The organism is Pseudoalteromonas rubra (assembly GCF_000238295.3).
Lineage (GTDB): Bacteria > Pseudomonadota > Gammaproteobacteria > Enterobacterales > Alteromonadaceae > Pseudoalteromonas > Pseudoalteromonas rubra.
Genome location: NZ_AHCD03000028.1, coordinates 1 through 57671, shown reverse-complemented (window position 1 = coordinate 57671; position 57671 = coordinate 1). Strand labels below are relative to the sequence as shown.

The 57671-nt window shown below is 50.0% G+C and carries 46 protein-coding genes and 1 CRISPR repeat array; of the genes, 19 read left to right on the top strand and 27 right to left on the bottom strand.

Going from position 1 to position 57671, the window contains the following annotated elements; genetic code table 11:
- Positions 1 to 158: 158 nt before the first annotated feature.
- Positions 159 to 675: a CRISPR direct-repeat array (repeat unit 32 nt; unit sequence GTCTCAATCCCCTCTCGCGCGGGGAATACAGC).
- Positions 676 to 2144: 1469 nt separating this feature from the next.
- Genes cas6 through PRUB_RS06820 form a run of 7 tightly spaced genes read right to left on the bottom strand, consistent with a single transcriptional unit; the run spans position 2145 to position 11179 of the window.
- A complete protein-coding gene (cas6, locus tag PRUB_RS06850) occupies positions 2145 to 3011 on the bottom strand; it encodes a CRISPR system precrRNA processing endoribonuclease RAMP protein Cas6 (protein WP_010382663.1) in 867 nt (288 codons plus the stop codon).
- Complete coding sequence (locus PRUB_RS06845) at positions 3008 to 5239, bottom strand: TIGR03986 family type III CRISPR-associated RAMP protein (RefSeq protein ID WP_010382664.1); 2232 nt, start codon at positions 5237 to 5239, stop codon at positions 3008 to 3010. Before PRUB_RS06845 ends, cas6 begins: the two co-directional genes overlap by 4 nt.
- Complete coding sequence (locus PRUB_RS06840; RefSeq protein ID WP_010382665.1) at positions 5239 to 5775, bottom strand: hypothetical protein; 537 nt, start codon at positions 5773 to 5775, stop codon at positions 5239 to 5241. The genes PRUB_RS06845 and PRUB_RS06840 overlap by 1 nt, the downstream gene beginning before the upstream one ends.
- Positions 5772 to 7229 carry an RAMP superfamily CRISPR-associated protein gene (locus tag PRUB_RS06835; protein ID WP_010382666.1) on the bottom strand — a complete coding sequence of 486 codons (1458 nt, stop codon included), beginning with the start codon at positions 7227 to 7229 and terminating at the stop codon, positions 5772 to 5774. The genes PRUB_RS06840 and PRUB_RS06835 overlap by 4 nt, the downstream gene beginning before the upstream one ends.
- On the bottom strand, positions 7192 to 8850 hold the full coding sequence (locus tag PRUB_RS06830; RefSeq protein WP_010382668.1) for a hypothetical protein: 1659 nt from the start codon (positions 8848 to 8850) through the stop codon (positions 7192 to 7194). Before PRUB_RS06830 ends, PRUB_RS06835 begins: the two co-directional genes overlap by 38 nt.
- Positions 8847 to 9455, bottom strand: coding sequence for an RAMP superfamily CRISPR-associated protein (locus PRUB_RS06825; RefSeq protein ID WP_010382670.1), 609 nt, complete (start codon positions 9453 to 9455; stop codon positions 8847 to 8849). Before PRUB_RS06825 ends, PRUB_RS06830 begins: the two co-directional genes overlap by 4 nt.
- Positions 9455 to 11179 (bottom strand): Cas10/Cmr2 second palm domain-containing protein, encoded by a 1725-nt coding sequence (locus PRUB_RS06820; protein WP_010382671.1) that lies wholly within the window; start codon positions 11177 to 11179, stop codon positions 9455 to 9457. Before PRUB_RS06820 ends, PRUB_RS06825 begins: the two co-directional genes overlap by 1 nt.
- Positions 11180 to 12812: 1633 nt before the next feature.
- On the opposite strand from PRUB_RS06820, the gene PRUB_RS06815 reads away from it, so the two are divergent.
- The 4 genes from PRUB_RS06815 to PRUB_RS06800 all read left to right on the top strand — a co-directional run bounded on the left by PRUB_RS06815 (position 12813) and on the right by PRUB_RS06800 (position 19696).
- Positions 12813 to 14015 carry a cytochrome P450 gene (locus PRUB_RS06815; RefSeq protein ID WP_010382672.1) on the top strand — a complete coding sequence of 401 codons (1203 nt, stop codon included), beginning with the start codon at positions 12813 to 12815 and terminating at the stop codon, positions 14013 to 14015.
- The gene (locus PRUB_RS06810; RefSeq protein ID WP_010382673.1) at positions 14012 to 15142 is read left to right on the top strand and encodes a cytochrome P450; all 1131 of its coding nucleotides are present in this window, start codon (positions 14012 to 14014) and stop codon (positions 15140 to 15142) included. Before PRUB_RS06815 ends, PRUB_RS06810 begins: the two co-directional genes overlap by 4 nt.
- 271 nt (positions 15143 to 15413) lie before the next feature.
- On the top strand, positions 15414 to 18533 hold the full coding sequence (locus tag PRUB_RS06805) for a LodA/GoxA family CTQ-dependent oxidase (RefSeq protein WP_010382676.1): 3120 nt from the start codon (positions 15414 to 15416) through the stop codon (positions 18531 to 18533).
- Between the two features lie 11 nt (positions 18534 to 18544).
- Positions 18545 to 19696, top strand: a complete 1152-nt coding sequence (locus PRUB_RS06800) for a tryptophan 7-halogenase (RefSeq protein ID WP_010382678.1) — start codon at positions 18545 to 18547, stop codon at positions 19694 to 19696.
- A gap of 84 nt (positions 19697 to 19780) precedes the next feature.
- Here the strand turns inward: PRUB_RS06800 and PRUB_RS06795 are convergent, their stop codons facing one another.
- Positions 19781 to 20563 (bottom strand): hypothetical protein, encoded by a 783-nt coding sequence (locus PRUB_RS06795; RefSeq protein WP_010382680.1) that lies wholly within the window; start codon positions 20561 to 20563, stop codon positions 19781 to 19783.
- Positions 20564 to 21280: 717 nt separating this feature from the next.
- On the opposite strand from PRUB_RS06795, the gene PRUB_RS06790 reads away from it, so the two are divergent.
- Both PRUB_RS06790 and PRUB_RS06785 read left to right on the top strand, forming a co-directional pair.
- Positions 21281 to 22456, top strand: coding sequence for a type III PLP-dependent enzyme (locus tag PRUB_RS06790; protein ID WP_010382681.1), 1176 nt, complete (start codon positions 21281 to 21283; stop codon positions 22454 to 22456).
- Between the two features lie 588 nt (positions 22457 to 23044).
- Positions 23045 to 24184 carry a S8 family serine peptidase gene (locus tag PRUB_RS06785; protein ID WP_010382683.1) on the top strand — a complete coding sequence of 380 codons (1140 nt, stop codon included), beginning with the start codon at positions 23045 to 23047 and terminating at the stop codon, positions 24182 to 24184.
- A gap of 89 nt (positions 24185 to 24273) precedes the next feature.
- On the opposite strand, the gene PRUB_RS06780 is transcribed toward PRUB_RS06785, so the two are convergent.
- Positions 24274 to 24624 (bottom strand): helix-turn-helix domain-containing protein, encoded by a 351-nt coding sequence (locus PRUB_RS06780; protein WP_010382684.1) that lies wholly within the window; start codon positions 24622 to 24624, stop codon positions 24274 to 24276.
- 277 nt (positions 24625 to 24901) lie between these two features.
- Between PRUB_RS06780 and PRUB_RS06775 the strand changes: the two genes are divergently transcribed.
- On the top strand, positions 24902 to 25606 hold the full coding sequence (locus PRUB_RS06775; RefSeq protein ID WP_010382689.1) for an XRE family transcriptional regulator: 705 nt from the start codon (positions 24902 to 24904) through the stop codon (positions 25604 to 25606).
- A 69-nt stretch (positions 25607 to 25675) separates the two neighbouring features.
- Here the strand turns inward: PRUB_RS06775 and PRUB_RS06770 are convergent, their stop codons facing one another.
- The 3 genes from PRUB_RS06770 to PRUB_RS06760 all read right to left on the bottom strand — a co-directional run bounded on the left by PRUB_RS06770 (position 25676) and on the right by PRUB_RS06760 (position 27757).
- Complete coding sequence (locus PRUB_RS06770) at positions 25676 to 26335, bottom strand: calcium-binding protein (protein WP_010382690.1); 660 nt, start codon at positions 26333 to 26335, stop codon at positions 25676 to 25678.
- A gap of 694 nt (positions 26336 to 27029) precedes the next feature.
- On the bottom strand, positions 27030 to 27191 hold the full coding sequence (locus tag PRUB_RS06765; protein WP_164487840.1) for a hypothetical protein: 162 nt from the start codon (positions 27189 to 27191) through the stop codon (positions 27030 to 27032).
- A gap of 98 nt (positions 27192 to 27289) precedes the next feature.
- Entirely contained in the window at positions 27290 to 27757 is a 468-nt protein-coding gene (locus PRUB_RS06760; protein WP_010382693.1) for a VOC family protein, read from the bottom strand.
- 236 nt (positions 27758 to 27993) lie between these two features.
- Here PRUB_RS06760 and PRUB_RS06755 point away from each other — a divergent pair, with 236 nt between their 5' ends.
- Positions 27994 to 28749, top strand: coding sequence for a Nif3-like dinuclear metal center hexameric protein (locus tag PRUB_RS06755; protein ID WP_010382695.1), 756 nt, complete (start codon positions 27994 to 27996; stop codon positions 28747 to 28749).
- A gap of 3 nt (positions 28750 to 28752) precedes the next feature.
- Complete coding sequence (locus tag PRUB_RS06750; RefSeq protein WP_010382697.1) at positions 28753 to 29574, top strand: methyltransferase domain-containing protein; 822 nt, start codon at positions 28753 to 28755, stop codon at positions 29572 to 29574.
- Between the two features lie 212 nt (positions 29575 to 29786).
- On the opposite strand, the gene PRUB_RS06745 is transcribed toward PRUB_RS06750, so the two are convergent.
- The 3 genes from PRUB_RS06745 to PRUB_RS06735 form a co-directional block, all read right to left on the bottom strand.
- A complete protein-coding gene (locus tag PRUB_RS06745) occupies positions 29787 to 30665 on the bottom strand; it encodes a winged helix-turn-helix domain-containing protein (RefSeq protein ID WP_010382699.1) in 879 nt (292 codons plus the stop codon).
- 162 nt (positions 30666 to 30827) lie between these two features.
- Positions 30828 to 31514 carry a DUF4336 domain-containing protein gene (locus PRUB_RS06740; protein ID WP_010382701.1) on the bottom strand — a complete coding sequence of 229 codons (687 nt, stop codon included), beginning with the start codon at positions 31512 to 31514 and terminating at the stop codon, positions 30828 to 30830.
- Positions 31515 to 31655: 141 nt separating this feature from the next.
- On the bottom strand, positions 31656 to 32237 hold the full coding sequence (locus PRUB_RS06735) for a TetR/AcrR family transcriptional regulator (protein ID WP_010382703.1): 582 nt from the start codon (positions 32235 to 32237) through the stop codon (positions 31656 to 31658).
- Between the two features lie 126 nt (positions 32238 to 32363).
- Here PRUB_RS06735 and PRUB_RS06730 point away from each other — a divergent pair, with 126 nt between their 5' ends.
- Entirely contained in the window at positions 32364 to 33407 is a 1044-nt protein-coding gene (locus tag PRUB_RS06730) for an alkene reductase (protein ID WP_010382705.1), read from the top strand.
- Positions 33408 to 33472: 65 nt separating this feature from the next.
- Here PRUB_RS06730 and PRUB_RS06725 read toward each other — a convergent pair whose 3' ends face one another.
- A complete protein-coding gene (locus tag PRUB_RS06725) occupies positions 33473 to 33871 on the bottom strand; it encodes a rhodanese-like domain-containing protein (RefSeq protein ID WP_010382707.1) in 399 nt (132 codons plus the stop codon).
- A gap of 599 nt (positions 33872 to 34470) precedes the next feature.
- Between PRUB_RS06725 and PRUB_RS06720 the strand changes: the two genes are divergently transcribed.
- The 3 genes from PRUB_RS06720 (at position 34471) to phaC (ending at position 37553) form a co-directional block, all read left to right on the top strand.
- Positions 34471 to 35220: an SDR family oxidoreductase gene (locus PRUB_RS06720; RefSeq protein ID WP_010382709.1), complete on the top strand. Its 750-nt coding sequence runs from the start codon at positions 34471 to 34473 to the stop codon at positions 35218 to 35220.
- 90 nt (positions 35221 to 35310) lie between these two features.
- Entirely contained in the window at positions 35311 to 35658 is a 348-nt protein-coding gene (locus PRUB_RS06715) for a phasin family protein (protein WP_010382711.1), read from the top strand.
- A 125-nt stretch (positions 35659 to 35783) separates the two neighbouring features.
- A complete protein-coding gene (gene phaC / locus PRUB_RS06710; RefSeq protein WP_010382713.1) occupies positions 35784 to 37553 on the top strand; it encodes a class I poly(R)-hydroxyalkanoic acid synthase in 1770 nt (589 codons plus the stop codon).
- Positions 37554 to 37582: 29 nt separating this feature from the next.
- On the opposite strand, the gene PRUB_RS06705 is transcribed toward phaC, so the two are convergent.
- Complete coding sequence (locus PRUB_RS06705) at positions 37583 to 38449, bottom strand: M61 family metallopeptidase (RefSeq protein WP_010382714.1); 867 nt, start codon at positions 38447 to 38449, stop codon at positions 37583 to 37585.
- Between the two features lie 285 nt (positions 38450 to 38734).
- Between PRUB_RS06705 and speA the strand changes: the two genes are divergently transcribed.
- From speA to PRUB_RS06690, 3 genes are all read left to right on the top strand, one after another.
- Positions 38735 to 40648: a biosynthetic arginine decarboxylase gene (gene speA / locus PRUB_RS06700; protein WP_010382715.1), complete on the top strand. Its 1914-nt coding sequence runs from the start codon at positions 38735 to 38737 to the stop codon at positions 40646 to 40648.
- Positions 40649 to 41569: an agmatinase gene (speB, locus tag PRUB_RS06695; RefSeq protein WP_010382716.1), complete on the top strand. Its 921-nt coding sequence runs from the start codon at positions 40649 to 40651 to the stop codon at positions 41567 to 41569.
- Between the two features lie 274 nt (positions 41570 to 41843).
- The gene (locus PRUB_RS06690) at positions 41844 to 43730 is read left to right on the top strand and encodes a hypothetical protein (protein ID WP_010382717.1); all 1887 of its coding nucleotides are present in this window, start codon (positions 41844 to 41846) and stop codon (positions 43728 to 43730) included.
- On the opposite strand, the gene PRUB_RS06685 is transcribed toward PRUB_RS06690, so the two are convergent.
- Both PRUB_RS06685 and cysS read right to left on the bottom strand, forming a co-directional pair.
- Entirely contained in the window at positions 43708 to 43884 is a 177-nt protein-coding gene (locus PRUB_RS06685; protein ID WP_155946437.1) for a hypothetical protein, read from the bottom strand. The genes PRUB_RS06690 and PRUB_RS06685 overlap by 23 nt on opposite strands.
- 351 nt (positions 43885 to 44235) lie before the next feature.
- Positions 44236 to 45615, bottom strand: coding sequence for a cysteine--tRNA ligase (gene cysS / locus PRUB_RS06680; RefSeq protein WP_010382719.1), 1380 nt, complete (start codon positions 45613 to 45615; stop codon positions 44236 to 44238).
- 206 nt (positions 45616 to 45821) lie between these two features.
- Here cysS and PRUB_RS06675 point away from each other — a divergent pair, with 206 nt between their 5' ends.
- Positions 45822 to 46316, top strand: coding sequence for a peptidylprolyl isomerase (locus PRUB_RS06675; RefSeq protein WP_010382721.1), 495 nt, complete (start codon positions 45822 to 45824; stop codon positions 46314 to 46316).
- A gap of 82 nt (positions 46317 to 46398) precedes the next feature.
- Positions 46399 to 47121: a UDP-2,3-diacylglucosamine diphosphatase gene (locus PRUB_RS06670; protein WP_010382723.1), complete on the top strand. Its 723-nt coding sequence runs from the start codon at positions 46399 to 46401 to the stop codon at positions 47119 to 47121.
- Position 47122: 1 nt separating this feature from the next.
- Here PRUB_RS06670 and miaE read toward each other — a convergent pair whose 3' ends face one another.
- Complete coding sequence (gene miaE / locus PRUB_RS06665; protein ID WP_010382724.1) at positions 47123 to 47914, bottom strand: tRNA isopentenyl-2-thiomethyl-A-37 hydroxylase MiaE; 792 nt, start codon at positions 47912 to 47914, stop codon at positions 47123 to 47125.
- Between the two features lie 342 nt (positions 47915 to 48256).
- Here miaE and PRUB_RS06660 point away from each other — a divergent pair, with 342 nt between their 5' ends.
- Positions 48257 to 48856, top strand: a complete 600-nt coding sequence (locus PRUB_RS06660; protein WP_010382725.1) for a Yip1 family protein — start codon at positions 48257 to 48259, stop codon at positions 48854 to 48856.
- Between the two features lie 120 nt (positions 48857 to 48976).
- Here the strand turns inward: PRUB_RS06660 and purF are convergent, their stop codons facing one another.
- The 7 genes from purF to PRUB_RS06625 all read right to left on the bottom strand — a co-directional run.
- Positions 48977 to 50503 carry an amidophosphoribosyltransferase gene (purF, locus tag PRUB_RS06655; RefSeq protein WP_010382726.1) on the bottom strand — a complete coding sequence of 509 codons (1527 nt, stop codon included), beginning with the start codon at positions 50501 to 50503 and terminating at the stop codon, positions 48977 to 48979.
- Positions 50504 to 50521: 18 nt separating this feature from the next.
- Positions 50522 to 51016: a CvpA family protein gene (locus PRUB_RS06650; protein ID WP_010382727.1), complete on the bottom strand. Its 495-nt coding sequence runs from the start codon at positions 51014 to 51016 to the stop codon at positions 50522 to 50524.
- Between the two features lie 61 nt (positions 51017 to 51077).
- Complete coding sequence (locus PRUB_RS06645) at positions 51078 to 51776, bottom strand: SPOR domain-containing protein (protein ID WP_010382728.1); 699 nt, start codon at positions 51774 to 51776, stop codon at positions 51078 to 51080.
- A gap of 12 nt (positions 51777 to 51788) precedes the next feature.
- Positions 51789 to 53051 carry a bifunctional tetrahydrofolate synthase/dihydrofolate synthase gene (folC, locus tag PRUB_RS06640; protein ID WP_040645778.1) on the bottom strand — a complete coding sequence of 421 codons (1263 nt, stop codon included), beginning with the start codon at positions 53049 to 53051 and terminating at the stop codon, positions 51789 to 51791.
- Between the two features lie 21 nt (positions 53052 to 53072).
- The gene (accD, locus tag PRUB_RS06635; RefSeq protein WP_010382732.1) at positions 53073 to 53948 is read right to left on the bottom strand and encodes an acetyl-CoA carboxylase, carboxyltransferase subunit beta; all 876 of its coding nucleotides are present in this window, start codon (positions 53946 to 53948) and stop codon (positions 53073 to 53075) included.
- Between the two features lie 166 nt (positions 53949 to 54114).
- Positions 54115 to 54912, bottom strand: coding sequence for a tRNA pseudouridine(38-40) synthase TruA (gene truA / locus PRUB_RS06630; protein ID WP_010382734.1), 798 nt, complete (start codon positions 54910 to 54912; stop codon positions 54115 to 54117).
- A 94-nt stretch (positions 54913 to 55006) separates the two neighbouring features.
- A partial coding sequence (locus PRUB_RS06625) for a FimV/HubP family polar landmark protein (RefSeq protein WP_277925337.1) occupies positions 55007 to 57671 on the bottom strand: 2665 nt, incomplete at its 5' end.

Sequence of the window (57671 nt, the reverse complement as noted above, 5' to 3'; positions counted from 1 at the left end):
CCTGAAAAAGCAGTGCTTTTTCCGGGCGCCTATCAAACGGGGAGTATCCAAACGTGTAGAAATTATTACATCAGAATGGAAGATGAATGTCTTAATCCCCTATCAAACAGGGAGCATCCAGCCATGAATGTCCATGCAACTGGTGGTTCAGAAATGATGTCTCAATCCCCTCTCGCGCGGGGAATACAGCATGCTATGTGATCAGAACCAGGTATCATGCTATGTGATCAGAACCAGGTATAAAGACGAAGTCTCAATCCCCTCGCGCGCGGGGAATACAGCCAGGTAAAAAGGCAGGCGTTGTACTGATCGTCAAGTCTCAATCCCCTCTCGCGCGGGGAATACAGCTTGATTTTGCCCTAACCCTGCATGCACCACCTGGGTCTCAATCCCCTCTCGCGCGGGGAATACAGCCGGTTACCATGAGCCAGGCGGTGCGCGAGACCCGTCTCAATCCCCTCTCGCGCGGGGAATACAGCGTCAAACTGCGATTAAAGGGCGCATTAAAGCGGGTCTCAATCCCCTCTCGCGCGGGGAATACAGCCGTAAAGTTTTCATTGCTATGTGGCTCACAGGGGTCTCAATCCCCTCTCGCGCGGGGAATACAGCGGTTGCCATGGAGCAATCTATCCGTGGTCAGCATGTCTCAATCCCCTCTCGCGCGGGGAATACAGCAGTCTGCTCTAAAGCCCTTATATTACGAAGCCATAAACAGACTTTTGCGCTAACCTCGAACAAAACTGCCCAATGAAAGCGCATTCTGCGCGGACAAATAACATTATGCCTTAATAAACATCAATATACAGGAGCGCTAACCTCCCGGGGTTTCGTGAGAACCACAGGTTAGCGCAAACAGAGTTGTCTGAAGGTAGATTCCGCAACAAGTGCGGAATGACGATGAGTCGTTGTCAAGCGCTGTGTAAAAAGCTGGATTGTCAAACGGGGAGTGTCCAAACGTTAACCATAAAGCCTGTAATCGTAGACCTTAAGTTCTTAATCCCCTACCAACTGGGGAGCGTCCAAAAGGTCAGTAATGTGCACATTGATTCGTCCATGAAGCGCTAACCTGTTCGGCCATCCAAGGCCTCACCTTCGAGCCTGAAAAAGCGATGCTTTTTCCGGACGGCTCTCTGCCTATCAAACGGGGAGTATCCAAATAGTTCAATAATGTGCACATTGATTCATCCATGAAGCGCTAACCTGTTCGGCCATCCAGGGCCTCACCTTCGAGCCTGAAAAAGCGGTGCTTTTTCCGGGCGGCTCTCAGCCTATCAAATGGGGAGCATCCAGTAGGTCAATGATATGCACATTGATTCATTCATGAAGCGATAACCAGTTCGGCCATCCAAGGCCTCACCTTCAAGCCTGAAAAAGCAGTGCTTTTTCCGGGCGGCTCTTAGCCTATCAAACGGGGAGCATCCAACCTTATCAAAGCTAAGAAGTAGTGTGGTGGTATGAGTCTTAATCCCCTATTAAACGGGGAGTATCCAAACAGAGAAGAGCTACTCTCTCATTCATCAGGTATAGCGTTTTAATCCCCTATCAAGCGGGGAATGTCCAAATTGGTCAATAATGTGCACATTGATTCATCCATGAAGCGGTAAGCAGTGCGTTCGCCAGAATCGGCGTCCATTGCCTCGCGTTCACGCCTGAAAAAGCGGTGCTTTTTCCGGGCGGCGTTCACCCTATCAAACGGGGAGTATCCAAACCCCCCAATGGGGGTGGTAACTCAATTGCCACCGTCTTAATCCCCTATCAAACTGGGAGTATCCAAACCCAGAAACCCAACCATCACAGTAACCCCTGTTTAGTCTTCATCCCCTATCAAACGGGGAACATCTAACCGTTGGAAGTTGTTTTATCTGAAGTTTGTAAAATGCCTTAATCCCCTGTCAAGCGGGGAGAATCCAAACCGAGCTGAATTTTTGCTTCAATATTCATTCCATGTCTTAACCCCCTATCAGACGGGGAGTATCCAAACAAATGTCTCGCTGGCACCACTCTGTAGGTGTTTTGTCTTAATCCCCTATTGTCCCGACCAACGTAAGAACACCCGGCCCTACTTTCACAGCTTTGGGCCGGGTGACAATCCAATATCCAAATTGTTAAAGAGCTCTGCGCATTGGCGCTTATTCAATGTTTTATTAGGCGATTAGCCGATAGCGGCCGAGGCCGAAGGTAGTTTTGCCGCCTATGCCGATGAGTTCGCCCAGTTGCAGCCATGGGATGGCGTCGGCTATTTCGCCGCAGTAGCTAGACTGGCCTTTCATGCCGCCGAATGGGATCTGCGCCTGTTGTTTGTTTGAAAAACGCTGCCAGTTTTCAAAATACATAAAATCGCTGTGCTCATGCTGGCCCAGCACCGGGAGTGACTGATGTAACCCTTGCAGCAAAGTGTTGTCGTCACATAACCAGAAGCGGGTCAGCAAGGTCAGCCGTCGCTTAATTTGCTGGCATAAAATGGCCAGCGGTGGCGATTTGCGCAGCTGCTGTTGAGCCACTTTAAGCCTTAGCGGAGTCACAAATTCCAATGCCACTTCCTGAGAAAGCCCGCTATTCATTGGCGTGAACCAGCTGCCGAGAACGGATGGCTGTATACCCGGTTTAAGGCCATTAGGAGTCTGGCTGGCCACACTCAGCAATTGAACCCGAGTGCGGGCTTTACCCAGCCCTAACCGGCACCCGGCCTGTAAGGCATCAACCACTTTCTCTGCCAGCTGGCATGCCTCTGCAAACAAATACAGGGTAAAGTGGATAAGCTCGCCTTTACGCCAGTGGCTGCGCTGATCATCTTCAACCACAACCGAGTAAGGTTTGGGCTGGCCTTCGGCATGTTCACCAAAGAGCACAAAAAAGGCATGCTCATCATGGCTTTTTAATGCCTGGCCCAGCCAGCCGTGCCACATACTGCCTTTAAATACCGGTAATTCGCAGTCAGCCCCCAGCCGAAATGTCAGGCGCAGGGGTAAAATGGTAAAGTGCCCGGCTACCGCGTTCAGAGAAGCTTTCATGTGCTTTGCTCCACAAATTGCTGCGCCGCTTTGAGTTTTCTCTGGTAATCCTTGATCTTCTTTTTCCCCGCACTCAGGTAATCAGAGACATCTTCGTCACTGGCAATCGCTATCAGTTCCTGCGCGGCAATCAATGACATCTCGCCCTCAACGACCTGGCCCAGCAGCTCAAAAATCTTACTATTTAAGCTAGGTCGAACATGTCGCTCCACCGTTTTGAGTGTTTCTCTCAGCGCCAGTACATCATCTAATCCTCGCCGATCCCCACTTGAAGACTGAAGCTGGGTAATTCTGTCCGCCTCTCGTTGACTTTCAAGCACTTCATCACGCTCCCTCTCATAGCGTTTTGACTTAAACAGTTTATCTTTAAACCAAATGCTGGCCTCGGTCTTTTTATCGACTAGCTCACAGAGCCGGCCTTTGGCAAAACTCGCCGAGCCGGTGTCACTGACCTGAGTCGACTCCATCCGCCCTAACAGTTCGTCATTCACCGTCAACCCAGGTAGTGACGTCTTACTGTTCTGGATCTTTCTGTACTGACTGTCTTTCGCTTTTTGCTCATAAGGGATATAACGCAGGTTCCGCTGGGTATGCAGTGTCGGGTTTGCCATCGCCAGTAAGTGCTGTATCTGCGGGCTGTGCGTCCAGCTTTGCGTGTCTTGCTGTGGATGTCGTGCATTCATATGCTGTTCAAACCCATTTATTAGTGCCTCGGGCGACGCGCTTTGCTCCGCATAAGCATTATTCAGGGTCAGATCTTGTATTTTAACAAGGCCCGCTCCCAAGCTCCGACCATGTCCTAACTGATGGTGTACATCCGCTTGCTTGCCAAACTTAATGGTCCATAACAGCGCCCCCAACTCCTCAGGGAGCAGGTTATGAAACACAATCCGGCCCCGAAATTGTGTGCCTACCGCTACAAATTCGAGCTTACTTTGTACCTCGGTGTTCTCTTCTTCATCTGCTGACTTTGGTCCGGTGTAGTTAGAGCTGAACCCAGGCTGGGCCACATATCGCTTCCAGCCAGATAAGCGCGCGTACTTGGCGTTATAATCTATGTACTCATTACTGCCTTCTTTTTGTTCAACATAGGTTGCTAAAAAGCTCGGCTTTGGGCCACCCAAGGTCACCACAGGTGACATTTCGCACTTGGTTTTATTAGCCAGCCTTGCATCCGAAAAGCTGATCCGGCTTTTCAGACTTAGCCCTTTGTCTCTGAGTGTGCCAAACATGCATTCTGCCAGGTCAAATACATGCTCGCTCAACGCATCTTTCTGCCAGTTTTGGGCCAGACTATGAAAATCGTGCTGATACATTAACCGGGGCATTCTGGCCAACCCCAGTGACTTCAATGTTTTCCCTTGTTTATCGAGCAAAGCAAACACCGGCATCCCAAACTCTGCATGGGCATGTTTTTGCAAATAGTTCACCTGCTTTTCATCGTGGCTTTTAAAACACTTCTGAACCAGCTCTTCCAAAATGCTATCAGCTACGGATACCGGCCTATGCTCTCCGTAAAAACAATAACTAAAATCATAATCTTTCGGGTCCGCTCTGGTTGCATCAAAAACCCGATGATTACAAAACACCATATGCGCCTTGTATTTACCTTCTTTTAGATCGTCCGCCCAGTAAAAGTCTTTGCCCTTAATGGTTTTCTTATAGGGCGTGACAAAAACCTCTTTTGTCAGTGGAAACTTGGCATATTTAACGGTTGCTGGTTCTTCGTTCTCCAGCGCCACCCCAAACTGGGATTGAATAAGTCCGTGTCTGACCTTAGCAAACTGACACAGGTGTAATTGCCACTTTTGCCTGTCGGTATCAAACCGCAGCCAAGCCGCCTCGACTTTGCTTTTTTTGCTGACCGTATCCAGATATTCGCTGTGGCTAGACACATCGCGATAGGACAGATGGCTATTATCCACCTGACCAAACTTTCCAAAGCTGGCGATTTCCAGCACGCTGCGCAGCATTCCTTTTATACTGCTGCCGGGGATGATCGGGTTGCCCTGAGGATCTTTGGTCCATTTTACCCCGGTCGGGGCGTTGTCTTGTTTTACGTGTTCCTGACCTACACACAAGGGCGTTTGGTTTACCAGCGTATAGTCAATGGTGCCGCTCAGGCCGTTCTCAAACGGCACGTCGTGGCTCACCAAATGTGCCCAGTCGGGCATGTACACCCACTTAGACAGGGGCACAAAGTGATAAGGGGCATGTACCTGGGCCATTAGCTGTTCTCCTTCTGTAAAGCCTGGCTTGTGTGCCAGCCCATAAATTGCTGTGCCACTGGCCGCCAGGCCCATTGCTCTATGGGCTCTGCGGTTTCACTCAGCAAGGGGATGTTTTGTTTTTGGTACCACAGCCGGTAAATGGCATGCTGTTCATCAAGGCCGTCGCGTAACAATACACGCTGATCGCGATACACCTGCTCCGCGCCTGTGTGTGTCTCGCTGTGCATGCGCACCAGCCGATACTGCTGTGGTGCCACCAGCCGGGCGCTCAGCGACACTTGCTCGTTACACCACTGACCTTCGATCACATCCTGACGCACGCTGTCCAGAGTGGTACACAGCACCAGTGCATCGCGCCACATTGCCCAGCCTGCGTTTGCTTCTATCGACTGGACAGATTCCTGTAGCTGCTGTGCATCAACCAGCTGAGACTCTACTATCAGGCGTGCCGCAGTCAGTTCAGGGAGCTGACTGCCGAGGCACTTTGTACTGCCCGGCTGGTTTCGTAAGCTGTTGTATACTGTTACGCTCATAGCGCGACCTCCTTTAACATCTCTGAATCTTCCCGGCTTTGTGCGCCAGGTTGTAGCAAGCTGGTGCCTCTTCCGCTGCCAGCCCCGAGCGGCAGTAAGCCCTGTTCAAGATCATTAAGGGTGGCTTTGAGGGCTTGTTTGGTAGTTGTGTCCAGTTGTTCAAATCTGGCCTCATTGGCCAGCCAGACTCGTATGGTCAAAGTCGGCTGATACAGCAGCTCTTCGGTATACAATGCGCCCTTGCGAACCCCACCGGTAAAACGGTCCAGGCTGGTGTGGCTGCGCACCTGAATATCTTGTGCCCGGTACACCACTTCACAGTCATCCACCATCAGGCAGCCGGCAAATGAGTTGTCGTGCTCTTGCACATCCAGGTGGCCAAACAACTCATCCACGCCGGCAACGCGTTTTTGCCAGTCTTCATGGCTGTCCTGTGCTCGTGCTTCGGCGTACAGCTTGTTCAGGCGGCAATAATGAAATGCCACCCGGTGCGCCAATATGCCTTTAATGGCACTGCCGCATAGCACCACGTGCTGACCTTTAAGTTGTGGCCCCGGTTCGTCCCATGTCACCCTTGGCTCGCTGTAACACAAAATATCCGGGCTACGATCTGCGCTCCCCTCAGCCGGTGATTTAAGTCGACTCACTCCGGCTCCAAAGCGCCAGTAATCCAGCCCTTTGACCGTCATTTCGCACAGCGGCTTGGTGGCTGCGGGTAACTTGCCGTCTGGCAGCCAATCTTGTACTGCTGAAAACGGCTTTGTTTGTGCAGTGAGGTTGCTGCTTGGCTGATAAAATGCGCGTAACGCCGTGCGCGGATCATGTTCGGGTGTTTTTTGCAGCGGTACATGCTTAACGTCCAACCCCAGCAACACCATTTGCCCCAAACCGTTGCGAGTCGAGCCACCCAGTGCAAATTGTCTTTGCTGCCAGACAGATAGTACCTGAGCGAAATAACGCTTTGCTTCGTCCTGCGCGAGGTGCGCCGAGTCAAACTCATACTTAACCGTCAGAACAAAGCGGACTCCGGCGGGCAACAATAGCTGGTCGAACTTGGCGTTATGTTTGGCTACTCCCCGGTCGTTGATGGCAACTCGCTCGCGATGGTGAGGTCTGGCCAGCAACAGGCTGGCCAGGTAATCATCCTGCTCCAGCAGCTGCTGGCTTTGACAGACCTGCACTGGCTGATGCTGTTTGTCCACCACCACACCATGACTGACAGTCAGTGACGAACGCAGCTCTGAACTGCCAAAAATGGCATCGCACTGTGCTTTACCCAGTTCGCGCAAAACTAAAGAGCGCCATACCCCTGTAACACTGGTTGCGGGCAAATAAGGTAAGCCATTGGCATCGCGTGCCAGCTGCGTATCAAAATTATGCTCACGTCCGCCAGAGCTTATGGCCATCGGCGCGACATTACTGACCAGTAATCTGGCTAATAAATAGTGCTTCATTGTGTTCCTCCTCGTAGCCCTGCGTCTTTTGCTTTTCCAGCAATACCTTCATCTCTTTTAGTCCGCCGGGCGTAGCCAATTCAAAGCGGCAGATCTGCTCCAGCAGCTGACGAGCCAGTACCAGCTCTATGGCTGAACCATCAGCATTGCAAAACAAAGATTTACTGGCCTTGGCAAAGTCCGTTAGACCATCCACGCCCTGCCAGCGAATGCCCCAGCCATACTCATCATTACTGACTTTGCAAATATGGTCGCTGTCTTTGTCGGCAACGCCGTCACGACCAAACGCCCGCTCAAACCAATTATCTGAAGCATGATTGAGTAGCTCCGCAATACGCCGCCACTGATTCTGCGACGGGCCAGCCTGGTAGCTGGATAACACATGATTGTAGCTGCGTGCCTGACGATAGTAAGCCAGCAAGGTCGTGACCTGGTCACGGACCCACATGGCTCGCTCACGCAATTGTTGCTCACGGGTACCTTGCGCGCGCAGCCAGTCGATTAATGGCGTTGACAAGTGACTGATGGCTTCATCACTTAGTAACTGCGCGCCGGAGATGGGGATGTCATCACAGCAGAACACCGCTTCGCGACACGGATTACTCTGTGTTGCCCACGCTGGATTGACCATCACCCAGCCCTGGCCAAATTGCTTATCTGTCCCTATTCCGTTTTGGCTGATCTCATGCAATACCTGCCGGGAAACTGGGCTGGATAAACGAAAACTCAGCACACTGCCACGGGTGATCACCCGCTGCTCGCTGTCAAAGCCGCCGCGCTTTTGATTGAAGCGGCTCAGGGTATGGGCACGAATAAAACTATGGCGCGTATCCAGGCTGGCATCTTTGAGCTGAGGATGAATATCTTCTCCACAGGGCATCACATGATGCATCCCCTGCGCGTCTACAAAAGCGCAGTCACTTAAACACCAGAGCGTCAACCTGTCTGGCGCATCGCTTGCTTCAGGCAACGCATACTCAATAGTCTGTAGGCGCACCCGGCCATATTCATTTGAGCGTGCCCGGCCAATTCGGTATTCACCGTTGAGGGCATTCGTCACGCGCTGTTGTAATTCAGTGTTTTGCGGATCCATGGCCACAAACCCCACAAACTGCTGCCCGGGGTCGATGTGCCCGTAAGTAAACAGCTGACCTGGGGCTACTTTTCCTGTCTGAGCGCTCAGCGCCGTCTTGGTGTTTTGTCCACGACTTACCCTGATCCGCTGTGCATCTGCAGTCACGTAGTCGGCACGCATTTGCACATACTGGGTATTCGCCTCGCGCACAAAACCAGTGTGAGCATGATTGGTGATGTGCTCTACAAACTGCGAGGTTTGTGGTTCCACAACCGGCGTATGCTTTTGATGATGCCAGGATAATGGCACAGGCAACGCCAATCGGTTATCCCGGATCGGATAGCAAGGGCCAAAGCGCCAGGCACCACTGTGAAATAACGCCCAGCTTTGTTCGCCACTCAGTTCTCGATACAGCCGTCCCGCCAACGCACCCAGCAGCGCGCTACCGGGAATAAAGTCCAGGCTCATTTGGTTATTCACGGTTGCATTGCTTTCACTGACCACAATGGGGTCGAGTGTGGTGAGCACAAAATATTGAATGGTCATGCCGCCTCCTTATTCAGGGTCACTGTTACCTGACCAAACCCACGCTGGCGCTTACCACCAAGCTCAGTGATCAGCAATAATGCATCGTCAATACACTGCACCAGCTCAGCTTCAGTGAGCAGCGTCTGTAATCGCGCCCAGTTGGGGTGCTCATGGTTAAAAGTGAGCTCACACACCAAAGTAACGGGAACCACAACTTGTGTAGCTCTCAAGCTGGTGTTCCTGGCAACACCGCGTTCATTGACTGCAGTGCTCTGAAGCACCCGATAGAGGTATTTCTGATGAGACTTATGAAAAGTCAAAAATTGTTGCTCCGCCGCACCAAGCTCGGCACTGCTGAGCTGGATCACGCCCTGACTATACTCAGCCTGTTTGCCTTCATGCCCGAACAGGTAAATCGCTGCGTCTTCGCCACGTTCACCAAACCAGTTATGCCGGGCTGCCGTCTCAAAGGCATGGCGCAGTAACCCTTTAATGCTTTTACCGGGAATATAGGGCAACCCTTGTGCTGATTTGGCCACCAGCGCATCGGCATAGCTACCGCCCTCTTCACCGCTGCCAATATGCCAGTCACTGTGTAAGGTAAAGGTCAGTTGATAAGTCATCACGACACCTCCGGTTGTTGCTTTGCCTGAACACTTTTTACGCTCAGGCGATTGAGCTTTTCGAGCACCATCAAGTCGCTAAGTGGCGTAACCCAGCCGTTTTCGCCCTGCCAGTGCCAGCTTTCCTGTGGCTCCTTGTCCCGCGCGCTAAGTTGCGCAAAAGCCTGAGCCAATTTTTGCTGCTGTGCTTTGTCGCCATTAAGCGCAAAGTCGCGATAAATCACACGCTGCACTTCAGCCAGGTCGCCCATGCCAAGATACGTTAATACCTCTCGCCACTTACTCAGCGTCATAGGTGTGCACTCCTGTGCCAACAAATCAAACAGAGAATTCAGGGCTTTTAAGGTGGGATAAGACCCATATTCACTTAACAGGTAAGCCCCCAGGCTGGTATGCAGCACGTCCTCACCCACTGTGCAGCTCAAATGGCGGGCCCTGAAAGTATCTAACCCATCACTGACCGTATTGGAGACCTGAACAAAGGCCAGTGCCGCTGTGCCATTGGCCTGCTTGGTCAGTGCCTTGGCCTGTTTACACAACTGCTCGGTCATTTCATGGCTGTGCGTGAAAGGGTGTTTGACCTTTTGGATTAAAACCCCGGCACTGGCTGTAAGCTTGCCGTTAAATGTGCTGTCAGCGTTGGCCGCTTTGATCACCTCATAGGTTGGCTTAAGCGCAACCCGCGATGTTTGCTCAAAAGCCGCACAAAACTGCGCTGTGTATTCCAGCGCCAGATCAGCACGGCACAGTAAGGTAACGTCGTCACCCCCTAACACCAGCGGGCGCATTGGCAACAGTAGCTCAGTCCGTTCGCTGTTTTCTGCTTGCTCTGACAATACTCGCCTAGTGAGCCATAACGTGGCCTGCTGAGCCGCTTGTTGTGTGGCAATGGCCATAGCTTCAGAAAAGCCTCTGAATGCGCTGCAATACGCTTCATCAGATGCGCCAATTAAAGCCTGGTCCAGATCCTGTAACACCTGACCCATACCGTTCCCGTCTATGTGTAGCAGTGCAATGTCCATGTGCAGCTCAGACTCTGAATCATCTGCTATCGCGCGAGGGGTTAACGGGAACTCAGACTCCAGATCAAGAGGAAAGGCGATTTTCTCAACCAGTTTGGTATCCAGTAACTCCCCGGTTGGTTTAAAGCGCGCCTGCAACGCACCGTCTTTATCGCGCAGATCCCAGTGATTGTAAGCCTGCTCATTGTACCAGCTGGGCAAGTCCACCAGCTCGTCCCGAAGTTGTTTTACTGCCAGTGCCCCGGTACGCTGAGCCCGGGCACACAGGGTTGTTGCAACCGGTAAGCTCGCAGGCTGAAAGTTACGCGCCTGTGCCAATAAATAAAGCGCGGCCTGTTTAGCATGTGCAACGCTTTCCCCCTGCGCCAGTGCATCACAATATTCCAGCCCCGGATAAAGCTGAGCAAAAGTTAAGGTCCAGCTATCGCGCAAGATTTGCAGCGTTTCCTTGTCATCGCTGCTGGCATAAAACGCGCCGCCTTTGCAGCGAAAAAAGCGTACTTGCGGGTCTGGGTCGGGGTGTTCTGGTAGCAAATCGTGACGCAACTGCGTGGCTTGTAATACCTGATAAAGCACGCTGTGTTCAGACGAATCAATTAAGCGGTCTAGCCGCTCGCTGGCGGCGACCACATCGCGCAATTTACCGGTGCGAAACAGATAGTGCTGGATCGACTTGGCTTCAAATAGGTAGCAATAAGTCATCTCGGCTCCTTGTGGATGGAAAACCCGCCAATCTCAGGAACTAACCCGAAGGATTGGCCATAGCAACAAGGTAACGGTTTGAACACAAAACAGGGGGATGACAAATTTGTCGCTTTAGAGTTTAAACTCTAACAATAGAAAGAAAACACACATGCTGGAGATGTCAGCGCCTAAGTCGACCACCCGCTTGACCATGTGCCTACCCCGGATTAGTATCGGTTGCGATACTCGGTTTTGCCTGATTAGCACACTTGTGGTCATATAAGCGGCATACTTACGGTAGACTCTTTGCCTGCGGTAAGTTTTGAACAGCTTTCCGTGTATAGGAGATTAAGAGGTAAATGGCATGCCATTACTCATAGCAGCTCCGTACCTTCCCCGCGTATAGGGGATTAAGTTTATCTATCTCTGCCGATAGGGCCTCTAATGCGTACCTTCCCCGCGCATAGGGGATTAAGGTTCACTAGCTCTTCATATGCCGTCACTACTTCGTACCTTCCCCGCGTATAGGGGATTAAGACTAAAAACAGGAACAGAGCACTTTGATACGCAAAGTGCTCTGTATCAACCTGAAATCACAGCTAATTTTTTAGTGAAGACTGATAAAGCCTGCTAACATGCCACTGACAAAAAAGTAGGAATTTAATTTACCACCGGAATGAGTGTCATCGCTTAGAGGCGGGCAGGTCTGATAAAAAACGCGGTGTTTATCCCCGGAATCATCAAAAAACCACCGCCGTCTCGTCATCCAGCTGTGTAATTTACCTCCCATTGTAAACCCATCCCAAATTATCAGACGTTTAACTCAAATCTCATCTTTTGGTCAAAAAACATTCTTGACATATTCACAATTCGTTAATAGTGTGGAAATGCGACTTATTATTCGCAACAACAAACAATAGAAGGAATTAGTTATGAAAACGATTAAAGCCAGGCTTCTACGTGCACTCGGCGTTCGCAGTGCTAAGCCATCAGCTTCAACGAAGTATATATGGCCTTACTACAACAACATCTAATCAACAAGTTAGAAGGAATTAGTTATGAAAACGATTAAAGCTAAGCTACTACGTGCACTCGGCGTTCGCAGTGCAAAACCCTCCACCTCAGCGAAGTATTTCTGGCATCACTACAACAACATCTGATCATTGAAATAGAAGGAATTGATTATGAAAACACTGAAAAATAAGGTGCTTCGCGCACTGGGCGTTCGCGCAACATCCCCTTCTCAGTCCAAGCGTTACCTCTGGATTATGTACAACAATATCTGATTGATATTGCCTGACTAACCACAACTTAGAAGGAATTAATTATGAAAACACTGAAAACTAAGGTGCTTCGTGCACTGGGCGTTCGCGCTACATCGGCCTCTCAGTCCAAGCGTTATTTTTGGATTATGTACAATAATATCTGATTGATATGACCTGAATAACCGCAATCTAGAAGGAATTTAACTATGAAAGCACTTAAAACAAAAGTAATGCGCGCATTGGGCCTTCGCACCGCCACTCAGTCAAAGCGCTATCTGTGGAAGTTGTATAACAACATTTAATTCCGCTCTTCAGCCCATGACCTAACCCATGGGCTGTTTCACCACCTCTCCCCTGAATGGCAAACCACAGAGCGAATAATAACAATGATGATACCCAAAGAGCGCCCTGACATTACGGCAATGAGAGAAGATTGCAGTAAGGGAAAAGAAGATTATCAGGTTGACGACCAGAGCTATGCCTTTTTTAACCCACAAAGTGCCCGGCTGGCGAATCAGCTAAACTTTGCCGACATGACCCTGCCGGAGTCCCTGTTTGATACCCAAGACGACGGTCAGCAGGCAATGAGCTGGCAGCATATTCGCAGCGGCTGGCTTAAAACCCTCAAAGAGTTAGACACTCAGGCCGCGCTCAGTCAAGTCAAACAGACAATGAAGACGCATTTACTGAGTGCCGCTGGCAAGCCTGCTAACCTGGACCTGCTGATCCAGGAATGTATTGCGTTTTCTGTCCTGGACGTAATGATCTGCGATCTCACTATACAACAGCGGGCACTGATAACCCGCCACATGCGCGCCCAGATCCAGATGTTACTGAAACCCGAAACGCACACACGACTGAGACAATATCCCTTGCTCTGGTATAACCTGCGTGCGGCTCAGGTGATCCGCAAGGCGATCCATAAACGCCGCAAAAGTAAGGAGCCCAGGCTCGACCTGCTGCAAAGTGTTGTCGATAACTACGCTGCGCTGGGTATCGACAGAGCACTGGACGCCATGATGACCCTGGTCACTGCAATTTCGGGTCCGCCCGGCGCGGTCGCCAGTTGTATGGCAGCGCAGCTGCTGCAATCTCCCCAATGGCAAGACAAGCTTCGCGCAGAACTTAACGCTGCCCCCACTCAGGTGCCCGCTCTGCCCTTTAAACACACACCGCAGTTACACTGGTTTATCAAAGAATCGCTGCGCATGTGGAGTGTGCCAATTGTATTTCGCGAGGCACGCTGTCCGTTTAGCGTGGGTAAACTGACCGTGCAGGCAGGCGATACCTTTTTTAACAGCAGCTACTTTGTGCACCGTAACGAGCAGTACTGGCCCGAGCCTCATGTGTTCGATCCGCTGCGCTGGCAGCAGGCAAACGTGCAACCCAACACCTATGTGCCATTTGGCTGGAACCCCCGCGCCTGTGTTGGTGCGCAGCTGGGTACCAACCAGCTGGCTATCTTGTGTCAGCTGTTGTTGTGTGATCTCAACATCACCCTCACGAGTCCGTCGGCGCTCGCGTTTGAAAATATGAACATCCCCTCTGTAGCCGGTTTTGAGGGCACCATTAGCGAGCAACAGACATGAGACTAGAAGACACCGAAGAAAAATTTAATAAGCCTTTTCAGGCGCTGGACCAGGCACTGTCCAAGTGTCCCGCACACATTGAGTTTGAGCAGGATAATTACTATGTAACTGACTTTGACTCTGCGAAACAGGCGATGGGCAACCCCGACGGCAATTATGTTGAACAATCCGATTTTTTTAGCGTTAACGGTGCGATGTTTTCGACCCGGGATGTACAAATTGCCATCGGCAAAGACGCCATCCTCAGCCTCAAACGTTACTATGAGCAGCGCCGGAGCAAGATAATTGAGCAATTTAAACATCAGATAAGCCTTGGCCAGCGCTGGCCGGATAGTGCCAATGACCTGATGTACAATGCGTTTTATGACTTTCTGGTCGATAACCAGCGCAGTCCCCAGCTACGTAAACTGCTCGATCAGGTGCTCGTTTATTCTCTCTACAGTGGTCAAAAAACCCATGGGGCCGGATGGCGACGCGCCTTTATCCGCATGCGGGTGCACCGGGCACTGCGCGCAGTATTTAAAGCACGCCGCCAGCAAAGCCCGTATCAGGGCAATAACCGAGATGTGATTGACATCTTGCTGGCATCGAGTCCAGAAAACGAGTCGCCCAAAGCGCTGGCACAGATTTTTTTATCCTTCTTTTTTGCCATTAACAGCTCCATGGCGTTTACCCTGGCCTGGTCTTTGTATTTTTGTGCCAAAGAGGGCGGCGTTTTGCACCCGGCCCCCTGGATTGTCAAAGAAGCTTTGAGACTCTGGCCCGTCGCCTGGAACCTGCCCCGCACACCCAGTAAAGCCCATACCCTGGGGGAGCTGGACATCAGGCAGACGGACACAGTTACAGTCTGCCCATACGTACTGCATCGCCACCCGGACAACTGGCCGCAACCCGAGCGCTTTTATCCGCCACGCTGGGAAGAAGCCCCTGCTGACGCGCCTTATATGCCGTTTGGCTGGGGCACCCATAAGTGCATTGCCTCTGCCTTTGCGCTGACCTTTACCGCAGATCTGATTGGCGCGATACAAGGCCAACAGCTGACATTTGAGCAGCTGTCAGACGAGCTGCATCCGGAGCCTGCCATCGCGCCGCCCGCCTTTACAGTCACGGCACACAACCCGGCCTGATCCTATCCTGAAAAAGCCCGCTCTGCGGGCCTGCTCGGGGACCCAACTCCCTCACGTAACCTGTTGTAATAGTTATTACACGACTTTGCATCTAGAGTTTCATCAGATACCGATCGGCACAGCGCAGCTATACTCTCAGTGGGTTGGCGTGAATCGTCATGCCCGGTCGGGACAGGTAAACGGCGTATCTGTGGCTCACGCGTTAACTCGCGAGTGACATGTGCACCATTGCAGTTACCTGACAAGGAAACATAGATAAGCGGAAACCGTTATGAGCGATAAGAAAAAACGTAGTAAGCAACAACAAGGTGAACTGGTTAACCCCAAGTATCTGGATAAAAACATCAAACATGCCCCGAGTGCCAACAAGGTGCAGTGCTGGACCGGTGGCGATGACTACCAGCCTATTGAGCTGGCCACTCAGCGCCTCAAAGAAATGTTTGTTGAAATGGGACAAAAAACCCGTATTGAGCGCGGTCAGAAACCCGCAGAGCGGGCCGTATTTCGTAAGCAACATGGCATCGCCTATGGTACCTTCGAAGTGCATGGAAAGCTCGATAAAGCCCTTCAGAAAGGGGTGTTTTCCAAACCTGCCAGTTACGACTGTGTGGTGCGCTTTTCTAGTGATACAACACCAGATAGCCCGGATCTGCACACCACCTTAGGGGTCGGCATCAAACTGTTTGGCGTGAAAGGCCAGAAGCTGCTGGGCGACAGCGACAATGTTGATTTTATCATGCAAAACATCGATCGCTTTTTTGCCCGCGATGCTTCACAAATGTGTGCCTTTACCACCGCAGGTGTCATCAACCGCGATTATCCGGCTTATCTTAAAAAACACCCAAAAACGGCCGCTGTGCTTGATGCCATGACCAAGGTCGAAGCCAGCTGCCTGAGTGCGCATTATTGGGCAATACTGCCCTTTAAACTTGGCGAGCAAAATGCCGTGAAATACCGTATTCGCCCTGTGGATACCTATCGCGGTGCGCCGGCACAAGGCAATAATTACCTGGCTGATGATCTACAGATCCGCCTGCGTCAGGGTGAAGCCAAATTTGTGTTTGAAATTCAGCGTCGTCCAGCCAATGCCTCAGAAGAAGACTTTCCCATCGACAACGCCATGGTGGTGTGGCCGGAAGATCAGGCACCTTTTGAGCCCGTTGCCACGCTAACGCTGCCACAGCAAGATATTTGCGCCATTGGCCAGGCCGAGTTTGGTCGCAACCTCGCCTTCAACATCTGGCGGACACTGGCCGACAATGAACCTCTGGGCTCCATCGCTCAGGCGCGAAAAGTGGTATATCAGGCCAGTGCTGATACCCGCCACCAGGCCAATGGTCAGCAAATGAATGAGCCCAACGCCATTGACCCAAAGTTCACTGGTAATACGGACGAAGACAGCACGTGTATTGTGCGTGCCGGCATTTATCCCCCCATTGGTGTGATGCGGGTTGGCGGCAGTAATGAGTACTTTATCGGCCCGCAAGTGCCTAACCCTAAACCCCGGCTGGAAAAAGATGCCTATCGTGATGGCAAAGGGCTACTTAAACGTCAGGCGGCCGAATTCCGGATCTATGGCTTCAATGCCGCAGGTAAGGCCGTCAAAGAGCTGACCATGGACAATGCCAAAATCAGCTGGCAGGTGCATTTGGCCAATCAAAAGTCGTCCTGGTATGAATTTCAGCTGGCCCTGGATGTACCGGAAGCGGCAGATGCGCCACCCAGCCTGCTGCGTAACGCCAATGTTGCCGATCGCAACCGCTTGTTGATCGATGGCGGCAGCCACACGCTCGATAAGGCCAAAGTGAAAAAGGGCCCGCAATTCCATGGCGAGTTTATGGGAGAAGAAGTTTACCTGGGTGAGCTTAAATCCGACAAACAGGGCCGTTTGGTTGTGCTGGGCGGCAATGGTGTATCACGTAATATCAATGGCGATATCGCGATCACCTTTGCCAACAATGAAGGCTGGCACGACGACATTTCCGACGGTCCTGTCACTGCCGAGGTAGAATATGAGGGCGTGAAGCTGCAAGTTGACCCGGCCTGGGTGGTGTGTGCCCCACCTGACTATGCGCCAATGCAAAAATCCGTGCGTACCATGTGGGACTTAATGCGCTCAGTGGCTGTCAATGCCGGTATGCTTACCCGTCCGGCTCGTCCTTCTTTCAGGCAGGATATTTTGCCCATTTTCGAGCGTATGACCGACTTGCAATGGGTCAATGCGGGCTTTGCCGCCGGATTTGGATTTAAAGCCCCCTTTAACTACACCAGCGAAGAATGGAAAGCCAAACTCGGCAACCCCTCCCCGGCTTATAAAGAGCTGCGTCGCACGCTGTCGAACAATTTCCGTCGCTACGGACAACCCGGCGCTCAGGCAGCGCAACTGTGGCCCTGGCTTTATGGCGATGCGTTGTCGATCCCGCCAGCGGGTTCTGAGCGACAGCACTCCACTTTATCAGCACTGCAATTGTCTTTCTTAGATCAGTGGGTTGAGGGCGACTTTACTGCCGACTATATCGATCCGGCTATTTGTCCGCATGCGGCTGAGCCCGATGACATAGACAAAGTGCCGGTTGCCGAGCAACCCGATATGCTGACCCGTGGCGCACTGGATTTTTGTCTTGCTGATGCCTTCCATCCGGGGTGTGAAATGACCTGGCCTATGCGTACAGCCGGTATGTATTCAGCGCCGTTCCGCATTAAGCATGCTGACAAAGCGATCTGTAAAGACACCACCTATTATGGTGCGCAGATCAATGGCGATACCATTACCCTGGCTCAGGGCCCCATTCTGGGCGGCCAGGTTGCCGGTGGTATTACGCGCTGGATGGCAATCCCGTGGCAAACCGACACGGCCAGTTGCCGGGACGGCTACACACCAGAATACGACCCATACCTGCCTACCTTCTGGCCTGCGCGGGTACCCAATAATATTCTGGATGTCGCGCGCTACGAAGCAGCAATTAACCCGGCACTGGATCCTCAAACCCGCGTTGAGGCATTCAATTATCGCAGTGACTGGCTGGATGCCCTGCCGCTCTATGGTCAGCCGGCAACCTACACCGCCCAGATCAACAGCATGATCAAAAACTTCGACAAGCTCGCTGTGGTACAGGGTCGTCCGGGCGCAACCGACGACGTCGACCTACCCGCCAGCATGCAAGTCGGTATCACGGCTGAAGATCATCGCGAAGGGCTGGCCAGCGAGGCCGAAGTCACCGAACTGGGCAAACTACAAACCATTGCTGAATTAGCTGCTAATCTGGTGCCCAGCCCGGATGGCCGCGATCCGGCTCAACCGGTGATGGCAAGCTCGCGTTCTAGAGTCGATCTCGGGGTCATCGAAAAGGTCAGCCGCTTTGCGGTGAATTTCCCCAAAGACTTTAAATAAGGTCGAGCGCAATGACACAGGTAAAACACTGTCAAATTGCGATCATGGGTGCCGGGGTGGCGGGCTGTATCGCCGCCCTGGCACTGAGTCGCCACTTTCAGGTACTCTTGATTGATAAGCAAGCAGCCTGCCCCGACAAGGTTGGAGAGTGCCTGCCGCCTGCTGCGGCGCGGATACTTCGCAGCCTGGATCTGTTGCATGCTTTTGAACAGCGCCAGGATCTGCATATGCCAAACTATGGCATTCGAAGCCATTGGGGCAGTGAACATGGCCTTATCAACGATACGCTCAGTAACCCGGATGGAACGGGCTGGCAGCTTAACCGGGCCGGATTTGAAAACTGGTTACGCGAGCAGGTGACTGCACGGGGCATAGAGACGCTCTGGCCTGCTAAATTGCTGGATGCTCAGCCTGGCAGCGATGGCTGGCTACTGCATCTGGCTACGCAAACACAAGTTCAGGCCAGCGCGCAAAGTATCGCGGTACCCTGTCACTTTGTGATTGATGCAACCGGACGTCACAGCGCGTTTGCCACCAAACTCGGGCTCAAACGTAAAGTAATGGATAAGCAAATTGCGCTGTGGGCCAGCCTGGATTGCGCTTCAGAAAATCAACTGGCATGCATTAATACGAGCCCACAAGGGTGGTGGTATAGCGCCAAGTTACCCGCCCAGCGTCGCGTACTGGCATTGCAAACAGACAGCGATTTACTCGAAAAAGGACTGCAACATAACCTGAGTCAGTTTTGCCACCTGGCACGCTCACAGGCAGGATTAAAAGTTCTGTTGCCAAAGGGGATTGAACAATCAGGGAACATGCAGCTGCATGGTGTAGTATCAGCCAACAGCACCTGTCTGACCCAAACCGCAGGACATCGCTGGGCCGCTTTGGGCGATGCGGCATGTAGCTTTGATCCTTTGTCTTCGCAGGGGATGTTCAATGCCATGGCAACCGCCATGCAGCTGACCAATAGCCTGGCAGGCCATGGCCTGACCGATCCCAGTGCCACGATTGAAATTGCCCGCTTGCATCAGACGCAAATCGGCGCAATCTGGCAGCACTATCTGTCTCATCGCGCGCATTATTATGGCCAGGAACAACGCTGGCCCGATGCCCCCTACTGGCAACGTCGCCATACGCAAAAAAACGCCGAGTTCAGTTGAGCCCGGCGTGAGGTTCGCAATTCAAGTCCTTTTTCAATACCTGTCCATTTTTATATTTGCTCATTTGGGGGGAGCAAAGTGGTATTATTTTACAATCAGCTGATCTTCATAGGTGTAGATGCCGTTTGGATCTGTCAGGTTAAAGACTTTCACCGCCATGGTCTTACCTACTGCGTTTTCACACTCAAGGATCTGATATAGCACTGGATTCTTAGCCTTGTTATCTACCACAGTGTCCAGAGTGAAAACGTCTGAATGGAATGGACCCTTGCGATCTTCACCATGGAATAAGCCCAAAGACACACCACGGTCTGCAACTATGCTACAACGCGCGTCATTGTTTTGGTTATCAATGACCAGACGGCTGCTGATGTGGTAAGCCGTGTGATAGCCATACGAGTAAGGCTGATTCACGAAGTCACCAGCAGGTGTCAGCTCGATTTGCCAATCTACTACAGGCGCGCCCGGTACGTTAACCAGTACTTTGTACCAGTCACCCGCCGCATCATAACAGCTGACATGCAGTACTTTCTTTTCGGTCAGTGTCGCTTCAGGAATAGCAACGCCCATTTCAACTGTATTGCGATCTGCAATCGTCTTCACACCCAGGTTAACAATATGACGACCATCATTTGCAGAGTACAGGTTTGCAGATTCACAGTAAGCACCTTCACCACGCAGGACCAGTTGCGCTTCAAAATTATGCGCAAACTCGCCGGTTAGTAATGCTGAGCTTACCGGGCCTGAGGTGTAGTTAGTCAAACGCTCGTATCCATCAGTATCAAACACATTTTGATAAGCCGTAGCCTGGCTACCAAATGCACTGAACAAAGCGACTGCAGCAAATGACAAAGATAAGGTTTTCATGGTTATGTCCTTTTAGAAAGTAACGAGTAAAAAATGTTAATGGTTAAACAGTGCAGCGCAGGTCAACGATTGACCATCATGTCTGACCCTTGCTGGCTAACTGAGGTCACCATAGCAAGAGAAATTCGCCCCGGACAAATTTCAAAAACAAGTAGGATTACTCATCGAGAAACAAAAAATATTCAACATTATCAAAATTATAAAAATCAAACTTCCCATCCTCCTAAGCATTACACAGCATTGCTCAGGGTTTCAAAAGCCACTCCTAAGAGACCCTGTTTTATTCTGTTCAAAAAATAATGAAACTTCATCTGAGTCACTTTATTCCCATTTCTATAAGCTGATAAAGCTTGATCTACGACAAAAAAATTTGTCACTCAGCAGCAAAATTTCTCGTCGAACTAAAGCTTGCGCGCCCTCCCCTTGCGCCCTACTATTTGCGTGTTTTCTGAAGATAGCCAATCCGAGTACATCGCGGTGGTGTGTTTAGCATGACGTGTCAATGAGCCCGTCATGACGTGGTCACCCTGTGGCAAGGCGATAGAGCAACTATCCAGGATCTATCACTGGTTCAGGTAAAGGTAATACGCTGCTGCGTCGCCAACACCTGAGTCGCTTTGCTCAAGACCTGAGGCGTTGATCGTGTGCACCACAAACAAGCACCGGTCACACTGACAGCCTGCAGGTCGTTATTCGCTGATACTATTTGGAGTCGCTATGCCTATTCAGCCGCAAGTACAAAATTTTGATATCGACGCAACTCTGGTCACCGACTTAGTTGCTCAGTACGGCTCACCCTTATTGATGCTCGATTGTGCGCAAGTGCGTGAACACTATCTGACCCTTGCTGATGCATTGCCCGGAGTACGTTTACACTATGCACTAAAGCCTTTGCCACACCCGTCGGTGGTGCGCACTTTGCTTCAGCTTGGCGCCTGCTTTGATCTGGCAACCAGTGGCGAAGTCAACTTGGTCCGTGAGCAGGGTGTACCGGCTGAATGCACAATCCATACGCACCCGATCAAACGTCGCAGTGATATTGTCGATGCACTGGACTACGGTTGTCAGGTGTTCGTAGTTGACAACCTGAACGAACTGGCCAAGTTTCGCGAGTTCACCGAACAGGCTGAAGTACTGATCCGACTGAGCTTTCGCAATAGTGAAGCCTATGCTGATCTGTCGAAAAAATTCGGTTGTAGCCCGGCCGATGCAATGACGCTCATACGCCAGGCACAACAATGGGGTATTCGGGTGAAAGGTCTGTCGTTTCATGTCGGCTCACAAACGGCCAATGCAGACAAATATGTCGCGGCTATTGAAGCGTGCAAACAACTGATGGACGAGGTGGTGGCTGCCGGATTACCGGCGCTAAGCTGCCTGGACATCGGTGGAGGATTTCCAGTTTCTTATGCGAGCAACCAGGTGGATATTCGTGCCTTTTGCGCACCGATCAATGCGGCACTGGCTGAGCTGCCAGAGACGGTACAGCGGATTGCCGAGCCGGGGCGCTTTATTGTTGCCGGTGCCATGACTTGCGTTGCCTCAGTCATGGGCCAGGCACAGCGTGAAGGCCGCACCTGGTATTATCTCGATGACGGGATTTATGGCTCTTTCAGTGGGCTCATGTTTGATATGGCCTGTTACCCGTTATGCACTTTAAAAGCCGCGGATGTGGTCTACCCCAGTGTCCTGGCGGGGCCGACCTGTGACAGCATAGATGTGATAAGTGATGCCGTTGAACTGCCCAAACTGGAAGACGGCGATCTGGTGATCACCCGCATGATGGGTGCATACACCAGTGCAACAGCAACCGACTTCAATTTCTTCAAACGTGCCACCACAGTGGTACTCAATGAAGTGATCCAACTTCACCAGGCCGAATTCGGCAGCTAAACGCCCACCCTTCTGAGGCCCATTCGGGCCTCTACGCTTCATTATACCAATTTCACTTAATACCTTGTCTATTTGAAGGAGCAAATAGGACGCTAACAGTGTTAAAAATTTCTCATTTAGAAAAACTAAATAGCAAAATTTTTGCCTCGCCTACATGGACGTAGGTGCCTCAGCGATAGCAGGACGCGAGAGCGGTGTTATCGACCCTATTTTCTCGCCTCAAAATAGACCACTTAATTAAGCAAATTGGTATTAATTTACGCACACACAGCTGCTGTGCAATCAAAACCGTGTTTTATCGGGAGAGTGGACTGGGCATTTCAGGAGAGTGCAATAATTTACGCAACGGTATGTCATAAAAAGTAGCGTAACTCAGGTACATGTACCTTAGTTTAACACCGAAAAAGAAAGAATAATCACTTCCATAAACACTAATGATAAGCATTATATAGACCACATATCAGACCAGATAAGTTTTTTTATCCAAACCGTTTGACTTTTGTTCATTTAAACCTAACTTTTAAAACAACTCGACACATCGAGTTAACCAAATAAAAACAATTACCTTTATGACAACAGGAAAAACGAATGAAACATTCTTTAATTTGCTTATCGATTATAAGTGCTCTATCCAGCGCCGCTGCTGCGGCGTCAGAACCCGACTACCAGGGTGCAGCCGCTGAGCTGACGATTAACAATACCTGTATCGTCAGATTCGACGACAAGACGGAAAAACTGGATGTTGAGGGCAAGGCCAAAGGGTTGCTGGCACGTGCAAACGCACAAGCAAAACACATCTATAAGCATGCAATGAAAGGCATGGCAGTTAATATGAGCTGCGATCAGGCACGTACCATGTTTGCCGCAGAATCGGCCATAATGCGCTTTACGCCAGACGGTGCTGTCTATGCCAGCCCGGCAAAAAAACTTGGCAAACCCGGTGGCGGCACGCAAAACCAAACCATTCCATGGAGTGTCAGCCGCGTAGGTGGCCCGGTTGATGGCAACGGCTATACAGCCTGGGTTATAGATACCGGTATCGATGTTGATCATGCCGACCTGAATGTTGACAGCAGCCGGGGTTTCAGCGCATTTAGTAAAGGCAAGAATGCCGGCGTAGATGATGCCAATGGTCACGGCACCCATGTTGCCGGCACCATTGCGGCGCTGGATAATAGCCAGGATGTGGTTGGTGTCGCGGCTGGGGCCACCGTTATTCCGGTGAAAGTACTCGACTCACGTGGCTCTGGCAGCTGGTCGGGCGTATTGGCTGGTATTGACCATGTCGCAGCCAATGCGTCACCGGGAGATTGTGTCAATATGAGCCTCGGTGGTGGTTTTAACCAGGAGCTGAATGATGCCGTTGAAAGCGCAGCACAGCAATCTGGTGCTTTCTTTGTGATTGCAGCAGGTAATGAAAGCCAGCATGCCAGCAACGTCTCACCTGCCAGCGCTTCGCATCCGCGCGTATATACCATCTCAGCGACGGATGCCAATGACCGCTTCGCCAGCTTCTCGAATTATGGTAACCCACCTGTTGACTACGCGGCTCCGGGCGTCAGTATTTTGTCAACTCGCAGCGGCGGTGGCACGACAACCATGTCGGGCACATCCATGGCATCACCTGCGGCCTGTGCCGTGATCATGATGAACAATGGTAACCCCAGAACTGATGGACGTGCATCCGGTGATCCAGATGGAAATGCCGACAGCATTATTCATTTGTAAGTGACTGTCAGCAGTTCAGCCTTCGTGCTGAACTGCTGCCAAGTCAGGCATGTTTAATTAACAAAACAGTCCGGACTGGCCTCACAGGTTTAGACTGATATCCCCTGCGCTTGCATCGACCTGACGCCAGATATCGCCTGCATAATATCCATAAAATACACATCCTCAAGCAGTGAAATCACATCATTCCACCTGGGGTTAAACTCGTTATTTTCCCAGCGCCTCAGAGTACGCTCCTCAATACCATAACTTGCGGCAGATTCTGCCTGAGTAAACCCTCTTAATTTACGCGCATACTTTAATAACTGTGCCCCCCGGGGCGCACGCAACAAATCAAAAGCCTGTGCGTTATCTTGTTGCGGTGATGGCACACCTCCTCCCAGAGTGAACGGGTTAATCATAGTGTCTGTTGGGATCTTGCAGTTTGCTGTGCTGGTCATATCCACTTCCTTACTTTTTTACGCAATCTTGTCATGTTACCCATACATATTGGTGTAATTGGGTCATTATCTACTATCAGCAATGGCTGTTAACGCGGACTGAATCCTTAAAACACCGCCAATGCGTAATTTATGAAAGATGATAGTTTAGTTTTTTACGCAGATCAATGCGTAACAATCAAAATTTTGCGTAAAAATTTGAATTGCGTTTTCCCATATAAGTTCCTATAATGCCTTATTGCTTAAAAATGGGACATCAGAGGCGTGGTATCAAACAATGGAAAAACAATACAATACGGAAGCTGACAGCTCGGCATTCGCAGAGCGCGTTGAATATGCAATTAAACCGCATAGCATTCGTGCCTTTGCGTCAAAAATTGACATTTCTGAAGGCACCTTAAGACGCATACTTAAAGGTGAAGATCCGAAACTGAGTATTGTAGAGCGCATTGCTCAGGTCGCCAATGTTGACCTGATGTGGCTGATCCAGGGGGAGACCGCCGCAGATTGCCCCCAATCCCCTATCATCACCCAACCGCTGGTCAAACTGGATGAGTTTAACGAAGCCTTTGTCTTAGTGCCTGGTTATCATGTCTCGGTCAGTACCGGGTATGGTGCCTTTAATGATAATGCCCAGGTTGCGCGCCATCTGGCGTTCAGAAAAAAGTGGATTGACTACAAAAACCTCGATAAAAGTGAACTGGCAGTTGTGTTTGCTAAAGGCGACTCGATGGAACCCACCATCCACAACAACAACACCATTTTGGTCGATCTGAGCGATAAAAAGCTCAGCGAAGGCCTGATCTATGTGGTCCGGCTGGGCGAAGAGTTATATGCCAAACGGTTACAACAGTATCTGGATGGCTCAGTCAGACTGATCAGTGATAACAAAGAATACGTCGAACAGGTTGTCCGTGCAGACGAACTGGAGCAACTTGAAATCATTGGTAAAGTCGTGTGGATTGGTAAAGATCTTGCGTAAGCAAGGTGGCTAACGGCCACTGAACACGCTCAATGGCCTTGCCTGAGTAAGCACACAGGTCCGTCGGGCTCAGTACCAACCGCCCCGCTCTTTTTCGCTGGTGACTATGTCGCCCTGATACAGTTGATTGCGCCCGGCACCACCGTTCAGGGTATCGTACCCCGCGCCTCCGGCCAGGATATCGTTGCCCTCTTTACCTTCCAGTACATCTTTGTCACCGCCACCGTTGAGGGTATCATCGCCAGGCCCACCTACCAGCTTGTCACGCCCGGCAAAGCCACTTAGTGCATCATTGCCAGCACCACCAAATAGCCTATCTCCGCTGCGGCCCCCCATGACTTCATCGTCACCGTTACCTGCCCAGATATGCTGCGCTATCGTAATAGTGCGACCGTCGTAATTGTCATCACCATCACCCAGATAAACCTGAACTTGCTCGACCTGGCTGGCATAAATAAACACACAACTGGCACTGTCAGACGTCGCCCGCATCACTTTGATACGCCGACCGTCTCGTGTCAGGCGGAATGTTTCGGCCTCAACAGTGCCAACAATATTAAGTACAACCAGGTATTTCGCTGATTTCGCTGTTCTCAAAGCCATACGCTTAACCTCGACAATGGCGCCCCCACTGAGGCCGGTACACACACCATCTGATGCAATAGCAACCCGCGTATCAACAAAGCTCAGCGCGCTCAGTAACAGCGCAAACAAACCATACTTATTCATATCCCTATCCCTCTCATAGTGCCGCTCACTCGGGCTGGTTGACAGCGCAGCAGCGATATCAACCAAAGTTGCTGTTATTTTAGCCATGGAGTGTGGATACAATGTGCAGATATCACACAGGGAGCAGGTTTCAGACCCGTAGTGAGTCATCACCCTATGGCTAATGCTTGCAGCCTCAGAAGTGGCACCATATTGATAAGTAAACACTTCTAGCATAGCATGCGGTATGTAATATGGCGTTCACATGCACAGCGCACTGATCAGTGTGGCTGTGATAGTTCCCGGTTCACCACTGAAGGCGCGTTTCATCAGCATGCAAAATTTTAATGCACAACCTTACAATAAAAAATGCATGAAAATACGCCGCGAATTTGAGGCTCAGTAACAAGAGAAAATTTATAGGCCTATTTTTAAGGAAGAGAATCAAAATGAGGGAATTTCTTCGCAGTCTGGCGGGTTGAAGCTATTGACCAAATAGGGTGGCCATATGCCATGGTAAAGCGATGCCAGATACTGCGATGAAGGGAGCCTCTGCGCATAATCACTTCTGATAGTTAGCCGGTAAACTATAAACGGAAAGATAAGGGTATCATTAGTAAACAGTAATCCAACCCCTTGTGCCTGGACAAGGCTGACAGCGAATATGAGCCCGCGTTTTACAGGCTCAAGTAACATTACGCAAATAAGGCGCGTATCAGCACATACACTGCCAGAACTGATTGCCCGTTTCTGACTCAGCCGGGCGACAACGGTAGGTATAAGGCGCACCGCCCGCGATGTTTGGCGTTTGTTGCTGTGCAAGCTGTTGTGTTTCTGTCAGACGTTTTAATGCAGACTTCTTAATTTGTAGTTTCATATTCTTTTCCTTGAGTTGAATTTTTTATGATCATAAAACGGATGATCACAAATAAACTGACACTTTAAAAACAAGAAATCAACATATTTATTACTTTTTTATGAGTCGTCAGTCATCCACTCAGCCATTCTTGCGACAATTTCCTCTTCGCTCAAATCTTCCTGATGCGTGCCTATGGTCCAAACATGGCCGAACGGGTCCTGTAATGTACCAGCCCGGTCTCCATAAAACTGATCGACCACAGGACGGAGCTCCGTGGCACCAGCAGCAATCGCCTGGGCAAAGGTACTGTCTACGTCAGGCACATAAAACATCAAACTCACAGGCGTGCCACCGAGCTGCTTCGGGCTCTTGAAATGGGCATCCGGGCACATATCAGACAGCATCAGGTGGGAGTCACCGATTTTAAGCTCGGCATGCGCCACCCCCCCATCCGGCATAGGCAATTGCATTATCAGCTCAGCGGCGAAGGCTTTACGGTAAAAGTCTATCGCCTGAACCGCATTCTCAGTGATCAAATAGGGCGTCAGGGCATGGTAACCATCCGGTATCGCTGAAACTGTCATGATGATTTCCTCACAGGTTACGGGCAGTATCACACTTTGTCTGTTTGTCGTTACCTATCGCGGGTAATCGCGATGCTGCTCGTCAGGCAAACGGTACATTTAAAGCTAGCCTAGTTCAGTGAAATGTCGAATTGTGACAGCGCTGAGAGAATTCGCTTTACAGTGGGTTCAGCGCTTTTTCAGCACGATAAAAAGCGCTAAACTAAGCGCTTTTGACGCCTTACAGTGAGAGCATGATGCAACGTAAAAAGCTGGTAAACCACCTCAATGAATATCTTAAGCCGTTCCAGATTAAAGACTATTGCCCGAATGGCTTACAGGTCGAAGGCAAGCCTGAGATCCGAAAGGTCATCACCGGCGTCACAGCCAGCCAGGCCCTCATCGATGCAGCTATTGAAAAACAAGCGGATGCCATACTGGTTCATCACGGCTACTTCTGGAAGGGCGAAGACCAAACCGTAACCGGCATGAAAAAGCGCCGACTCCAGGCTTTGCTTGCACATGATATTAACCTGCTGGCCTATCACCTGCCGTTGGATGTACACCCAGAAGTGGGCAACAACGCGCAGCTGGGTAAGTTACTTGGCCTGACATTAGAGCGTCCACTGGAACCCTGGAACAGCAACAGTGTTGCGGTAAAAGGCAAACTCAGCGAGCCCATGTCTGCAGCCGACTTTGCGGTTTTAATTGAACAGAAATTGGGGCGTAAGCCACTTGTCAATCAAGCGGGTGATCACCTGATAAAAACCATTGCCTGGTGCACGGGAGGTGGGCAGAGCTTTATCGACCTGGCTGCCAGTCAGGGAGTCGATGCTTACCTGACCGGCGAGGCTTCTGAACAAACCATTCACTCATCCAATGAGCAGCAGATCCACTTCTTTGCGGCCGGACATCATGCAACCGAGCGATACGGTGCAAAGGCACTGGGTGAGTATCTGGCCACTCAGTTTGACTTAGACGTTGAATTCGTTGATATCGACAACCCTGTGTGATCTATGGCTAAGCACAAACAACGCACCCTCAACCGTGATGAGGACCGCAACTTCGGCGAGCTAACCGGCAAATTTAAGAACAACATTTATGGCACCACAAAGGGCCAGCTGAGAGAAGCTGTGTTGCAGCGCGACCTTACTCAGCAAGTGCCCTGGCTTGGTGTTGATCTGACTAAAACCGTACTTGATGTGGGCGGCGGCCAGGGTCAACTGGCGCTGTTTCTGGCCCAGCTTGGGCATGCTGTCACACTCGTCGATATCTCTGAGGAGATGCTGGCGCAGGCACAGCGTCAGGCCGACGCGTTGGGCGTGAGTGAGCGGGTAACCCTGATCCATGCACCGCTTCAGGCACTCCCGGATCTGGCACTCGGTCAGTTTGATCTCGTGATGTGTCATGCCGTGCTGGAATGGTTGAGTGAGCAACAACAGGCTTTATCGCTGTTAGCACAGCGGCTGACGCCGGATGGGTTTTTCTCGTTGATGTACTACAATCGCGCAGCTCAGCGCATGGCCAATATGGTCTTTGGTAATTTTGATTACGTGCGCAATGGTCTCAAGGTGAAGCAAAAAGTCGGATTGAGCCCCAACCGTCCACTCGAACCCGCTGACGTCGACCATTGGCTGAGCCAGCTGCCGCTGCAAAAGCGCGTACAATCAGGGGTACGGTGTTTTCATGATTACTTGCGCGATCCAAGTAAAGCCAGTGATGAATTTGATGCATTACTTGAGCTGGAGCTGAAGTACAACCAGCAGGAACCTTATGCCTCACTCGGCAGATACACGCACCTGGTGCTAAAGCACCTCACCACCCCATCAGAGACATAAAAAAGACCCTGGCACCGATTACAAGTGCCAGGGCCGAGACATGTGTCCAGGTCTTTAATCCTGTCGTCATACACTCACATTGCTCAGCAAGTGTATGTCAATGCCAAAGGTCGGGAGAGCAACAATTTAACCGTGGCACAGCACTGTAAAAAAGTCATCAATTATCCTTTGAATCTTTTTGAAAAGCATTAATTTCAATTACTTATAATGATTTATTTCTTAGCAAAGTGCGATAATATCTGGCCATACAACTGGGGCCGCTCAGTGGCAACACCCTGCCCACCACTGGTTTTGATCACCTCAAGCATCTCCTGATTGTCAATCAGGGTGTAAAAATAATAAGGCGTATTATCCCCTTCAGATCTGAGGTGTTGCAACAACTTCAATCCCGCAAGAGGCTCCTGCGCCCGACCCATATCTGAAATAATCAGATTGTATTCATACATTTGCAACAGCAATAATGCTTCTTCACTGGATTTCACGGTATACACACCGATATGGTGACGCTCAAAATAGCGTTTTTCCTGCAGATTATTTGTCGGATTATCATCCACCCACAGTATCCGTCCAATCGCATCACTGGGCTCACCAAAATGTAATCCCGCTGTTTGCTCTGTGCTGTGTGTCATCAGTCCGACAAAACACAAACAGGCAATCACCAAAACAGGCAACCAATATCGTGCTGGTAAAGCGTTTTCGCTCTGGGGAGTAACTGCTGGCATAGACTGCTCGGTCGCCAGCGGTGCCTGTGCGTTCATTAAAGTGCTGGTTAACGGGTGTTCACTGACCTCAATCGCGGGTGCAAACCGGTAGCCCTGTCCGCGCACGGTGACGATACAATTTTGCTGTAAGCCTGCACGATTTAACTGGCTGCGCAGATCGGAGACCAGCTTTGGCAGTGACCAGTCGGATACGACGGTATTTGGCCACAGTAATTTGACCAAGTCGGCATGAGCGCAGACCTGCGGGCGGCGCTGCAAAAGGCAGTGGAGAAGCATAAAGGCACGGTCGTCTAATTGTGTCGACCGCTCATCGATAATGACGCACTGCGTCGCAATATTCAAACGCGCGTTGGCGAATTGAAATTCCATAACCCTGACAATATTCTTGTTATTATCGCACCAGCGTAGCGGATTTCTTATTCACATGCTAGTTACATGTACTTGAATTGTTATCAACTTTGGTCTTACTGGCGTGGCAACTTATACTGAAAAAATCAATTTATAATTATTAAAATCAAATAATTAAGCGTTTTATTCAAGCCACTCAAAAGCACGCTTTAAAAAAGCAACAGCGTCTTTTTCAATGATCAGGCCATGCGCCATGACCAGACATTCGGGTGCCCAGTCCAGTATGGTGTTCAGATGTGCCCTTGCTGTGTCATGGTGAAAGATAAAACTCAATCGCCAGTCCAGCGGCGTCTGACCTTCAGGTGCCACTACGCCGGCACCTTTCGCCACAAAGCGCTGGAATGTATTCAGGCTGTTCGGGTCAAAGTTTTCTATCAGATCTGTGACCAGCAAAGTGCGACTTTGGGAGTGGAAAAACACCGCTTCTTCCATTGCTGGTGAGCCAGTAAAAAGTAGTGTTTTCAGAGTATTATCCCAGGGGTAATGCTGCTCATTGTCGAGGATCCCATCAAAGCTGAGTGTCTTGCACTTCTCTTTGACCTCCTCGGTGCCAAAGGTTTGTGCTTCCGGGTAGGTATCCTGCCAGGGCGACATGAACAAATGGTGCAGATGATTTGGTGCCAACAGGTAGAGCACTGGTCCAAGCGCATCCACTTGCGCTCGTAACTCTGGTGTCAGGCGGATTGGACTATGCACCCAAAGGCCACCGCAAGGTAAACGTACTATCGTCATCCGGGTAGTAAATGGCATGGTGAAAAACGACACGGCTTCACCATCGAAGATCCAGATATTCTCGTCCAGCTGTCTCATATTAATCTCCCTGGGAACCTGATTTCCCCTTATCAAACTTATCTAATATAAGAAAAAGTAATGAGATTAGAGACTAACACATTAGCTGATATTTTATCCAACACACATAACGGGATGACCAAATAGCGCGTACATTTTACTTTACTGACAGACGTCCTTGAGTATTTGTGCACCCAGATCACGCATGATCTGTGGCTCCGGGTGGGTGTGGGCAAAAGTGCGTAGCCCATAAATACTGACAATGAGGCTACGCGCTCTATCCAAAGCGCTGCGCGTACCAGCCAGCTCCCCTTGCTCAGCAATGCGCTCAAATACTGCGCAAAGTGCATTTCGCCACATGGCACATTGCTCACTGAGAATAGCCTGTGCCTCTTCATCTTGCTCGGCCAGTTCGTTCAGCGCTTTTTGTGTCAGGCATAGTTTTTGTGGATCATAACTCACACATTCCTCCACCACATGCGTCAAATACGCTGCCAGTCCGGCACTGGCTGAAGGATGTTGTGAAAACAGTGCCTTTAATTCATCGCTGCGATCTCGGTTATATTGCTCCAGTGCAGCCAGCAACAGTCCTCGCTTGTTTTGAAACGCACAGTAGATAGAACCCGGGTGCAATCCTGTTGCCGCTTTGAGATCCTGCATACTAGTTTTTGCATATCCCTTTTCCATAAAAGCCGTCATCGCGGCTCTGAGTACCTGCTCTTTATCAAATTCAGCACTGCGCATTCATTACTCTCCTCATCAAACGTAATGCATTTTACTCATTTTTGAACATTTGTTCAAAATATACTTGAACGATCATTCAAACGATCATATCTTGAATAAGCATTCAAAAACTAACTGGGTCCGACTATGACAAGCAAACTGTTTGAAAATTATGCACTAAATGATCAAATTTCACTACAAAATCGTATTTTGATGGCGCCGCTTACCCGCTGTATGGCGGATGATAACTTGGTGCCAACTGATGCAATGGCCGACTATTATGCACGCCGGGCCGATGCAGGGCTTATTATCTCTGAAGCCACCATCATTCGTCCAGACGCTCAGGGTTATCCGAATACACCCGGCCTGTTTACGAGCGAGCAAATTGACGGATGGCGCAAAGTAACCGATGCGGTGCATGCCAAGGGTGGTAAGATTTTTGCACAGCTATGGCATACTGGTCGGGTCGCTCACCCGCACTTTTTTAATGGTGATAAAGTACTGGCACCCAGTGCCGAGAAAGTGGAAGGTACCGTGCCCCGAATGCGGGATCTGAGCTACATCACACCAACACCAGCCACACTTGATGACATCAAACAGCTCATTGCTGATTATTCGCAAGCCGCCAGCAATGCCATTGATGCCGGTTTTGATGGCATTGAAATTCACGCAGCCAACGGTTATCTGATAGACCAGTTTTTACATTATGAAAGTAACACACGTACTGATGAGTATGGTGGAACCCCTGAAAATATGAGTCGTTTTGCCCTGCAAGTTATCGACGCTATCGCAGATCGTATTGGTGCAGAGCGCACAGCCGTGCGTCTAACACCAGGCGCTTACTTCAATATGCAGGCTGATCCCCGTGACCGAACTGTCTTTGATTACCTGCTGGCTCAACTGGAGCAGCGTACTCTGGCATTTGTGCATATAGGTACTTTTGATGACGCCATGGAGTTTGACTTCCTGGGCGGACGGGTCTCTGATTACGTCAGAGCCAACTATAGTAAAACCCTGGTTGGCGTGGGCGGCTTTACCCCCCAATCAGGTGATCAAGCACTTCGTGACGACCGCTTTGACTTACTTGCAATTGGCAGACCTTTTATTGCCAACCCGGATTACGTTGAAAAAGTCAGACAGGGTGAGACGTTGACGCCCTATTCTGAAGACATGCTTGAGACCTTAGTATAAGCAACTTAAGACGAGGAAACAGATGCGGATGATCCCCTTCTGCTCTGTTTACCTTATTATGGTGATCACTGCTCAGTTTTTGCGGGGTTGGACGTAATCACGGGAAGCTGAGCAGCTTGCCAGTCACGGAAATCGCCACTGAGGTGCAACAGGCTAAAGCCCTGCTCAGCCAACGCTTGTTCAAAAATGGCAGCACGACGCCCGGAGCGACAATAAACCACCAGCGTTTCGGGTTTGAGTGTGTCCAATAAAGATTGATGCTGTGAGATCTGGTCAAATGGAATATTAATGGCCCCTTTGAGATGTCCTGCTTCGAACTCGGTTGCGCTTCTGACATCGACTATCATATGCGGCCGGGCTGACATCTGATTGCGCAGCAACGCTTGCTGACTAATGATATCGGTTGCTGCTTGTGCAACTATACAAAACACACTGAGCAAGGCAAAAATACTAATCCTTATCATATAACACTCTCTACTTCATAGACTTTCCAGTAGCTGAAAGCGTAGCAAAAAAGTACATTATTTACCTCAGGAATAATTAAACACCAGGAAGCGCGAAAAAAGGAATAGCAATCTTTCTTGATTTGAACTTACCTACAACAGGCACATCGCGCAAGATGGGAATTTTTCATGCTGAAATCTTACCATTTAATTTACAATTACTTAGTTATTTGATCTGGCTCATTGGTAAGACAACTAAGGCTATAGTCTAATACTCATCAGCTTGTTTTACTTCTATTACTAATGTCTTGAAGCTAGTGATCACTTGGTAGATCAATAGAAAGAAACATCAGAGCAAAACTTGAGCTTTTACTCTATTTTGCTATATTTTTTATCACCCCTGACAAGACAGTGCTTTAACCCCTTATAAGGGACATAACAAAAACAACGAATAAACAGATGAAAATTTGTCTTGGGAATTAAATATATCGGTTATTAATTCGTCACAATGACGGATGACAATAACGCCAGTTCGTAAACCTTTTCGGTTGTATAAAACCCAACCGGAAACGTGGCTTAGAAGTGCGATAGTTGAGCCGCCTTAAGTTCGGAAGAGCAATATGGAAAGCAAAAAAATCGCAGTCGTCACTGGTGCACTGGGTGGCATCGGTTCAGCTATCGTCAAAGAGCTGGTAAATGCAAACTGTTTTGTAGTGGCTGTTGCCAGCCCTCGACGTACCTCAGCGGATATTGACGCATGGCTCAATGAGCAGTCAATCAACCCTGCTGCCGTACATGGCATATTCCTGGATGTGACTGATCACCAGGCGTGCCAGGAACAGCTGGATGACGTAATCGACCAGTTTGGTCGCATTGATATTCTGGTTAACAATGCAGGCATCACACGGGATACCTCATTTAAAAAGATGACCCTGACGCAATGGCAGGAAGTTATCGACACCAACTTTAACTCTATGTTCAACATGACTCACCCGGTCTTTGCACACATGTGTGCAAACAAATCAGGCCGCATCATCAATATTTCCAGTGTGAACGGCCAAAAAGGTCAGTTTGGTCAGGCGAACTATTCGGCTGCCAAGGCCGGCATGATCGGCTTCAGCAAAGCGCTGGCTTACGAAGGCGCCCGCGCAGGCGTAACCGTAAACGTGGTTGCCCCTGGCTATACCGCTACCCCTATGGTTGAAAAAATGCGTGAAGATGTGCTTGAAAGCATCAAGGCACAAGTGCCGATGCAGCGCTTAGCCACGCCACTCGAAGTGGCTCAGTCGGTCGCTTACCTGGCGTCTGATCAGGCAGGCTATATCACAGGTGAAACGCTGGCGATTAACGGCGGACTTTATATGAACTAAGCGGCGTATATCAGGATTGAGCCTACGCTCTGAAGTACCTGGGCAGTAACGCTACCTATACGGACTTTTTTGATAAACAGGAAGCACACCATGTACAACGATCTAATGAAAACTTTTACTGAGCAAAGCGAGCAGTTTTTCTCTCCGGCAATCAAGTTCAACCAACTGGTTGCTAAAAACATTGAGCAACTGGCTCAAATCCAGCTTGATGCAACAGAGAGCTTCACTAAAACTTCTGTTGAGCAGCTTAAAACAGCCGCTGAAGTAAAAGATGTTAAATCTTTCATCGACTTCAACGCAAGCCAGCTCACTGCAATGAACAAGCTAAGCCAGCAAATGATCGACGATGGTCAGAAACTGACTCAACTTGGCAACGAGTTCAAAGAGCACCTTGACGCAATTTCTAAAGACAGTGTTAAAACCACTGCTAAAGCTTAATCGCTGTCGTCTGCCCCTGCCTGTTGCGGGGGCATTTTTTTAGCCTGTTTTTTGTAGTGGCTGATCCGCTATACCAAACACGACACAAGACACGTGCAATCAATTTGCCTATTAGGACACGAGTAATGGATACCGATAACACAGATCTTAATAAAACGCTGACGGCCTGGTGGCAGTACAATCAAGATCTCTACACTATATTCAGTAATAACCTGCTCAAAGAAAACCCCGTTCAACAAGCCCTGAACGAGCAAAGTGCCCGGGATTTTGGTGTCTGGTTGAACGAAATAGCGAAGCAGCCAGAAACCTTTGTTCAGCATCAGTTTGACTGGTGGCAGGAACAAATCAAAATCATGCAACAAACCTGGGGTCAGGGATTCGACACCGAACAACCTGATATCATTGAAGCTGAGCGCGGAGACCGCCGTTTCAAAGCCGAAGAATGGCGTGACAATCCCTGGTTTAATTACATTAAACAAAGCTATTTGCTGTTTGGTCAGTCTTTATTGTCGTCAATCCGTGAAACACCTGGGCTGGATGACAAACTCAAAGAGCGTCTGGAATTTTTTGCCCGCCAGGTAGTGAACTCTATTTCCCCCAGCAATTTTATTTCCACCAACCCTGAGCTGCTTAAGCTGACGTTAGATTCAAAAGGTGAAAACCTGATCAAAGGGCTGGACATGTTTAAAAAAGACCTGGCCAAAAGTGGTGACATGCTGCGGATCAGCATGACTGACGAGCACGCTTTTGAGCTGGGTAAAGACATCGCGACCACCCCGGGGCGCGTGGTATTCCAAAATCATTTATTCGAACTTATTCAGTATGATGCCACCACCAAAGACGTATTCAAAACGCCGCTGCTGATCGTGCCGCCTTATGTCAATAAATACTATATCCTGGATCTGAAACAACAGAACTCTCTGGTGAAATGGTCTGTTGATCAGGGCCATACCGTGTTTATGATTTCATGGAAAAACCCGGATGCCAGTATGGCTGATGTGGGTTTTGAAGACTACATCGTAGATGGGGTTATTGCGGCGCTGGATGCCATTGAAAAGCAAACCGGTGAAGCGTATGTCAATGCCGTGGGTTACTGCATTGCGGGTACTCTGGTCACCACAGCGATGGCATACTTTGTCTCGAAACGCATGAAGCACCGTATCAAGAGTGCCACCTTGTTAACGACCCTGTTGGATTTCTCGCAGCCTGGTGAGATTGGCGTATTTGTAAATGAGCCGACGATTTCTGCGCTGGAAAAATACAACCTGCAAAATGGTATCATGCATGGTCATTTGCTGGGTGTCTCATTCAGCATGCTGCGCGAAAACAGCCTTTACTGGAACTACTACGTTAATAACTACCTCAAAGGTGAGGCCCCCATGGATCTGGACCTGCTGTACTGGAACGGCGACAGCACCAACCTCACCGCAAAATGTCATAACTTTATGCTGCGCGATCTGTACCTGGAAAACCGCCTCGTACAACCTCGCGAAATTGAAGTCAGAGGCACTAAGATAGACCTCAGTAAAGTCAAACAGCCGGTGTATATGTTGTCCACACGAGATGACCATATCGCCCTGTGGCAAGCTACTTTCCAGGGTATTCAGCACACCAGCGCAAAAACCACGTTTGTATTGGGTGAATCAGGCCACATTGCCGGTGTGATAAACCCACCAGCCGCCGAAAAATATGGTTTCTGGTATGGCCCGGAAGCAACTGGCGAAGCCAATGCCTGGCTGGACAAGGCCAAGCATCAGAGTGGCTCATGGTGGCCACACTGGGGTAAATGGTTAAGCCAGTATACCGACGAGAAAGTGCCCAAGCGCGTCACCAGCAGCAAAACCAATCCAGGCATTTATGCTGCGCCCGGTGAATACGTTAAAGTTAAAATCTAACCGACTAAGAGGCTGCCAATTGGCAGCCTTTATTTTTGTCGGAGCAGCTCACTGTGTCTGGCTGACATCATATGTAAACCACTCAGCCTGACGGCCTGTTTGCTTAATCTTGGAAAATCCTGACGTAGCTTATAACTGTGATAAAGATTACTGAAAATACTGCTGCGAGAGAGCCTGTCCAGCTGACCCAGAAACACCTTTGCGCTGTCTGGCTGCCCTGCTGGCGCCTGCGCTCTGCAGCAGGTCTGATAGCGCTTTAGCAAACTCACCAAAGTCAGAGTCGGATCTTTTTGCCGCAATGTCAGATCTGCTTCTATAAAAAATGCCGCGCCACTCCAGTAAACACGCGCGTGAGCTCTGAGCCGCCACATATCCTCACTGACCCGAGCTAGTGGACCTGGTGTATCCCAGGTGGCCAATCGACCCCGCTCGAGGCCAGCCATGATCCGCTGTACGTACTCATCTGTGGTGATCACACCACCGTGCAGCATAATGACGTTTTGTAAATAGGTGGCAAGCCCTTCTGCTAACCAGAAGTCTGGATAATCAAGCAACGGATGATATAAGTGGGCCAGCTCATGATACAAGGTCCAGTCGCTGATCAGTTGCTGCTGCGTCGCGAAATAGCTGATATGCAACTCAATACCATCCACCTCCGAGCGGTTTACTGCTCCCCAGGGGACCGGCTCGCTGCTCAAATACACGTTTTGTAACTTCACTGGCAGATGAGATTGTGCCAAAGGGCCTAAAGTATGCTCGGTCGTTTTTAGCCCCTGACTCAGCCAACTCTTGACAATGGCTTGCTGCTTCGCATCCAGTACATGCAAATCCTGGTAAACCACTTCCGTGGCCCAGCTTTGCGAGCACAGTAATATCGCCACTATCAATCCACGCATCATGCCTCCTGTTAGCCTCTTTCTCTCACCATAACATACACAAGGTATTTGTCCTGTGCCGTGGTTAAGTGGACACCGGATATTTTTGTTTTATGGCCAGGCGCACTGATTAAGATCACCAGGAACACTTAGCCCTTCACCTGTGAGATTCAGGCCACGCCCCTTCAGTTAAACGCTCACTCGTAAAGAGCAAAATTTCTTGTTAGACACGCAAGTCGATTGTCCGTTTAATGCGCCCCATCACCAAAACTTATTGAAACCACTTTTACCTATTAAGGAACGTTAATGACAGATTTGATCTCTTCTGAGCAGGCACGTGAATGCTACAACGTGCGCCACTGGAGCCAGGGCTTCTTTGGTATCAATGATCAGGGAGAGGTAACCGCCATGCTAACAGTAGATAACCCGGGGCACGCCGTTACTTTGACACACATTGCCGCGCAGATTAAAGCGCAGGGCTATGGTTTACCGGCTTTAGTGAGGTTCCCGCAGATCCTTGAGCAACGCGTCAATGACATCTGTCAGGCGTTCAATACGGCAATATCAGACTACCAATACCCTAAAGACTATTTACTGGTGTATCCCATCAAAGTAAACCAGCAAAGAGAAGTGGTTGAAGGGCTGATCGCCAGTCAGGACGGGAAAGAGAAAAAACAGCTGGGCCTTGAAGCGGGCAGCAAAGCTGAACTATTGACCGTGCTGGCATTGAGCGAAAAAACCAGTGCGGTGATCGTGTGTAACGGCTACAAAGACCGTGAATACATTCGTCTGGCACTGATCGGCGAAAAGCTGGGCCACAGGGTATATATCGTACTGGAAAAGCGCTCCGAGCTGGATCTGGTACTGGCCGAGGCCAAAGCGCTGAATGTAACGCCAAGACTGGGCCTGCGTGTCCGTCTGGCTTCGCAGGGCAAAGGTAAGTGGCAGGCAAGCGGCGGTGAAAAGTCTAAATTTGGTTTGTCCGCTTCCCAGGTATTAACTGTGATTGAGCAGCTAAAACAAACAAATATGCTGAGTGCATTGCAACTGGTGCATTTTCACCTGGGGTCGCAAATGGCCAATATCCGGGATGTACGCCTGGGTGTGAGCGAAGCGGCGCGTTTTTACTGTGAGCTGCGCAGACTGGGCGCTAACCTGACCATACTGGATGTGGGCGGCGGCCTGGCGGTGGACTATGACGGTACACGCAGCCAGTCGCATAACTCTATGAACTACAGTCTGGCCGAGTACGCCAATAACGTGGTTTATACCATAGGTGATACCTGCCAGCAGTATAACCAGCCGATGCCGACGATTATTTCGGAGTCGGGCCGGGCACTAACGGCACACCATGCGGTACTGATCACCGATGTGGTAGGCACGGAGAGTTATCAGCCGGAACAGCTGACTGCGGTTACCAGCGATGCACCTCAGCTGCTGCGCAATATGTGGCGTTCATGGCAGGCACTGAGCGAGCAAAGCGACGACAGAGCACTGATTGAGCTCTATCACGACACGCAAGGCGACCTGGCGGAAGTGCACGGACAATTTGCCATGGGCATGCTGTCGCTGGAACAACGCGCCTGGGCTGAACAAGTAAATTTGCGTATTTGCTACGAATTGCAGCAAAGAATGGATAATAAAAACCGCTTTCACCGCCCGATCATTGATGAGCTGAGCACCAAGCTGGCTGACAAGTTCTTTGTGAACTTCTCCTTATTCCAGTCTTTGCCAGATGCCTGGGGTATAGATCAGGTATTTCCTGTGCTGCCGCTGAGCGGCCTGACACAGGCGCCCAAAAAGCGTGCGGTGCTGCTGGACATCACGTGTGACTCAGATGGGGCGGTGGATCATTATGTCGATGGTCAGGGCATTGAAAGCACCCTGCCTGTGCCTGAATACACCGCAGATGCCCCCTACTTGCTGGGCTTTTTCCTGGTCGGTGCCTATCAGGAGATCCTGGGCGACATGCACAACCTGTTTGGCGACACGCACAGTGTGGTGGCCAGGATTGATGCACGAGGTCAGCTACAAATGGACGACATCGATGCAGGCGACAGCGTGGCAGATATGATGCGTTACGTACACCTGGACGTAGCAGCATTTAAAGAGAATTTTATTGCCCAGGTCAGTACCCGACTGGACCACGCCGATCAGGCCATGTGTCTGGCCGAGCTGGCATCGGGCCTGGAAGGCTACACCTATCTGGAGGAGTGCTAAGTGACGCAGTTGTTCGACCATTGCGACCACTCGTTATACTCAAACGGCATGACGTTTTTACGTCAGCCCATGGTGCGCGACATCGTCCATATTGAGTCCGACGTGGTGGTACTGGGGTTGCCATTTGATTTGGCAACCTCGGGACGCCCTGGTGCCCGCCTGGGTCCGGATGCGATCCGTCGTGCGTCGGTTCACTTAGCCTGGGAAGGCAAACGCTATCCGTGGCAGTTTGCCTTATGGGATAAAATCAGCCTGCACGATGCTGGAGACTTTACTTATCCGGTCGGGGATCCGGAATACTTTACCGCGCAGCTGGAACTGGCGGCAGAGCGGATCCTCTATCAGGGTAAGGCCTTGCTAGGACTGGGCGGCGACCACTTCGTCACCCTGCCCTTGTTGCGGGCGCATCAAAAGATACATGGCAAAATGGCATTGGTGCATTTCGATGCTCATACCGACACCTACAGCCAAGGCTCACGCTATGACCATGGCACTATGTTCTTTCATGCTCCCAGAGAAGGGCTGATCTGCCCCAAGCACTCCATTCAGCTTGGGATCCGCACAGAGTTCGAGCAAAGCAATCATGGCTTTGCCGTCGTTGATGCGATGCGGGCTAATGATATGGATGCACAGACCATTGCCGAGCAGATCAAGGCCAGAGTCGGCAACCTGCCGGTCTATCTGACCTTTGATATCGACTGCCTGGACCCGGCATTTGCGCCCGGTACAGGCACGCCGGTCTGTGGTGGTCTCAGCAGCGACAAAGTGCTGAAGATCCTGCGCGCACTGCAGGGGATTAATATCGTTGATATGGATGTGGTGGAAGTGTCTCCCGCATATGACCAGAGCGAGCTGACGGCTATCGCCGCGGCCACCATCGCCTACGAATTGCTCCATTTATGGGCCATTCGCCACAAATAATTTAAAGCGCCTGCGGGCGCTTTTTTGTTGCTTTCAACACAAAGCTTCCGCGCAAAAAACGTCCCAAACCATGCCTTTTTCGTATCCTTTTTATTTACCATCACTGCTAATTTATTGCTGAGTGAAAGGCGGTTACTCTGGACACCGCCTTTTGCGGGGTGTAGAACGCTTTGTCACTCAGTGCTGTGCACTTAATTCAAGAACGCACGGTACTGTACAACGTACTGCAACAAAATGGATGACGTCTTTTTGGTCAATTGGAATGGTCAAACTTATGAAAACACCTACTAATGCAACCCTCACAGCCGGGGCTTTATCGCTCGGCCTAGCTCTTCCTTTGCTGGCAGCAACCAGCGATAACGCCAACTCAGGCGTGGGGATTAATCTTACCGGCATTAATTACTGGTCAAGTCAGTGGACCACGCTGGATGTCATGAAGCATGCTTCTAACGGCAGCGGTCAGCTATGGGCAACCAGTAATGCTCATACCTGGGAATACAACACCGGCGATCAAGCGTTGCTGGACCTGGACGAGCAAGGCTGGCCGCGATCTTTACCGGGCGACTCACCCGATGCGCCTTTTCACTATGTCACCACCATTATTTATCACGATAACCCGCACCACCCGGTTGGCGAGTTTGTGGTTTTATATGAGGGCGAAGGCGAGCTCTATTACTCGGGCCCCGAACTCATCAGCTCGGAACCCGGGCGCGATGTGGTACGTATGGCTGCAAACAGTTTCTTCCATTTGCAGATCCACGCCACCGACCCAGACAATACCGGCAACCACATCCGCAATATCCGTATTATTGCCCCGGGCGGTAGTTGCAGTGATGCCGCTACGGATTATGCCGCCAGTTCTGCAGACTGTGCTAACACTGAGCAATTTATCTCATTCGAGCACAGCTATCAGGAACGTCTATTCCATCCACTCTTTTTGGATGATATGCGCAAGTTCCGTACTTTGCGTTTTATGCAGCTGCTCAGCACCATAGACAACCCGGTTCAGCACTGGGCGCAGAGAAACCAGTACGATTACGCCAGCTGGGCACTCAATGGCGGCAGCCCCTATGAAGTGGCCATTGCCATGAGTAACAAGCTGGGTGCCGAGCCCTGGTACACGCTTCCGGTTCGGGTAGATGATGACTATATCCGCCAGTTTGCCCGGCTGCTGAAGGCGCAAAGCGAAGGCGACTCTGCCATTTATGTGGAGTTTGGTAACGAGCTGTGGAACAACGCCTGGCCGTATATTTTCGATGGTCTGTATCTGGAAGAGCAAGGTAAAGCCCTGTGGCCCGACACCAGCTACCACGACATTGAATATCGCATGAACTATTACGGACTGCGCAGCGCGCAGATGTGCGACATCATTAAGACTGAGTTTGCAGAGGATGCCGGCCGGATACAATGCGTAATGGGCGGCCAGACTGGAGTACCCTGGATAAGCGAGCAAGCACTGAACTGTCCCATCCATGCAGCGGGTGTAGGTCAACGCTGTGCTGATAACATGGATGTGCTGGCGGTGGGCAGTTACTTTGCCGGATACTTTGCCGATCAAAAATACCTGCCTATTTTACGAGACTGGGCCAGTAACGGCGCTGAAGGCCTGAATAACCTGTTCGAGGAAATGGAGTCAGGCGTGCTCTACGGCCTGACTTACAACCCCGATGAGCCGCCCTGGTGGCAGGCACCTGAGCATGGCGCACTGGCACAGGCCAGAGACAATATTCAGGGCAACCTGACACTGGCCCAGCAAGACGGCCTAATGCTGGCAGCTTATGAGGGCGGCCAGCACCTCACCTACGCTGGAGATATTCGTGATGGCCGCGATACCATTAGCGAGGCCTTATTCCTGAGCGCCAATCGCGACCCCCGCATGGCAGCAGCCTTTACCAGTCACCTGAGTGACTGGCGAAACTCCGGTGCGGGTTTATATGTGGTATTTGAAAGCATCGGCCGCTGGGATAGCTGGGGCGCATTTCCGCTTAAGGAATATCAGACTCAACCCCGTGAGCAGGCATATAAATTCGATGCCGTGCAGAGCTTTATTGAGCAGACGCCCTGTTGGTGGGCAAGATGTGAACAAAGCCTAAACGATGGGAACCGTGCAAATAGCCAACCTGCTGGTGACGTGCCAGTCAGCGTGCAACCTGCTCGCTAATACGATGCGGTTGCCAGCAGCTGCTGGCAACCTGTATTTGCTTAAGAATCTTTTTGTCACGGATTTCAGGCCGAAGCAAGGCTTCGAAGCCCTTACCAACGAACCAAAACAACGCCTTATCGGTTTGTTTGTCATCAATCTGACATTTTTTCAAATTTTTTACTAAAGAAGTCGCGCAGCCGGACGATACACTAATCATGGCAGGCAGTGACTATCTCTTCCATCGCTATGACTTTAAAAGCTTTATCAACTTATACCCCAAGATAGTGCTAATTGATACGGCTCGTTCCTGGTCTTTGGCTTTGAACGAGCAATCACCTTCTCATGTTAAATTAAATCCGTAAAACCTCACTTTCGGGCCTATTTCCAGACAACATAACGAAAATAATGCCAAAAACGCTGTTTTTTATACAAGAATACACGCTCCGAAACTGAGCTTACAGAAAAGAAAAAAGGCATATGCCAGTACATATGCCTTTATAAAAAGTTCTTATATTATTTTATGTTAAGCTTTACGCCAAGTGGTTTTACCGGCACTGTCTTCCAGTACCACACCCATTGCGGTCAAAGCATCACGGGCAGCATCGGCTGCGGCCCAGTCTTTGTCAGCGCGAGCGTTTTTGCGTTGCTCTATCAGGGCTTCGATTTTTGCCACTTCGTCTTCATCCTGGTCACCGTGTAAAAAGGCTTCCGGATCTTGCTGAGCAATACCCAGTACTTCCGCCAGTTTTACCAGGATAAAGGCGTGTTCACCCGCCGCTTTGGCATCTGAGTCTTTCAGCAGGTTCACTTCTTTGGCCAGTTCAAAAATCACCGGCAGCGCTTCTGGGGTGTTGAAGTCATCGTTCATCGCCGCTTCAAAACGTGCAACGAACGGGTTGCCTGCCAGTTCCGTTTCAACCAGTTCAACACCACGCAGTGCCGTGTAGATACGCTCTAATGATGAACGTGCCTGTTCGAGGTTTTCCTGTGAGTAGTTCAACTGACTGCGGTAGTGACCGTTGATCAGGAAATAACGCACAGTTTCGCGGTCATACGCTTTAAGCACTTCACGCACGGTAAAGAAGTTGCCCAGTGATTTAGACATCTTCTCTTTATTTACCTGCACCATACCAGTATGGATCCAGGTATTCACATAACACCCATTATTGGCACAGCATGACTGCGCGATTTCGTTTTCATGGTGTGGAAATTGTAAATCCGAGCCACCACCATGAATATCAAACAACTCACCCAGGTGCTTAGAACTCATTGCGCTACACTCAATGTGCCAGCCTGGACGTCCCTCACCCCAGGGTGATGTCCAGCTAGGCTCGCCGGCTTTGGCTTTTTTCCACAATACAAAGTCAAGTGGATCATCTTTGCCTTCAGCCACTTCAACGCGCGCGCCCGCCTGAAGCATATCCAGATCTTGCTGAGACAGCTTGCCATAGTCTTCGAAGGTAGAAACATCGAACAGCACATCGCCATTACTGGCGACATAGGCATGACCCTTTTCAATCAGGCGCTCAATCATTTCGATGATCTCGTCCATATGACCGGTGACTGTCGGCTCAATGTCTGCTGGCAGAATATTGAGCGCCTCGAAGTCTTCGTGCATGGCCTTGGTCATACGTACGGTCAGTGCATTGATCTCTTCGTTGTTTTCTGCGGCACGTTTAATGATTTTATCGTCCACGTCCGTGATATTACGTACATACGTTACTTCGTAGCCTAAATGGCGTAGGTAGCGATTCATGACGTCAAAAGAGACATAAGTACGGGCGTGGCCTACATGGCAGAAGTCATAGATAGTGATACCACACACGTACATGCCTACTTTGCCTTCCACAATCGGTTTAAACTCAGTCTTTTGACGTGTCAGTGTATCGTAGATCTGCAACATGTAGCTTTATTCCTAAAATTTATCCAAATTCCCTGCAATCATATCACTTGCACCGCTCTGGCTCTATAAAAAATCCTGCGCTCAGTGGATGAAAAAGTAACAGTTAGTTGACAATTTCGCCGCTCGACCACTGTGGGACTTTGTAGTTATCAATTTGTGCTATAAAATAGGCTCCTAATATGAAACATGTAAATCAAGGACCTGTTATGGTTGTTTTACAAACAAACTTTGGCGATATCAAAATCAATCTGTTTGCTGACAAAGCGCCGGCAACGGTTGAGAACTTCTTAAAGTACGTTGAGTCTGGTTTTTACAACGGCACTATCTTCCACCGTGTTATTGATGGCTTTATGGTTCAGGGCGGCGGTTTCGAGCCTGGCATGAACCAAAAAGAAGTCGGTGCGCCGGTTAAAAACGAAGCCAATAATGGCGTTGCCAATAAAACAGGCACGCTGGCAATGGCACGTACACCAGATCCACACTCTGCAACAGCTCAGTTCTTTATCAATGTGAACGACAATGACTTTTTGAACTTCAGCAGTGAAACGGCACAAGGCTGGGGTTACTGTGTGTTCGGTGAAGTTGCTGAAGGCATGGACATCGTGAACAAGATTAAAGACGTCGCGACTGGCTCTGCGGGCTTCCATCAGGATGTACCACTGGAAGATGTTGTGATTGAAAAAGCATTCGTTGCTGAGTAAACGACTGCTTTTACAGCTTGAGAGGGATGTATCACGCATACCTCCCTCTTCTCCTTTCCTGCCCTAGCCTGAAGTTGTCTCCATGCGCAAAAGCTACTTTATTTCTGATCTGCATTTAACCGAGCACCGCCCTGACATCACTGCCGCCTTTTATCGTTTTCTCAGTAAACATATGCAGGATGACGTCGATGCCTTGTACATTTTAGGTGACTTTTTCGAGGTCTGGATTGGCGATGACGAAGGCAATCCGCTGGCACTGGAGATTGCAACTAAGCTGCGCGCCATTTCCGAGCGTGGTATTAAATTGTTCTTTATCCATGGCAACCGGGACTTCCTGGTGGGTCAGCACTACGCCAAACTGTGCGGCATGACGTTACTACCAGAGCAAACTGTGATTGACCTGTACGGCACTCCGACCATCATTTTACACGGTGATGAAATGTGTACACAGGACGAGGTGTATCAGAAATTTCGTAAAAAAAGCCGTGGCTGGTGGTGGCCGAGACTAATGCTGTCTATGCCCTTATGGTATCGTCGCCGGGTGGCACGCAATGCCAGAGAGAAAAGCAAACAAAGCCAGATGGGGAAAGCGCCGGAAATTTTAGATGTGACCGAGGAAGCCGTACTGGCCATGTTTGCACGCTACAAAGTCAGCAACATGATCCATGGCCACACACACAGGCCTGATGTCCATCATTATACTGACCAGACCCGCACGGTGTTAGGTGACTGGTATAGTCAAAGCTCTTATCTGGTGGCGACTGAGCAAGGTCAGACCCTCACTCAGCATCCTTTTTCAGACTAGCTCACGCAACCAGTTGTGGCGCACCACTGTGGAATTTAAAGTCGCTGTCTGGCGTTAAGATCAGCGCGTTTTCGATCTCTTTAAATTCACCCACGCGTGCCGCAATATCGAATCGCTGTGGATCCGTGGCGTCGGCAACTTGCTGTGCCAATTCCAGATAGTCCTGATAATGCCGTGCTTCTGAGCGCAGCAGCGACACATAAAAGCGTCCGATATCCGGCTCCAGATACGGGGCCAGTTTGGCAAACCGCTCACAGGAGCGCGCTTCGATAAAAGCCCCGATGATCAGTTTGTCAATCAATGCAGCGGGTTCAAACGTACGCACATGCTTGATCATCCCGGATGCATAACGGGATGCGTTGAGGCTCTGGACCCGCAACCCTTTCTCGTTAATGATATCCAGCACCTGCTCAAAGTGATGCAGTTCTTCTTTGATGAGTCGCACCATTTTATCCAGTATATCCTGATTGTAGGCATACTCGGGTTTAGCGGTTAAGCTACCAATGAGCTCATTCTTACTGGCACTAAACTGGCCATCGCCAATTTTACGATAGACAAAGTCTTCATAAGGCTTGATCCAGCCCAGTAAAGTCTGCGCAGAGGCGTTATCTACGGCATATTTACGGATTAAAAAAGCGGCGCTTTGTGCGGCTTTCAGCTCACAGTGCATGTGATCAACCAGCAAGGCTTGAAGATGTGCTGGTTTTTTCGCTTCGTCTATCCAGCTGTCGGGCGTTTCACATCCCAGAAACTGATAAATGGGTGCCAGCAGATCGGCATACTTCTCTAACATGTCTCAGATAATCATTCGCAAAAAATTGCCTTTATTCTACCACAAGCGTGCCAAGGGACACTATGAGAGCCTGCGAGTTAACATAAGTTTGTGCCAGATCAAAGACGCTGGGATTTCAGATTTGTTTCTTGACAAAAATTAACCAATCTTTCATAACTAAAGTGATGTTGTATAAATTTCATACTCACAGGCGTCGCCAGTGACCCCGTTTTTATGGTGATTACGCAGATTAGCCGCATCCGCTCATGATGTTACTAAGCTGTTATAAAAGACAAGGATTGCACCCGTGATCACCGGGCAACTTAGGCACGTCGGACAACAATCTTTTTTGAGGGGCTCGTTATGATTTTAAATCATCTGTGGGGCTTATATGCCCACCCAATTGAAGAGTGGCAAACCATAGACAACCGCCACGAAAGCGCTACCTACAGTCTATCTCACATTGCCTTGATTGCCCTGATCCCAAGTTTAATGGGCTATTATTCTTCCGTTTATCTTGGCTGGAAAATAGGCACCGGGGATGATGTTTTCCTCACCCATAACAGTGCCGTATTGATTGGCATTGCGATGTATTTTGCTCTGATCATTGGCGTATTCGCACTGTCTTATCTGGCACACTGGATGGCCGTCACTTTCGGCGCTAAACCAACCTACACACAAACGCTGGAACTGTCGGCGTACACTGCGACTCCCGTGTTTATGTCGGCCTTTGCCGCCTTTTATCCTGAGTTGTGGTTTGTGGTCTCGGTGGGCCTGGCAGCACTTGCCTACTCGGTCTATCTGCTCTACACAGGTGTGCCCATTCTGATGCACATACCGGAAGAGCGTGGCTTTATCTATGCCAGCTCAGTGGTGACCTGTGGCCTGGTTTTATTGGTGATAATTCTGGCTGCAACCGCGATATTGTGGACGAATGGCATAATCAGTCCTACATTTACCTAGGGAGCGCGCTTATGCCCCACTGAGGTGCATAGGTCAGCTCGCTTCCTTTGCTTTTATCCTATAGAAATCTAACAAAAAGGGCCGCAATAGCGGCCCTTTTTTTAAACGAACGAGACAAGATTATTCGCCTTCACCCGTTTCCTGATTATGCAGTTCCAGACTGGCCGACATCGCTTTTTCACGTGTCGATTTTGCTGAGTCATTACGCAGTGCATCAATGCGGTTCAGGTAATCCTGATTAACGTCACCGGTGATGTACTGGCCGTCAAACACCGAGGTTTCAAAGCGTGTGATATCTGGATTCTCAAGCGCAACCGCATCTTTCAGATCCGCAATAGACTGATAGATCAGGCCGTCTGAGCCGATACTGGCATTGATATCTTCCACGTCGCGGCCGTGCGCGATGAGTTCCGCAGCCGATGGCATGTCGATGCCATAGACATTCGGGAAACGTACTTCGGGGGCAGCCGATGCAAAGTACACATTTTTAGCGCCTGCATCACGTGCCATTTCAACGATCTGCGCGGATGTGGTACCACGTACGATAGAGTCATCCACCAGCAGTACATTTTTACCAGCAAATTCTCTGTCAATGGCATTAAGCTTACGACGTACCGACTTCTTCCGTTGCTCCTGACCTGGCATGATGAAAGTACGGCCTATGTAGCGGTTTTTCACAAAGCCCTGACGATAAGGCAAGTCCAGTACAGACGCGATTTCCAGTGCGATATCACAAGATGTTTCTGGGATAGGAATGACAACATCAATGTCTTTATCTGCCCACTCACGCTTAATTTTTTCACCCAGCTTAGTACCCATGTTGACGCGAGTCGCGTAAACCGACATGTTGTCGATGTTCGAATCCGGACGTGCAAAGTAAACAAACTCAAAAATACACGGCGCGTGCATGGTTTTGTCAGCACAGATCTGCGAGTAGAACTGACCGTCTTCAGTCACATAGATGGCTTCACCCGGCGCAACGTCACGAACAAATTCAAACCCGTCGATAGACAAGGCCACACTTTCAGATGCGAACATGTATTCAACACCACGTTCCGTTTCGCGCTTACCGAATACCAGTGGACGAATGCCGTGCGGGTCACGAAAAGCCAGAATACCATGACCAATGATCATCGCGATGGTCGCGTAACCACCAGATGCCTGTTGGTTAACTTCGCTGATGGCGTTAAACATATCCGCCGCATCCAGCTTCATTTTATCGTTACGACCTAACTCATAAGCCAGGATGTTCAGCAGCACTTCAGAGTCAGACGTTGTATTAACGTGACGACGTGCTTTAGTGAACAAACGCTCTTTTAGCTCTTCTGCATTGGTTAAATTACCGTTATGCGCCATCGCGATACCAAACGGTGAATTCACATAGAAAGGCTGAGCTTCTGCCGAACTGGAAGAGCCCGCAGTAGGATAACGCACATGCCCTATGCCGATGTTACCCTGCAGACGCTTCATATGACGGGTATGAAACACGTCTTTTACCAGGCCATTGGCCTTGCGCAAGCTGAACGTATTGTTGTCAATGGTAATGATGCCGGCTGCATCTTGGCCACGGTGTTGCAAAACAGTTAAGCCGTCATAAATCGCCTGATTAACAGGAGATGTTCCGACTATCCCAACGATACCACACATTAAAAATTTCCTCGCCGATTAACGGTTTGCTGAATTCAAAAAGCTTGAGTTATGTTCTAGATAGGAAAAAAACCATTCTATTACAAAGCCAAATTCAGGGATTACTTGGGATGCCTGCCACCACGATGTATCGGGGGCTTTGGTGAAGGCATCCAGAAAAAACAACGTGGCGCTAACGACCAGCACGCCCCGCATCGCACCGAACACAATGCCAACCAGGCGATCGGTACCAGACAAGCCCGTACGCTGTACGAGTTCACCTAAGATATAATTGACAAACCCACCTAACACAAGTGTCGCAATGAAAAGTATGGCGATTGCGGCGGCATTTCTTAAAAGGGGTTCTGAAATGAAGGTCAGGAAGGTTGCAAGATATTGGTAGAATAAACTGGATATGAAAAAGGCACCGATCCAAACCACGAGTGACATGGTTTCTTTTACAAAACCTCTCATCAGGCCAAACACTGTCGAAATACCGACAATTGCAAAGATGGCGTAATCAACCCAGATCATATAAACCAATAAGTCGTTAATTTGGGGCGCATTCTATAAGACACGCCCATCAATTACCAGATCATTTTACCACGGTAAATTGAGTCAGGCGGCCGTTTAACTTAGTTAATTTCTTTAATTCTGGGAGCTTAGCTTCGAGTTTTGCTTTATTTAAATCTGGTCCGACAAACACTTTAGTTAAGGTCCCATTGGGCGTTTTCACCGGACGGGTAAAGGTCTTGAATCCATTTTGGGTAAGCTTTTTCGTCAGCGCGTCGACATTGGACTTATGTGAGAAGCTACCGAGCTGGATCACGTAGGCCATTTGCGTAAAGTTAGAAGATTCAGGGCGCGTTAACGGCTCGCTCTTTACTTCCGGTGTGGCTGTTGGTGCCGGACTTGATTCAGCTGCTGGTGCAGTTGGCTCAGGCTGCACAGTGCCTTCACTCACTGCTGTGGTTTGATCCACCTCAGGAAGGTCTGTATGCACAGTTTCGGACACTTCCTCACTCGATTCAGACAAAGATAAATCAGTACTCAACTTGGCATCATCCGCTTTGATGTCTTCAACTGTTTCTGCCATCGGCTCAGTGGCCAGTGATGCACGTTCATCGATCCGTGTTTTTAATTCTATGGTTGAGAACTCAGGACGTTCCGGGATAGGCTTAAACCCCTCCTTATAATGGACCTTTTCGCCATCCAGAATATTGGGTATAAACACCACCGCTGCAATCACAACAATGCAGGTGCCGACCAGTCGGTTAATAAATCCTGAGTTCACAACTATTGCTCTCTACTGTTCAAAGTACTGCATGGCCGCGGCCACAGTCACAAATGAGCCAAATATGATCAGTGCCGTGTCCTGGTGTTGCTGAGGAAGCAGACTTTGCAGGGCCGAGTCGACACTCGGGAATACCTGACTGTGCTCACAGTGCGCTGCAGGCAACAAGGTGAGTAGTTGCTCAGCATGCTCGCCACGGGGGCCTTCCAAAGACGCACAGCTCCATTTTTCAACCACATCTGACAGGGCATCAATCACGCTCGCTTTATCCTTATCAGCAAGCATAGCGACTAAGGCATGAATTTTAAAGCCCTGATTTTTCAAACGCATTAATTGCGTTCTCAGGTAACGGGCCGATTCCGGGTTATGTGCCACATCGGTGTAAATCAATGGCTGCTGGCTAAGCTGCATAAACCGCCCTTCGACTTGTAACTCAGCCAGTGTTTGCTTTACCAGCTCGGCATCGGGCAATAAATTCAGCCTGGCAAGGACGGTTAATGCCGTTGCCACGTTTTGTGCAGGGATGGCAGGCTGAGCCAGTGTCAGGTCGTACTCACCATATTGCCAGCGCAACCCATCGGGCAAGGGCGTAAAGTGGAAATCGCGTTTTGACAGAATAAGTTCAGCGTTAATTTCCTCACCATAGTCCGTCACCGTATGCGGAATCTCCAGGTCGCCTACAATTGCAGGTGTGTCTGTGCGGAAAATACCCGCTTTGTCATAGCCCACGAGCTCACGTGTATCACCCAGATACTCCTTGTGATCGAGATCGATGGTGGTGATCACACTGGCATAAGGTGTAACAATATTGGTGGCATCAAAACGCCCACCAAGACCAACCTCAAGGAGCACGTAATCCACCGCGTGCTGCTTAAACAGCCATAATGCTCCCAATGTGCCGTACTCAAAGAACGTCAGCTCAACCTCTCCACGGCCCTGATCCAATGCATAGAAGGCGTCAACATGTGACTGATCAGGTAAAGTTTTACCATTGATCCGTACGCGCTCGTTATAGTGGATTAAATGTGGGGAGGCATACGTACCAACACTGTAACCTTGTGCCAGCAACATGGCTTCCAGGCAACGAGCCGTTGTGCCCTTGCCATTAGTGCCACCAATAAGAATGATTTTACTGCTGCTGTTGAGCAGATCGATATTGTTGGCAGCCTGCGCTACGCGCTCCAGGCCCATTGCAATGTTGGCGGGATGTAATTGCTCTAAATAACAAAGCCAATCATTCAGGGTCGATGATTGGCTTGGTGTAGTCTTTGACATAGTGCGCTCAAATTAAAAAATTTACGCTACTCTATGCTCTTGTTCGGTAGAAGGCAAGTTCATGAACTTGGCCAGAATACGTGCCAGTGAGTCACGCATTTCACGACGGTCGATGATCATGTCAACTGCACCGTGCTCCAGCAGGAATTCACTGCGCTGGAAACCTTCAGGTAAGGTTTCACGTACCGTCTGCTCGATAACGCGTGGACCCGCAAAACCGATCAGCGCTTTAGGCTCAGCCACATTGATGTCGCCCAGCATGGCCAGTGACGCGGAAACACCACCCATGGTTGGGTCTGTCATCACTGAAATAAACGGTAAGCCACGCTCACTCATCTTAGCCAAAGCTGCGCTGGTTTTAGCCATCTGCATCAATGACATCAGGGCTTCCTGCATACGTGCACCACCTGACGCTGAAAAACAAACCAGCGGCATATTGTGCTCAAGACACTCGTTCACAGCGTCGACGAAGCGCGCACCAACGACAGAGGCCATTGATCCACCCATAAATGAAAACTCAAACGCAACGGCAGCTACCGGGATACCTTTCAGGGTACCTTTCATGGCAACCAGGGCATCTTTCTCGCCACTTACTTTTTGTGCCGCAGTGATACGATCTGAGTACTTTTTCGAATCTTTAAACTTGAGTACGTCCTTTGGCTCGTGCTGCGTACCCAGCTCGACGCGACCACCATCGTCCAGGAAGCTTTCCAGACGCTTACGTGCGCTGATCCGCATGTGATGATCACACTTAGGACAAACGTGTAATGACTTTTCCAACTCAGCTTTGTACAGGATTGAATCGCAGTCTGTACATTTTGCCCAAACGCCTTCAGGGATCTCTTTTTTGCCCGTCGATTTAGCCGTTTTAGGTAAGATTTTTTCTAACCAACTCATTTGCAACTCTCTTAGTGCTCAATCTGTGTCGCTCTCTGCAAATAGCAGACATATTTTCTCAATTAAAACATGATTAAGACATCAGTGATATAAAAAACTGGTCTTAGTTGTATCAAATGATTAAGACGCTCGCGCTCAGTTTTGCTTTAGTCATTATTCAACTAATTTAGCGGATAGTCACTTCTGGTAAGAACAACGGTCCGGCAGGTGTTGACGGGATCTGCCAGCGCTCAGGATAATCCACATCGACCAGATACAAGCCATTCGGTTTCGCAGTCGCACTGGCCTGAGTACGGTCTTTAATACGCAATAACTCAGCCATCCACTCTGGCGGGTATTTGCCCACCCCGATATCCATCAAACATCCCGTGATGTTGCGCACCATGTGATGCAAAAATGCATTGGCTTTAACATCAATAACAATGTAATCGCCAAACCGGTCGACCTGTAAATGATGGATATTGCGACACGGCGAATTTGACTGGCAATGGACTGCCCGAAAAGAAGAGAAATCATGCTCGCCAATCATCACCGGACAAGCGGCCTGCATCAGCTCTGCATCCAGCGGATGATAGTAATGGGTCACGCCGCTGCGTAAAATGCCCGGACGATTGACACTATTGTAAATCACGTAGCGGTAGCGTCTTGCCGTTGCACTAAAGCGAGCACTGAACTCGTCATGGACGGGTGTGGCATAGCGCACGGCAATGTCGTCAGGCAGCTGAGAGTTCACACCGAGTGTGAATGCTTTCATATCCCTGTCAGCGTGGGTATCGAAATGGATGACCTGACCGGTGGCATGCACACCCGCATCTGTTCGTCCGGCACAGACCACGTCAACCTTGTGATTACAAATGTTAGACAGGGCTGTCTCCAGCTCCTCCTGAACACTATTTACATTACACTGACGTTGCCAGCCACTGTAATTACCGCCATTGTATTCAATCCCCAAAGCTACACGCATAAACTACTCAAACTCTCATTTCGAACTTAGCCGCGCATTTTATGCGATCGCTGCCGATAATACCAATTTCATCGTACCACTCGTGGCTGACGGCTTATTTGATCTGCTTTTGGAGTGCCTGTGCTTCAGCCTGTACCGACTCTGGCCCATCAGCAAGAATTTCTTCAACGGCGTTTTGCGCCGAGTCAAAATCGCCAATTTCAATGTAGGCGCGAACCAGGTCGAGCTTGGCCGCATAGCCATCTTCTTCGAGGTCAACATCTGTGGCATTTTCACCAGCTAACAGCTCTTCAAAATCTCCCAATCCCACGTCCATATCCGGAGACTGATAGGGCTCTTCCTGCGCCGGCTCATCTTCGCTTTGCGAAAGCAAATCGTCTATCTCCAGGAAATCCCCTTCTGCCGTGTCGGTGTCAACAAGGTCGCTGTCAGCTGGTTCATCGATATTCTCAATTTCCAGATCCTGAGCCAGCTCTTCACTTAGTAACGCGTCAAAATCCAGCTCAGGTTCTTCTGACAAGGCCACTTCGGAGGTATCCGGCTCCGCAGATTCATCGAGTAAGGCACTGAAATCAGTGTCATTGAGCTCAGCAAGAAACTCATCTTCAATGGCCGCTTCGTCTATATTAATGTCAGGCTCTGGCGTTACTTCTGCGTCATCCTCGTCGGCCAGCTCCCCCAGTTCATCCAAAAATGCATCTGGCTCTTGGGCGAGTTCAGGCTCTTCAGACACTTCGGCTTCTTCTGGGTTGCTTTGCGCCAGTTCGGCCAAATCGTCATCCGTCAGCATCAGATCGGATAAGTCATCCTCCAGATCTTCAAGCTCCAGTTCCCCTTCAGGCTCCGACGCCATGGCGCTGAGTGCATCTTCTTCATTGAATTCAGGGAAGTCTTCGTCTTCCAGCGCATCATCCGCGAGCAACTCTTCTGGTGTTTCGGCTTCTTCTGAAGAGACCTCTTCAGCCTCTGGCTCCGCCTCCATCGCTTCTAGCGCATCGCCTTCTTCGAACGCGGGGAAGTCTTCGTCTTCCAGCACGTCATCCGCGAGCAACTCTTCTGCTGTTTCGACTTCTTCTGAAGATACTTCTTCAGCCTTTGGCTCCGTCTCCATCGCTTCAAGGGCGTCGCTCTCTTCGAATGCGGGGAAATCTTCGTCCGCCATCGCGTCATCCGCGAGCAACTCTTCTGCTGTTTCAACAGCTTCTGAAGGGACCTCTTCAGCCTCCAGCTCCGTCGCTGCTGGCTCCGCCTCCATCGCTTCTAGCGCATCGTCTTCTTCGAACGCGGGAAAGTCTTCGTCTTCCAGCGCGTCATCCGTTAGCAACTCTTCTGCTGTTTCGACTTCTTCTGAAGGGACCTCTTCAGCCTCTGGCTCTGCCGCTGCTGGCTCCGCCTCCATCGCTTCTAGCGCATCGTCTTCTTCGAACGCCGGGAAGTCTTCGTCTTCCAGCGCCTCATCCGCGAGCAACTCTTCTGGTGTTTCGGCTTCTTCTGAAGATACTTCTTCAGCCTCTGGCTCCACCGCTGCAGGCTCCGCCTCCATCGCTTCTAGCACATCGTCTTCTTCAAACGCGGGAAAGTCTTCGTCTTCCAGCGCGTCATCCGCCAGCAACTCTTCTGCTGTTTCGGCTTCTTCTGAAGGGACCTTTTCAGCCTCTGGCTCCACCGCTGCTGGCTCCGCCTCCATCGCTTCTAGCGCATCGTCTTCTTCGAATGCCGGGAATTCTTCGTCTTCCAGCGCATCATCCGCCAGCAACTCTTCTGGTGCTGCGATCTCTTCTGCGAGTGTCTCTTCTGCCGCAGCTGGCTCTGCTTCCATCGCTTCAAGGGCGTCGCTCTCTTCGAATGCCGGGAGGTCTTCATCCGCCATCACGTCATCCGCTAGCTCCGCTTGTTCTGCTTCGACTGCTTCTGAAGGGGCCTCTTCTGCCTCCGGCTCCGCCGCTGCTGGTTCAGCCTCCATTGCTTCGAGCGCTTCGTCTTCATCAAATGCCGGGAAGTCTTCATCTGCCAGCGCCTCATCCATTAAATCGTCATCCAGAGAGGTGTCTTCCTCTAGCTGCTCTGCGACTGGCTCTGCGCTCTGCTCAGTATCCCCTTCGAGCTCTATTTCAAAATCGGGCCCATCCAGATCATCAAAGTCACCACCGAAATCCAGTAAATCGTCACCCTCTTCATCAAGTCCATCATCCAGCAAGCCAGCGGCTTCATCTTGCTCCAGGCTTTGCGCGAGTGCTCTTTCCGTTTCACTGATTGCCGACTCAGGATCATCATCCAGGGAGAGCACATCTTCCTCTAATTCGTCCATCTGCAATTCAGGATAACTGCTCAGCTCTTCACTGGGCGTAACAGGATCAAGTTCAGCAAGCTCTTCATCTTCTGACAGATCTATGTCTTCGTCGGCGAGGGGGTCATCACCAAGGTCAATCTCAACATCGTTGTCCAGTGCGGTGTCAAAGTCATCCGTTTCAGCCTCGAGCGCTTCTAGTAGCTCATCGACATTTTGTAACTGAGGCGGCGCCTGAGTTTCAGCTTCTTCTGATGGGTGAACCAGCTCCTCGGCAAACTCATCGAGTAACTCATCTTCTGTTTCGGCTAATGCTGGCTCATCCAACTCTGCAACTGGCTCAGTGACCTCCAACTCTAGTTCAACAGAGCCCTCGGCCTTATCGTGCAATGACTGAAGATCTTCTTCCTCTTCAAGCATACCGTCCAAGTGGCCTGCACCAGTCAATGAACTAATCTCAGACTCTTCTTCT

Excerpts from the sequence above, each read along its gene's own strand:
- PRUB_RS06660 (WP_010382725.1), top strand. The coding sequence starts at position 48,257 with ATGATTTTAAATCATCTGTGGGGCTTATATGCCCACCCAATTGAAGAG.
- PRUB_RS06765 (WP_164487840.1), bottom strand. The coding sequence starts at position 27,191 with ATGAAACTACAAATTAAGAAGTCTGCATTAAAACGTCTGACAGAAACA.
- PRUB_RS06780 (WP_010382684.1), bottom strand. The coding sequence starts at position 24,624 with ATGACCAGCACAGCAAACTGCAAGATCCCAACAGACACTATGATTAAC.
- phaC (WP_010382713.1), top strand. The coding sequence starts at position 35,784 with ATGGATACCGATAACACAGATCTTAATAAAACGCTGACGGCCTGGTGG.
- PRUB_RS06675 (WP_010382721.1), top strand. The coding sequence starts at position 45,822 with ATGGTTGTTTTACAAACAAACTTTGGCGATATCAAAATCAATCTGTTT.
- PRUB_RS06690 (WP_010382717.1), top strand. The coding sequence starts at position 41,844 with ATGAAAACACCTACTAATGCAACCCTCACAGCCGGGGCTTTATCGCTC.
- PRUB_RS06715 (WP_010382711.1), top strand. The coding sequence starts at position 35,311 with ATGTACAACGATCTAATGAAAACTTTTACTGAGCAAAGCGAGCAGTTT.
- cysS (WP_010382719.1), bottom strand. The coding sequence starts at position 45,615 with ATGTTGCAGATCTACGATACACTGACACGTCAAAAGACTGAGTTTAAA.
- speA (WP_010382715.1), top strand. The coding sequence starts at position 38,735 with ATGACAGATTTGATCTCTTCTGAGCAGGCACGTGAATGCTACAACGTG.
- cas6 (WP_010382663.1), bottom strand. The coding sequence starts at position 3,011 with ATGAAAGCTTCTCTGAACGCGGTAGCCGGGCACTTTACCATTTTACCC.
- PRUB_RS06755 (WP_010382695.1), top strand. The coding sequence starts at position 27,994 with ATGCAACGTAAAAAGCTGGTAAACCACCTCAATGAATATCTTAAGCCG.
- purF (WP_010382726.1), bottom strand. The coding sequence starts at position 50,503 with ATGTGTGGTATCGTTGGGATAGTCGGAACATCTCCTGTTAATCAGGCG.
- PRUB_RS06745 (WP_010382699.1), bottom strand. The coding sequence starts at position 30,665 with ATGGAATTTCAATTCGCCAACGCGCGTTTGAATATTGCGACGCAGTGC.
- PRUB_RS06825 (WP_010382670.1), bottom strand. The coding sequence starts at position 9,455 with ATGACTTATCAACTGACCTTTACCTTACACAGTGACTGGCATATTGGC.
- PRUB_RS06760 (WP_010382693.1), bottom strand. The coding sequence starts at position 27,757 with ATGACAGTTTCAGCGATACCGGATGGTTACCATGCCCTGACGCCCTAT.
- PRUB_RS06820 (WP_010382671.1), bottom strand. The coding sequence starts at position 11,179 with ATGACTTATTGCTACCTATTTGAAGCCAAGTCGATCCAGCACTATCTG.
- PRUB_RS06740 (WP_010382701.1), bottom strand. The coding sequence starts at position 31,514 with ATGAGACAGCTGGACGAGAATATCTGGATCTTCGATGGTGAAGCCGTG.
- PRUB_RS06805 (WP_010382676.1), top strand. The coding sequence starts at position 15,414 with ATGAGCGATAAGAAAAAACGTAGTAAGCAACAACAAGGTGAACTGGTT.
- PRUB_RS06775 (WP_010382689.1), top strand. The coding sequence starts at position 24,902 with ATGGAAAAACAATACAATACGGAAGCTGACAGCTCGGCATTCGCAGAG.
- accD (WP_010382732.1), bottom strand. The coding sequence starts at position 53,948 with ATGAGTTGGTTAGAAAAAATCTTACCTAAAACGGCTAAATCGACGGGC.
- PRUB_RS06730 (WP_010382705.1), top strand. The coding sequence starts at position 32,364 with ATGACAAGCAAACTGTTTGAAAATTATGCACTAAATGATCAAATTTCA.
- PRUB_RS06750 (WP_010382697.1), top strand. The coding sequence starts at position 28,753 with ATGGCTAAGCACAAACAACGCACCCTCAACCGTGATGAGGACCGCAAC.
- PRUB_RS06720 (WP_010382709.1), top strand. The coding sequence starts at position 34,471 with ATGGAAAGCAAAAAAATCGCAGTCGTCACTGGTGCACTGGGTGGCATC.
- PRUB_RS06835 (WP_010382666.1), bottom strand. The coding sequence starts at position 7,229 with ATGAAGCACTATTTATTAGCCAGATTACTGGTCAGTAATGTCGCGCCG.
- PRUB_RS06810 (WP_010382673.1), top strand. The coding sequence starts at position 14,012 with ATGAGACTAGAAGACACCGAAGAAAAATTTAATAAGCCTTTTCAGGCG.
- PRUB_RS06815 (WP_010382672.1), top strand. The coding sequence starts at position 12,813 with ATGATGATACCCAAAGAGCGCCCTGACATTACGGCAATGAGAGAAGAT.
- PRUB_RS06790 (WP_010382681.1), top strand. The coding sequence starts at position 21,281 with ATGCCTATTCAGCCGCAAGTACAAAATTTTGATATCGACGCAACTCTG.
- PRUB_RS06840 (WP_010382665.1), bottom strand. The coding sequence starts at position 5,775 with ATGAGCGTAACAGTATACAACAGCTTACGAAACCAGCCGGGCAGTACA.
- PRUB_RS06830 (WP_010382668.1), bottom strand. The coding sequence starts at position 8,850 with ATGACCATTCAATATTTTGTGCTCACCACACTCGACCCCATTGTGGTC.
- PRUB_RS06650 (WP_010382727.1), bottom strand. The coding sequence starts at position 51,016 with ATGATCTGGGTTGATTACGCCATCTTTGCAATTGTCGGTATTTCGACA.
- PRUB_RS06800 (WP_010382678.1), top strand. The coding sequence starts at position 18,545 with ATGACACAGGTAAAACACTGTCAAATTGCGATCATGGGTGCCGGGGTG.
- miaE (WP_010382724.1), bottom strand. The coding sequence starts at position 47,914 with ATGTTAGAGAAGTATGCCGATCTGCTGGCACCCATTTATCAGTTTCTG.
- PRUB_RS06770 (WP_010382690.1), bottom strand. The coding sequence starts at position 26,335 with ATGAATAAGTATGGTTTGTTTGCGCTGTTACTGAGCGCGCTGAGCTTT.
- PRUB_RS06845 (WP_010382664.1), bottom strand. The coding sequence starts at position 5,239 with ATGGCCCAGGTACATGCCCCTTATCACTTTGTGCCCCTGTCTAAGTGG.
- PRUB_RS06785 (WP_010382683.1), top strand. The coding sequence starts at position 23,045 with ATGAAACATTCTTTAATTTGCTTATCGATTATAAGTGCTCTATCCAGC.
- PRUB_RS06705 (WP_010382714.1), bottom strand. The coding sequence starts at position 38,449 with ATGCGTGGATTGATAGTGGCGATATTACTGTGCTCGCAAAGCTGGGCC.
- PRUB_RS06670 (WP_010382723.1), top strand. The coding sequence starts at position 46,399 with ATGCGCAAAAGCTACTTTATTTCTGATCTGCATTTAACCGAGCACCGC.
- PRUB_RS06725 (WP_010382707.1), bottom strand. The coding sequence starts at position 33,871 with ATGATAAGGATTAGTATTTTTGCCTTGCTCAGTGTGTTTTGTATAGTT.
- truA (WP_010382734.1), bottom strand. The coding sequence starts at position 54,912 with ATGCGTGTAGCTTTGGGGATTGAATACAATGGCGGTAATTACAGTGGC.
- PRUB_RS06735 (WP_010382703.1), bottom strand. The coding sequence starts at position 32,237 with ATGCGCAGTGCTGAATTTGATAAAGAGCAGGTACTCAGAGCCGCGATG.
- folC (WP_040645778.1), bottom strand. The coding sequence starts at position 53,051 with ATGTCAAAGACTACACCAAGCCAATCATCGACCCTGAATGATTGGCTT.
- PRUB_RS06795 (WP_010382680.1), bottom strand. The coding sequence starts at position 20,563 with ATGAAAACCTTATCTTTGTCATTTGCTGCAGTCGCTTTGTTCAGTGCA.